At 44.1% G+C, this 57,671-nt stretch carries 42 protein-coding genes (1 of these 42 only partly in view); 24 read left to right on the forward strand and 18 right to left on the reverse strand.

The window, feature by feature from the left end; genetic code table 11:
* The 6 genes from NG798_RS14545 to NG798_RS14570 form a co-directional block, all read right to left on the reverse strand.
* Positions 1-4,523: the 5' portion of a response regulator gene (locus tag NG798_RS14545; protein WP_261224208.1), read on the reverse strand. It extends 469 nt beyond the left edge of the window; only the first 4,523 of its 4,992 coding nucleotides appear in the window; its start codon is at positions 4,521-4,523; the stop codon falls past the left edge of the window.
* Positions 4,524-4,653: 130 nt separating this feature from the next.
* A complete protein-coding gene (locus tag NG798_RS14550) occupies positions 4,654-7,863 on the reverse strand; it encodes a methyl-accepting chemotaxis protein (protein ID WP_261224217.1) in 3,210 nt (1,069 codons plus the stop codon).
* Between the two features lie 105 nt (positions 7,864-7,968).
* Positions 7,969-8,499, reverse strand: a complete 531-nt coding sequence (locus NG798_RS14555) for a chemotaxis protein CheW (protein WP_261224219.1) — start codon at positions 8,497-8,499, stop codon at positions 7,969-7,971.
* 83 nt (positions 8,500-8,582) lie between these two features.
* Positions 8,583-8,948 (reverse strand): response regulator transcription factor, encoded by a 366-nt coding sequence (locus tag NG798_RS14560; protein WP_261224220.1) that lies wholly within the window; start codon positions 8,946-8,948, stop codon positions 8,583-8,585.
* Between the two features lie 500 nt (positions 8,949-9,448).
* A complete protein-coding gene (locus NG798_RS14565) occupies positions 9,449-10,744 on the reverse strand; it encodes a response regulator (protein WP_261224221.1) in 1,296 nt (431 codons plus the stop codon).
* 60 nt (positions 10,745-10,804) lie between these two features.
* Positions 10,805-11,014: a hypothetical protein gene (locus tag NG798_RS14570; protein WP_261224223.1), complete on the reverse strand. Its 210-nt coding sequence runs from the start codon at positions 11,012-11,014 to the stop codon at positions 10,805-10,807.
* Positions 11,015-12,407: 1,393 nt separating this feature from the next.
* Between NG798_RS14570 and hmpF the strand changes: the two genes are divergently transcribed.
* Entirely contained in the window at positions 12,408-14,153 is a 1,746-nt protein-coding gene (gene hmpF / locus NG798_RS14575) for a pilus motility taxis protein HmpF (RefSeq protein WP_261224225.1), read from the forward strand.
* 93 nt (positions 14,154-14,246) lie between these two features.
* On the opposite strand, the gene tilS is transcribed toward hmpF, so the two are convergent.
* Positions 14,247-15,257, reverse strand: a complete 1,011-nt coding sequence (tilS, locus tag NG798_RS14580) for a tRNA lysidine(34) synthetase TilS (RefSeq protein ID WP_261224414.1) — start codon at positions 15,255-15,257, stop codon at positions 14,247-14,249.
* A gap of 87 nt (positions 15,258-15,344) precedes the next feature.
* Positions 15,345-16,358 carry a c-type cytochrome biogenesis protein CcsB gene (gene ccsB / locus NG798_RS14585; RefSeq protein WP_261224227.1) on the reverse strand — a complete coding sequence of 338 codons (1,014 nt, stop codon included), beginning with the start codon at positions 16,356-16,358 and terminating at the stop codon, positions 15,345-15,347.
* Positions 16,359-16,600: 242 nt separating this feature from the next.
* Here ccsB and NG798_RS14590 point away from each other — a divergent pair, with 242 nt between their 5' ends.
* The gene (locus tag NG798_RS14590; RefSeq protein WP_261224229.1) at positions 16,601-16,930 is read left to right on the forward strand and encodes a hypothetical protein; all 330 of its coding nucleotides are present in this window, start codon (positions 16,601-16,603) and stop codon (positions 16,928-16,930) included.
* A gap of 41 nt (positions 16,931-16,971) precedes the next feature.
* On the opposite strand, the gene NG798_RS14595 is transcribed toward NG798_RS14590, so the two are convergent.
* From NG798_RS14595 to NG798_RS14605, 3 genes are all read right to left on the reverse strand, one after another.
* A complete protein-coding gene (locus NG798_RS14595) occupies positions 16,972-17,424 on the reverse strand; it encodes a hypothetical protein (protein ID WP_261224231.1) in 453 nt (150 codons plus the stop codon).
* Between the two features lie 135 nt (positions 17,425-17,559).
* Entirely contained in the window at positions 17,560-18,357 is a 798-nt protein-coding gene (locus tag NG798_RS14600; protein ID WP_261224233.1) for a PD-(D/E)XK nuclease family protein, read from the reverse strand.
* Positions 18,358-18,446: 89 nt separating this feature from the next.
* A complete protein-coding gene (locus NG798_RS14605; RefSeq protein ID WP_261224235.1) occupies positions 18,447-19,031 on the reverse strand; it encodes a PAP/fibrillin family protein in 585 nt (194 codons plus the stop codon).
* A 173-nt stretch (positions 19,032-19,204) separates the two neighbouring features.
* Between NG798_RS14605 and NG798_RS14610 the strand changes: the two genes are divergently transcribed.
* The 6 genes from NG798_RS14610 (at position 19,205) to NG798_RS14635 (ending at position 24,285) form a co-directional block, all read left to right on the forward strand.
* Positions 19,205-19,453: a DUF3134 domain-containing protein gene (locus NG798_RS14610; RefSeq protein ID WP_261224237.1), complete on the forward strand. Its 249-nt coding sequence runs from the start codon at positions 19,205-19,207 to the stop codon at positions 19,451-19,453.
* A gap of 133 nt (positions 19,454-19,586) precedes the next feature.
* Positions 19,587-20,720, forward strand: a complete 1,134-nt coding sequence (mraY, locus tag NG798_RS14615) for a phospho-N-acetylmuramoyl-pentapeptide-transferase (protein WP_261224238.1) — start codon at positions 19,587-19,589, stop codon at positions 20,718-20,720.
* Between the two features lie 230 nt (positions 20,721-20,950).
* A complete protein-coding gene (locus NG798_RS14620; protein WP_261224240.1) occupies positions 20,951-21,880 on the forward strand; it encodes a glycosyltransferase family 2 protein in 930 nt (309 codons plus the stop codon).
* A 180-nt stretch (positions 21,881-22,060) separates the two neighbouring features.
* Entirely contained in the window at positions 22,061-22,798 is a 738-nt protein-coding gene (locus tag NG798_RS14625) for a response regulator transcription factor (protein WP_261224242.1), read from the forward strand.
* A 136-nt stretch (positions 22,799-22,934) separates the two neighbouring features.
* Positions 22,935-23,483: a photosystem II reaction center PsbP gene (psbP, locus tag NG798_RS14630; RefSeq protein ID WP_261224244.1), complete on the forward strand. Its 549-nt coding sequence runs from the start codon at positions 22,935-22,937 to the stop codon at positions 23,481-23,483.
* Positions 23,484-23,646: 163 nt separating this feature from the next.
* A complete protein-coding gene (locus NG798_RS14635) occupies positions 23,647-24,285 on the forward strand; it encodes a nucleoside triphosphate pyrophosphatase (protein WP_261224246.1) in 639 nt (212 codons plus the stop codon).
* 61 nt (positions 24,286-24,346) lie between these two features.
* Here NG798_RS14635 and NG798_RS14640 read toward each other — a convergent pair whose 3' ends face one another.
* Positions 24,347-24,658 (reverse strand): hypothetical protein, encoded by a 312-nt coding sequence (locus NG798_RS14640; RefSeq protein WP_261224248.1) that lies wholly within the window; start codon positions 24,656-24,658, stop codon positions 24,347-24,349.
* Positions 24,659-25,077: 419 nt separating this feature from the next.
* Between NG798_RS14640 and NG798_RS14645 the strand changes: the two genes are divergently transcribed.
* The gene (locus NG798_RS14645) at positions 25,078-27,708 is read left to right on the forward strand and encodes a PAS domain-containing protein (RefSeq protein ID WP_261224250.1); all 2,631 of its coding nucleotides are present in this window, start codon (positions 25,078-25,080) and stop codon (positions 27,706-27,708) included.
* A 416-nt stretch (positions 27,709-28,124) separates the two neighbouring features.
* Positions 28,125-35,216 carry a non-ribosomal peptide synthetase gene (locus NG798_RS14650; protein ID WP_261224252.1) on the forward strand — a complete coding sequence of 2,364 codons (7,092 nt, stop codon included), beginning with the start codon at positions 28,125-28,127 and terminating at the stop codon, positions 35,214-35,216.
* Between the two features lie 26 nt (positions 35,217-35,242).
* Here the strand turns inward: NG798_RS14650 and NG798_RS14655 are convergent, their stop codons facing one another.
* Positions 35,243-35,875, reverse strand: coding sequence for a response regulator (locus NG798_RS14655; RefSeq protein WP_261224416.1), 633 nt, complete (start codon positions 35,873-35,875; stop codon positions 35,243-35,245).
* Positions 35,876-36,136: 261 nt separating this feature from the next.
* On the opposite strand from NG798_RS14655, the gene NG798_RS14660 reads away from it, so the two are divergent.
* Positions 36,137-36,712, forward strand: coding sequence for a gamma-glutamylcyclotransferase (locus tag NG798_RS14660; protein ID WP_261224254.1), 576 nt, complete (start codon positions 36,137-36,139; stop codon positions 36,710-36,712).
* A 312-nt stretch (positions 36,713-37,024) separates the two neighbouring features.
* Here the strand turns inward: NG798_RS14660 and NG798_RS14665 are convergent, their stop codons facing one another.
* Entirely contained in the window at positions 37,025-38,050 is a 1,026-nt protein-coding gene (locus NG798_RS14665; RefSeq protein WP_261224256.1) for a hypothetical protein, read from the reverse strand.
* Between the two features lie 230 nt (positions 38,051-38,280).
* On the opposite strand from NG798_RS14665, the gene NG798_RS14670 reads away from it, so the two are divergent.
* From NG798_RS14670 to NG798_RS14695, 6 genes are all read left to right on the forward strand, one after another.
* The gene (locus NG798_RS14670; RefSeq protein ID WP_261224258.1) at positions 38,281-41,142 is read left to right on the forward strand and encodes a tetratricopeptide repeat protein; all 2,862 of its coding nucleotides are present in this window, start codon (positions 38,281-38,283) and stop codon (positions 41,140-41,142) included.
* A 64-nt stretch (positions 41,143-41,206) separates the two neighbouring features.
* Positions 41,207-41,923: a DUF928 domain-containing protein gene (locus tag NG798_RS14675; protein ID WP_261224260.1), complete on the forward strand. Its 717-nt coding sequence runs from the start codon at positions 41,207-41,209 to the stop codon at positions 41,921-41,923.
* Between the two features lie 15 nt (positions 41,924-41,938).
* On the forward strand, positions 41,939-44,182 hold the full coding sequence (locus NG798_RS14680) for an adenylate/guanylate cyclase domain-containing protein (RefSeq protein WP_261224262.1): 2,244 nt from the start codon (positions 41,939-41,941) through the stop codon (positions 44,180-44,182).
* Complete coding sequence (locus NG798_RS14685) at positions 44,179-45,627, forward strand: mechanosensitive ion channel domain-containing protein (RefSeq protein WP_261224264.1); 1,449 nt, start codon at positions 44,179-44,181, stop codon at positions 45,625-45,627. Before NG798_RS14680 ends, NG798_RS14685 begins: the two co-directional genes overlap by 4 nt.
* Before the next feature lie 204 nt (positions 45,628-45,831).
* A complete protein-coding gene (locus NG798_RS14690) occupies positions 45,832-46,284 on the forward strand; it encodes a hypothetical protein (RefSeq protein ID WP_261224267.1) in 453 nt (150 codons plus the stop codon).
* Positions 46,285-46,409: 125 nt separating this feature from the next.
* Positions 46,410-47,270, forward strand: a complete 861-nt coding sequence (locus NG798_RS14695; RefSeq protein ID WP_261224269.1) for a prohibitin family protein — start codon at positions 46,410-46,412, stop codon at positions 47,268-47,270.
* On the opposite strand, the gene NG798_RS14700 is transcribed toward NG798_RS14695, so the two are convergent.
* Positions 47,267-48,247 (reverse strand): LysR substrate-binding domain-containing protein, encoded by a 981-nt coding sequence (locus NG798_RS14700; RefSeq protein WP_261224271.1) that lies wholly within the window; start codon positions 48,245-48,247, stop codon positions 47,267-47,269. The genes NG798_RS14695 and NG798_RS14700 overlap by 4 nt on opposite strands.
* A gap of 286 nt (positions 48,248-48,533) precedes the next feature.
* Here NG798_RS14700 and NG798_RS14705 point away from each other — a divergent pair, with 286 nt between their 5' ends.
* From NG798_RS14705 to NG798_RS14725, 5 genes are all read left to right on the forward strand, one after another.
* Complete coding sequence (locus NG798_RS14705; protein WP_261224273.1) at positions 48,534-49,988, forward strand: APC family permease; 1,455 nt, start codon at positions 48,534-48,536, stop codon at positions 49,986-49,988.
* 148 nt (positions 49,989-50,136) lie between these two features.
* Positions 50,137-50,847, forward strand: a complete 711-nt coding sequence (locus NG798_RS14710; RefSeq protein WP_261224275.1) for a cadmium resistance transporter — start codon at positions 50,137-50,139, stop codon at positions 50,845-50,847.
* A 13-nt stretch (positions 50,848-50,860) separates the two neighbouring features.
* A complete protein-coding gene (locus NG798_RS14715) occupies positions 50,861-51,526 on the forward strand; it encodes a cadmium resistance transporter (protein WP_261224277.1) in 666 nt (221 codons plus the stop codon).
* A gap of 208 nt (positions 51,527-51,734) precedes the next feature.
* On the forward strand, positions 51,735-52,397 hold the full coding sequence (locus NG798_RS14720) for a hypothetical protein (RefSeq protein WP_261224279.1): 663 nt from the start codon (positions 51,735-51,737) through the stop codon (positions 52,395-52,397).
* A 214-nt stretch (positions 52,398-52,611) separates the two neighbouring features.
* Positions 52,612-53,037, forward strand: a complete 426-nt coding sequence (locus NG798_RS14725; RefSeq protein ID WP_261224281.1) for a YidH family protein — start codon at positions 52,612-52,614, stop codon at positions 53,035-53,037.
* 149 nt (positions 53,038-53,186) lie between these two features.
* Here the strand turns inward: NG798_RS14725 and NG798_RS14730 are convergent, their stop codons facing one another.
* The 3 genes from NG798_RS14730 to hisD form a co-directional block, all read right to left on the reverse strand.
* The gene (locus NG798_RS14730) at positions 53,187-53,492 is read right to left on the reverse strand and encodes a DUF4090 family protein (protein ID WP_261224283.1); all 306 of its coding nucleotides are present in this window, start codon (positions 53,490-53,492) and stop codon (positions 53,187-53,189) included.
* Positions 53,493-53,574: 82 nt separating this feature from the next.
* A complete protein-coding gene (locus NG798_RS14735; RefSeq protein ID WP_261224285.1) occupies positions 53,575-54,009 on the reverse strand; it encodes a universal stress protein in 435 nt (144 codons plus the stop codon).
* Between the two features lie 219 nt (positions 54,010-54,228).
* Positions 54,229-55,572 carry a histidinol dehydrogenase gene (hisD, locus tag NG798_RS14740; RefSeq protein WP_261224287.1) on the reverse strand — a complete coding sequence of 448 codons (1,344 nt, stop codon included), beginning with the start codon at positions 55,570-55,572 and terminating at the stop codon, positions 54,229-54,231.
* Positions 55,573-56,111: 539 nt separating this feature from the next.
* On the opposite strand from hisD, the gene rpsT reads away from it, so the two are divergent.
* Positions 56,112-56,423, forward strand: coding sequence for a 30S ribosomal protein S20 (gene rpsT / locus NG798_RS14745; protein WP_261224289.1), 312 nt, complete (start codon positions 56,112-56,114; stop codon positions 56,421-56,423).
* Between the two features lie 232 nt (positions 56,424-56,655).
* Complete coding sequence (locus NG798_RS14750; RefSeq protein WP_261224418.1) at positions 56,656-57,495, forward strand: TatD family hydrolase; 840 nt, start codon at positions 56,656-56,658, stop codon at positions 57,493-57,495.
* Positions 57,496-57,671 lie beyond the last annotated feature (176 nt).

Raw genomic sequence — 57,671 nt, forward strand, 5'->3', positions numbered from 1 at the left:
ATGCGTCCCGCAGCCAAATCAATCAACTCCAGAACATCCGCAATAGCCACAATTCGACCATCCCCCATCACCGTCGCACCGGCCACCCCCACAGGCTTAGGCACCGGCCCTTCCAACTGCTTAATCACAATTTCCTGCTCACCTAACACCTGATCCACTTGCAGAGCCAAATAATTGCCCGCACTTCGTAGCACAACTACCGATATCACATCATCTTCAGCATTAGTGCCATATACATTACCCCGGCCCAAATGCCGGTTATAACCAAGCAACTCGCGTAGATGACGGAACGAAAGCATCGAATCACGCCAAGCAATACTCATTTGCCCATCCGCTGTTATTTGTACCCGATCACGAGGCACATCCAACATATCCTCAACCCCATCCATCGGGAAAGCAATGCGAGCACGGTCACTTATACAACAAAGCGCCTTAGAAATACTCAGCGTCAACGGCAAGCGAATCGTAAACGTAGTACCCTTACCAATACTAGAATCGGTACTTATCACCCCCCGAATCTCACTTAAATCATTACGAATCACATCCATGCCAACGCCTCGGCCCGCCGTCATATTAGCCTTCTCCATTGTGCTAAAGCCCGGATGATACAGAAGCTCATATACATCAGGCCGGCCCATACTAGCAGCCTCAGCCGCAGTAATTAACTTTTTCTCAATGGCCTTGCGTTTAACCTTCTCCGTATCAATACCGGCCCCATCATCAGAGAAAGAAATCACCGTTTGGTTGCCTTGATGGAAAGATCGAATTGTAATCCGGCCCACCGGCGGCTTACCGGCAGCAATTCGCACCGCAGGCGTTTCAATGCCGTGAGCAATAGCATTATTAATCAAATGCTTAAGCGGGTCAGACAAATGCTCCAAAATCAACTTATCAAGCATGGTGTCCCGGCCTTCCAGGCGAACCTCAGCTTGTTTTTCATGTTCAATCGCCTTATCACGCACCGCACGCGCCAAAGGAAAAATTTTCTCAATCGAAGAAAAAGGCACCATTCGAGAACGAGTCAAACCTTCTTGCAACTGAGTTGTAATTTGCCGCAATTGCCTTGTCACCTGCTCAGTTTCATCAACCAAAAACTCAATATCCGCCGCTGATTCTCGCACCCGTACAATTAACTCAATAATTTCTTGAGACTGGGTGTGGAAGCCGGTAAACCTGTCCATTTCCAAAGCATCAAAAGCAGCACCAGTCGAATGAGAATTAGTTTTACCACTTCGCATTGCTTGGTAATGTTGCCTTGAAGAAAGCAAGGAAATTTCCAACAACGAACGCTCATACAAATCCTGCATCCGTTGACCCACATCTGACAACTGGCTAACTTGATGCAGCAAATTATCCAAAAATTGCCGCAAACGCTCTTGATCTTGTTCTAAACTGTTGCGGTTAACAACCAATTCCCCCACCAAGTTGCTGAGGTTATCAAGTTGCTTAATTGGCACCCGCATGGTTTGCTCGACAAAAGATTTTTGCTTTTTGCCGGCCACCGAACCACTACCTGTAACAGGTTTTTGAGCTATTCTGCTTCCTGGCAAGGATTTTTCGGCCCCGCGCAGTAGTTCGTGGAGGTCTGCAAATTCGTCGGTTTCCATTCCGTCGGAGTCGGAGAGGCTCTCCATAAACGCTTCTTGTGATTCGTTTGTTTGGGCAGGAAAAATAATTTGGGGTAGTGTCGGTTGGGGGGCTGCCGGTGGTATGGATGGCCGGTCTAGGAGGGCTTCCAATTCCGTAAATAAGGTAGCCGGATCATTGTTCTGGCTGTCAAAAAATGCTTCTGTGCAGGGTTGTTCTAAAAGTGCTTCGAGCAATAAAAACGAAGCAGTTTCTGTTGATTTGGAATTTTTTTCTTTTGATTTTGGCTCTATTACAGGTTCGGATACTGGGATAACTGGGGTTGGTTTTTGGGCCGGTGCTGCTTTTGAAGATAAAGGCGCTGTTGTTTCCTGAGCAGGTTCTAATTCCCCCATTAATTCATCAAATGTCAGTTCTTCCTCAAAGATAATTTCCTGATTATTTTTAGGTTGTACTTCTTCTAAAAATTTCCGAGAATTCTTTGTTTTATTTCCTGTTAATAATGTATCAACAAAGAAAAGCGAACCAAAATCATCTGACTGAAGACTATCTGTAGTGCTGGCAGTGGCTTCGCCGGCATCCGACTCAAATACTAAATCTAACTCTTCATCAAATAAAGAATCAGCATCAATTATTACCCCCCCATCATCGCTGCCAAAAAGTTCATCGCTCAGAGAATTTTCTGCCGTATTCTCACTAATTTTTTCCTCAAACAACTCATTAAAAGAGTTATCAAAAGAAGAAGTTTCCTCAGCAAACAAATCCTCCTCACCGTTAAGGTCGGAAGTGGGGATTTGTGAGTTTGCAGTTGGGAGGTTGTCGGTAGGGGGGGTTTTTTCTTCTTTTAATTCCCTCCTCTCCACTCCTTCCTGATTGTGCTTGTTTTCTAATTCTGGAAGGTCGGCAAAAAGAGCATCTAAATCATCTGATTGGCTCTGGAGAGAACTATCTGCCAGGGCGGGAGAATTTTGCGGAGGCGTTTGGAAAAATATGGCATCAAAGTCATCATCATTATTGGTTTTCGGCTCAAATTCTTCTTCAAAAAGCGAAGCGCTATCCAGTTCAAGGTCGCCCCATTCAGCTTTGATTTCTTCTAAGTCTACTGAAAGTGAAGAAGCTGCTGTCTCGGAAAAATCGCCAATAGAGAGAAGCTCACTTAAGTCTAGGGAGCTATCAGAATCAACAGCGTTTTTTGTGTTAGTTGAATTGAAATTAGATGTTTCTGGTTTCGTTATATTGTCTTTTTGATCAAACAGAGTTTCAAAGTCTAGGGAAGTATCGGTATTGAGAGCCGTTGGCGGATTTACGGGGGAGGTTTCGCTTTCGGGGGTATTCCACAGTTCTTCCCATTCCATTGTTTTTTGTGAATCTTGATTGATTACGGAGTTTTGTGGGTTTATTGGGGCTGGTGAGTCTTCATCTGCGTCGTTGCCGGCAAACAAGGCTTCCAAGTCATCCGCGCTTTCTTGCATAGAAAATAAATCGGGGTGGTTACGTCGTCGGGTGCCGGTTGTTGGGCTGTCGGTTGTGGAGTGAGGTGTTTCGGTTTGGTTCCAGTTGTCTTCGTTGAGCAGGGAGTCTCCAAATAAGTTATTAAGTTCATCAACCGAGGTGATTTCTTCAATATGGTTGCCGGTGTCTTCCTCAAAGAGGAGGTCTGCAAAATCCGAGTCTAATTCCTCTGAGGAAGATGCGCCGAGGGAGGCGGACTGAGTTAAGTGTGAAAGTTCTTGGCGCTTGGGAGAGTCGATAATTTCTTCAGCTTCCCAGGTGCTATCTAACTCTGGGGCTTCGCCTTCAAATAAATCAGCTAAACTGGTGAGTTCTGCCATACCGACTTCGGGGCCAACTGTACGGGAACGCTTTCCGCTGTTGACTGCTGGGGCGTTGCGCGTTGAGGGGGCTGGGTTTTTTGAGGTGCCGGCTTTTTGGGAGGCCGGTGTAGCTGGTTCTGATGAGTTGTTATGGTTGGGCTGTTGGGGTAACATAGCAAAACTTGTGGCTGTGTTTTTGGATTTGTGGTTTTTTGAGTCTGGCTTTTCTGGGTTTTTGTGAGAGCCGTTGGTTATTGTTTGGGGAGGCTGGAGAATTTGGAGGTTGTTGCTGATGGCGATCTGGTTAGTTTTGCCTGCCAGAACAAATTCTTGGGCTTGCTTGATGTCTCTGATAATGACAGGGGCGAGGCTAGAGAAGGTATGTTTGGGATCGTTGATCGCCTGTCGCGCTGCTTCGATCAGGTCGCACCAGGGTTGTAGTTCAAACTGTTCGCCGGCTGCGATCAATCGGTGGCAAATGTCTTGAAGTTTTTTTCGGGTTTGTGAGGTTGGTTGCTGTTTGAAAAGTTCCAGCATTTCCCGCAACCCTTGGGGTACATCACTTTGAAAAATCAGTTGCAGGGCGCTAACTTCAAGATTTTCGTTGAGATATGGCGTAGGGGTTTTGAGGCTGGCGGCGGAGGGTTGGAGAGTGGGGATATTTTGAGGGGATTTTGGAGAAGTGAGACGAGAATCAGATGTGCTGACAAGGCTTTTGAGGTGGTGGGTAATTTCGGCGATAGTTGGCTCAACGTTTGCCATCAGCGGTGCCGTGACTTCCGGCGTTTCTCCAGCCCCTGTTTGGATTTGTTCGAGCAATGCTTGCATGGCGTCGAAGACTTTGAGAAAGAGGGTTTCTAGTTTTTGGTCTACGACGACAGGACACTCCTCAAGAATTTTAAAACAGTCCTCGAACAGATGAGCGGTGGTTTTGATTGCAGTCAGACCGAGCATGGCGGCGCCGCCTTTGACAGAGTGGGCAGCGCGGAAGACTTCTTTAACGATTTCTGGGTCTTCGATGGTTGCTTGCAAATTTAGTAAGCCGTGTTCGATGGTATTGAGGTGTTCTTTTGCTTCCTCAATAAAGTAGCCCATGATTCGTTGTTGTTGTTCCGGCAGCATAGGGCAGGGTAAACGACTTTGGTGGATTTGAAAAAGGGCGGCGCACAGCCTTTTCAAGTCTTGGCAGCGCGGTGATTTTGAGGAGGCGTGGGGAGGGGTTGTTTGTTTTGTTGCCCATCCCCGCGTCTAACTAGCGGTCGGTGGTGTCTACGCGGAAACGTTCTACGGAGGTGAGCAAGTCGCGGGCAACTCCTACCAAGTTTTGCAAGGCTCCTGAGACTCTTTGGGCTTCTTGGGAGGTTTCTTGGGCTGTGAGTTCGACGGCCTGCATAACTTGGGCAACGGCGCGGGAAGTTTCGGTTTGTTCGACGGTATCGGCGGTGATGGAACGCACCAAAACGTCGATCCGCTGGGCAACTTGGATGATTTCGTCGAGGGAGCGTTTGGCTTGTTCGGCCAATCGAGTGCCGTGCAAGACTTGCTGCGTGCCTTCCTCCATTGCGGTCATTACCTGGCCGGTTTCACTTTGGATCTGCATCACGATTTGCTCGATCTCTTTAAGTGATTTGGCTGAGCGGTCGGCAAGCTGACGCACTTCGTCGGCAACAATGGCGAAGCCTCGACCGGCCTCACCGGCACGGGCGGCCTCAATACTGGCGTTGAGGGCGAGTAGGTTGGTGCGGGAGGCGATTTGAGAAATCAAGGCGACAATTTTAGAAATTTCTTGAGAAGATTCGGCTAATCGCTTGACTTTTCGAGTTGTTTCTGCTACGTTTTCTCGAATTTCTAAAATCCCTGCTACGGTTTGTTCGACCGCTTCCCCGCCTTTGATGGCGGTAGCTGAGGCCAGACGGGCGACTTCTTCGGCTTCGCGGGCGCTGTCGGCCACACGCTGAATCGAGTCTGTCATCACCTGAACCGAGTTAAGGGTTGCAGCCAGTTCTTCGGCTTGGCGCAAGGCATCCGAGGCTAAACTGCGGGCGAAAGATTCACTATCGGCGGAGCCTTTGGTCACTTGGCGAGCGGCGAGTTTCACCTGCATAACAATTTCTCGCAGGTTTTGAATTGTGAGGTTAAAGGAGTCGGCGACGGCTCCGAGAACGTCGGCGGTGACTTCGGCTTGAACGGTGAGGTCGCCTCGCGCTGCTCCTTCTACGTCGTCTAGCAGGCGGATAACTTGTCTTTGCAGGTCTTCTTTGGCTTGTTCTTGTTCTTCGGCTTTGCGTTGAGCTTCACTGGTGGTGGTGAAGATGATCCGGGCCATTGAATTAAATTTCGTGGCCAATGCTCCAAATTCATCTTCCGACAGTACGGTAGCACGAGCCCCCAGGTTGCCTTGGGAGACGGCTTCAAATTGCGATTGGAGGTCGTCGGTTGAACGTTTGATCTGCCGCGAAGTTAGTTGTCCGATGCCTAGTGTTGTTAGCCCAGAGGCGACCCCAGCCGCTAGGGACATGGCGGCATTTTTTAACTGCGGTATGGGGTAGATCATGGCGGAGGTGTAACTCACTGCGGCGGTGGCGATCATGGTGACGGCGGCGCCGGTGAGGGCTGTCCACAGTTGTTTTGTGGGCAGGGGTGCGTTTTCAAAGAATGCTAACCACCCTTGTTCGTGGGTGACGGTTGGCTCTATTGATTGATCAGGTTGGGCGAAGGTGGGAACCGGCTCGCTTGTGCCGGCAATGCTGAAGATTTCGTCGTCTCGGATCAATGAGCCGTCGGTGAGGTCGCTGTTAAAGCCTGAGTTTTTGCTTGGCCGGGGTGTGGGTAGGCTTTTGCCGCTAAAGTTGAAACCGGCAGGAGAGGGACTGGTAGCGCCGGTGGAGTCTTCGGATAAGTCAAAGTCAGGGATTATTCCACCGTAGTCGTCGAAATCTTCAAATTCATCTAGGTATTCAAAGCTGTCTGGGCTGGCTCCTTTCTGGTTGTTGGGAGTTGTTATAAATTCGCTGCCTAGGGAGGCTTCGCTGAAGGGATCTTCTTCGTAGTCTCCGCTATCGAACGCATCGAACTCATGGCGCTGCCGGTGGCCGTTATAGCCGTTGTTTTTCTGCGTTGGCGTGTAGGTGGCTCCCAAGGCGCGGTAGTCGTTGCTGCTTCCGTTTTCTCCGTTATGGCTGTGCAAGTCTGAGTTGGTTTCGGCAAAGTAGTCTACGCCGGCTGCTTGCAGTTTTTCTGCTCCCATCAACAAGGTGGCGTCTTCTGAAAAGGCGGCGTTTTTTGTTGGAAACCGCTTGCCTTGCTCTTGGTGACTGGCTTGTTCTTGCAATAAGGAGGCTGTTGTTGAGTCGGTTGAATCGATTTCGCCGGCAAAAGGATCAGAAAAGTCTGTGTTGCTTTCTGTGGCTTTTTGCCACGCGCTTTCTAGGGCTTCGTTATTGTTTGCGCTTTCTGGCCATTCTAGTTCCCCAAAGGCGTCGTCTAGGTCATCAAAGGCTTCTCCTCCATCAAAACTACCGTTTCCAAAGTAGTTGTCTTGGTTATAGCCGTTGAGATCGTTTTCTTCGGGAGCGATAAAGATGTTATTGCCGTTGTTTAATGTGGCTTCTGGGTTCGGTTTGGTTGTGTTGCCGTAGCCAACCTTTTGGTCGCTTGTTGCTACGGGCGGTGCAAAGTCTTCTCTGCTGTCTATTTCTTCCAACGAAGGCATTTCTTCTAGGCTTAAAAAGTCTGGGAGGTCTGTTCCTAGAAACCCGTCTTCATCGTTGCTGTCTTGATTTCCAAAATGGTTTTCTTGATAGTTAAAGAGATCACTTTCTTGATAGTCAGCGATTTCGTTGCCATGAAGGGCAAAGGGGTCTTGAATGTCTTGGTTGCTGTTGTTGTCTGAGATCAAGTTATGATCTGTGCTGTATTCAGATTCGCTTTCATTTAAAAAGGGATTGCCATATTCTCCGCTTTCTAATTCTTCTGAACCCACCAAATCAAAACTGTTGCCTTCTAATTCGCTAAGATCAAAATCTCCCAGTTCGTCTAGGGCTTCGGTGTTGAGGGTGTTGTTTGTTTGAGAATTTTGCTCAAAGGCATCTAGTGCTGGTATGTTGTCTATTTCTGAGCTTTCGTTGTAGGCATTTGGCTCTTCAAAAAAGGCCATTTCATCAAAGTTGACTTCTTGGCTGTTTTCGAGAAATTGATTTGTGTGGGCTAGTCCTTGGTTAGCTAGGTCTGTATAGTCTGGTTCTGATGTTAGGTGCAGGACGGCTTCGTATTCTTCTCTGGCTTGTTCGTATTGGTTAAAAACATAGCAGTAGATGTTGCCACGCAGTAGCCTAACGCTGTAGTCTTCTGGCTGCTCTTGGACTAAGCGATCCAAAATGACTGCTGCTTCTTCGTAATTTCCGTCTGTATAGGCCGCTTGGGCCTTTTCGTATTCCTGTGAGTAGTCTGTTGTTGGTGCCATGCAACCTCCCCCTGCCCCCGCGCTTGTATCTTTTTCGTTCTTGGATTTTAAATTTGAATGTGAATATAAAATCTTTAATCTTTATATTCTCAAAATTTTATTTTTTTATGTCGCCCAGCGAGCTGAACGCAAAATTTTGACTTGATCTAGTAACCGCAAAACTCGTTCGCTTTCGCCACTCAATACCCACTGACCGTCTAGAAAGGGTTCCATACTGTCTGGGGCGTTGGTTCTCCTTATGAGTTGTGCGGTGTCTAGCCAATCCATCCCTACGATGCGATCAACAGCTAACCCCAGTATAGTGTCTTGGTCTTCTACTGCAATGACTGGTAGTTCAGGCCGATCTGTGTTTAAAGGGGTGGTATCTCCTAAAAATTGTCCGAGATCGGCTACCCAAATTACTCTTCCTCGCACGTTTAGTGTTCCCAAAAGTAAGGAGGATACGTTGGGGATTGGGGTGATGCGGTCGGGGGATGGCGAGATGACTTCTCGTATCCCTTTGGCTTGTAAGGCAAATTCGTTGCCGGACTGAACAAAAAATCGCAGGTGTAAATCACCTTCTGGGCTTTCTAGTTCTTGAAATTCTGCTGCTGAGTCTGGCCCAATGCCTGTTAAAAAGTCTGGGGTTCCCACCATTGTTTATTTGGCCTCCGATGTTTCCTTGGGCTTGTATGGTTGGCTGTGTGGGTTTTTTTGGCGCGAGTTTGTTGGCTGTTGTTTTAGCCTCGCAATAGTTGTTTGACTGTGCCAACTAATTCTGTGGGCTGAAAGGGTTTTGCTATATAGGCATCGGCTCCTTGTTTCATTCCCCAGTAGCGGTCAAATTCTTCTCCTTTGGATGAACACATCACCACTGGTACGTTTTGGGTTTTGGGATCTGCTTTGAGCCGGCGGCATACTTCATAACCGTTCATGCGGGGCATGACAATATCCAATACTACTAAATCTGGACAGTTATCTTGGATTCGCTCTAGGGCTTCTACGCCATCCGACGCTACGGAAACGGTTAATCCGCTGCCTTTGAGGAGGTTTGAGATCATCTCCCGTTGCGTTACGCTGTCTTCCACAACTAGAACTGTACTCATAGATTCTTACCTGACAAGCTGGATCAAATATATTAACTATTAACGGTCTTCTAGCGTTTGCTGGCGCTATCTGTTGCTGTTATAGCCTTTTTTTTAAGGCTTTTTTTCGGGGGTGTTTTTGACAAGTACACCAGAGCAAATGTTATTTTGCTCACAACAGCTATGTTATGGCTGTTTGGGAGGTTTTTAGAGGAAATAGATACTATAATATTATATTTGCTCATCTTTTGGGTAAGATGGCCGGCGCTACTCTTTGTTTTGAGGAGCGCAAAGCCACAATGCTCAATAATTGCTTTGTGTTTTGCTTAAGCAAGGGGCTTATGGGCCGGTAGGGGTGGGTTTTTATAGTTTGGTTATTTTTATGGTTTGGTTTTTTTGAGGGTGTGTAGGCAATTTTTAGATAGATAGCCTTTGCTAATTACCACTATAACTTTAAGAGCGCCCCTAACCTGAGTTCTCACCTGTTGTGGTATTTTGGTGGGTTTGGCATGGTGTTGAAGTCAATTGAAGGGGGAGGCCGGTGGTAGGGGGCCAGAAATGTCTAGGTCAAGTTCGGCTTCAAGGGCGTCTTCTAGTAATTTTTCTGGTCGGGGTTGGGTGGGATCTCCGGGCCCGGCGTATTTTTCGACGAGCATGAGCAGTTCGCTTTCGCCAAAGGGTTTGGTGAGGTAGTCGGTGGAGCCTACCATGCGAGCTTTTACGCGGTCAATAAAGCCGTCTTTGCCTGTGATCATGCAAATGGGGGTTTGACGAAAGGCGGTAGACCGGCGCAGCATGGCGCAAATTTCATAGCCATCGAGTAGGGGCATGGTGATGTCGCATAAGATCAAGTCGGGTTTGAGTTGAAATACGAGGCTGAGGGCTTTGACGGGGTTACTGATGCCGCTGGCTTCGTAACCGTGTTGGCTGAGAATATATTCGACTGATTTGCGGACGGCTACTTCGTCATCAATGCAAACGATGCGGGGGACTTTGGTGGCGTTGGTAGGAAAGAGTTCCCACCGGCTGTTGCGGTCGTTTTGATTTAAAGGGCCGGTAAGCTGGACAAGTCCTTGCTGGACATAAGGATGTATGGCTCTGGCGACGGTGAGGACGTCACGGTTGAGATAACGAGCCAGCGCTCGGATGGTTGTTTGACCATCGGCCCAGCGGGTGAGGGTGTTAAAGGTGGGTTCGGGTAGGCTTTCGCGGAGTTTTTCAAAGTCAGTGATGATTGGGCATTGGTTAGGAGATTGGATGTGGGGGTGAAATTGCTTCCATTCTTGGATGCGCTGGACGATTTTGGGTACGCAGTTGCTAATCTCTAGGGTGGTGAGTTGGGGGGCTAGGGGGGCGCCCATCTCGAAGATAAATGAGCCGTTATGGAGATCGAGCAGATCAAAGAGGGTTTCGTTGATCATGCTGTGAATGATGTTCCGCCCTTGGGAGGGGGTGATGATCCGGTTTTCTAGCAGCGCCCACAGGTAGCCGTATTCTGGTGCGTTATTGGCCGGTGTGGTGGGGGTGTCGAGGGTGTTGAGGGCGCTTTCTGCTTTATACCGGCGCAGGTAGTCTCGCAGGCGCGATATGTTGCTGTCGCTGTCTGCGGTGGCGTAGATGATTTGGCCGTTGTTGAAGAAGACAAACCAGGACTGTTCTTGTTGCTGTTGGTCGCTCCTGCGTTGCCGGTCGCTTGTTTTGATGACGGTGCTGGCGGCTGGGCTGTAGGCTTGTACGAACAGTTCGCCGGTTCGTTGCCCCAACTCTATGAGTTGCAGGATGCTACGCATATCAATTTCAGTAAGATTTCCCTGCATCCCCCTAAAAGGCTCTCCTTAGAAGCGTTTGTGTTTATTAAAATCGGTCTTTATGGCTTGCTAATAGACGGTTTTATGTGTTTGTTGCCTAAAAAGCGGCCTGTTGTTTTTGGTCTTGCTCAAATCGGTCACGTTTGGTGATGCCGGCTTGTGCAGGAAGTTTGTTTGTTTCTGCTTGATGCTGACGGGTGCGCGAATTGCCTCAAAAGCCTTTGGGTTGCTTTTTAATGTCAGGCGGTAACAACATTTACTCATATCTTGCTCAGCCATAGGCGGGTTTGGATGACGTTATATAATTTTGTTTGTCAAGCTGCCAGCCATGCGCGGGTTTAGAATCTAAACTTCTACTCTATCCTCTAGCTCTTGTCCTGCCAAGGGAGGCCCGCTTTTTAAAGGTGTCTTTGAGGTTTTGATCTCTGGGCTATTTTTGCTGGTGGACAATCGGCAGGCTGCTAAGATAAATGCTTTGCAGTGGTCTTGCTAGGAGGATTTCGAGTGCTTGTTTGGATTGGCAGTTATACATCTAGGAATTCTTGTGCTTTATTTTTTGGCTTTGGCTGCATTAGGTTTTTTCCGGGGCCGGGTTAATTTTTACTCTGCTAAAACTTTAACAGTTTTGTGAACGTTTATGTCTCTGGATCGACTTTTATTCTGTTGCTTGTTTAAGTGAATTTTAATTTATATCAAGGTTTTTAGTTTTTTTTGCCAAAAAGATTGTTAGGACTGAGAATGGTTAGAATTTTCAAGAGATAGACAAGCTGATCTATCTCTTAAAAACTATGCCTAAATGCCGGTATTGTATCTTTGCCTAAAATTGATTAGCTGGGTTTTGACAGCGGAGGTAGAGACGTAAGGCGCGGAACGTCTCTAGTCAAAAAAGCGATAGAAGCATCAAGGCCATAATTTCTAAAGCTGCTGGTCAGGTAAAATATAGATATAAAAGTCCCTAGAAAGCAGAAATTATTTTAATTATCACAGCTAGACGATTAGTAAGGATGGTTTGGGTAAAATAAAGCGGCGTTAAATTCCTGTAACTACTGTTTGTTTTAAGTGTGGAGGTTGGCAGTGGTGAGCCGGTTGTGGTTGATTGTTATTGCTGTTAAGCCGATAGTTAAGATCGTTAACAAAGCATAGGTATCGGCACACTGTCTTTTAAGGGCGAAGGTAAGGGCGAAGGATGGGCTCGCTTAAAGGGCGGCTGGGGCTGGCTGAAAAACAGCGGCAATTGAGGGTGAAAGAAGTTCACGAGGGGAGGGTTCAGGGCAATAAACGAGCAGCCAGCCTAAAAGATAACTGAGCGGGGTGAGTGAGAACGAGAAAAAGAATCAACAGGCTGTGGTATAACCAGAATGAAAAAGTGCTTTTTCATCGGCCCTAGAGGACTCTGGCAATGATTAACTTGCTAGTAGCTGATAGGCTGGCATTTGGGGAAACCTAAATCTAAGCAGGATACGAGATAGGCGCTTGCTCAAACATAAATATTATGTGTTGATCCAAGGGTGAGCGCTTAATGCAAATGTCTGTGATTAAAATTGTAAGGGGAATGGCTCAATAGCACGGTTGCTACGCCTTGGGCGCAGTTTCATAAGTTAAGCTAAGGTGCTGCTTGCAGGAAACGTTTATTTAAAAATTAGTAGTTTTAGATATAAAGAGGACGATCAGCGTGCTGTATCTAGCGGAAGTAAAAATACAAAAAGGCGGTGTCTTTGGTGGGAGTAAGGCTCAACTGAAACTGCTGGCCTGCCAGCGGGGTGAGCAGAGTTGGACTGCTGTACCAGGGGAAGAGGTGATTGATGCTGATGAGGCCGGCAAGTTTGAAAATGGAATGTTGGTTCTGGTTGACTTGAGTGCTAACAAGCAAGTACAGCGTCAACCTCAAGAAGCGGCGCGCCAGTTGGTGAGTATTTTGCAAAATTTCTCGCGGCTTCAGGATAAGTTTAAAACTCAGGAAGAGGAAATTGAGCAGTGGAAGCAATCACTGACTTATCAAAGTCAGGAACTCAACCGGCGCGAGATGGAGTTGCAGGCGCAAGAAGAAGAAATTGGCCAAATGCAGGGGGAGTTTGAGCGTTTAGAGCAAACTCGTCAAGAAATTGATAGTGCGCGGGACCAAGCAAACCAGTTACAGGCGGAGTTGGAGCAAAAACGGCAAGAGTTAGAGAATTCTTGGCAGCAGTTGAATGGTGAACGCCAGCGCTTAAATGAGCAGTTACAGGAAAATTCGGGAAGAAGTTTAGATGAGGAGCAGTCGCGGTATATTCAAGAGTTGATTGAGCATTTGTCTGGGGCGATTCCTCCTACGACGGCGGTGCGTGAGCAGCTTAATCGCGGGTTGGAAATGTTGTCGCTTTCTCAGTCGGTTTTAGACCAACATTGGCAAAATCTTGAGTCTTTCCGGGGACAGGCTCAGCAGTTACAGTCGGAGGTTGACCGGCATCTTTCGGAATTTAACGACCGAGAACGAGATTGCAATTCTGTTCGCGCATCGTTGGATCAAGCGCGGATGGCGTTGAAGGTGCAGGAAAATACTATGCGTTTGAAGGAAGATTACGCTCAGGCGCTTGGGTTGCGTTTGCAAACTCAGGAGGAATTGCACAGTACAATTTACAAGTTTGTTGATACTTCTGATAAGGTGAGTATTAGCCCGAAGGTTGATGTGGAGGCGCTTGAGAGAATGGCGCTCGATGAGTTACAGGGTTTGGTGCAGCAACTTCAGCAGACTTTGGAAAAGGATATTCCGTTTGTGAATGACCAGCAGGATGAGTTGCGCTCTTCGCGTGAGACGATTGATGAGTTGCAGGTTAAGTTGGGCCGGGTTAGTGATTATGAGCGCCGGTCTGTTGAGGAGGAGTTGGCGGATGAGCAAGACCGTTATGAGATGTTGAATAAGACGGTTGAGGGGCAGTTGCGTATTATTCGGGAGCGTAAGGAAATTTTGGCACAACATGAGGGGGTTTTATCGCGCCGTTTGGGTAGGCCGATGAGTTCGCTTTCTGATAGCCAGTTGGATTTTGCGCCGATTTTGAATGTGGTTGAGGCTCAACGTCAGCAAATGGCTGAGGAGTTACAGGGACTTGAGCGGGAAATTGAACAGATGCGCCAAAGTATTCAGCAGGCTCAGGGAATGATTGAGCACCAGGCGGGGGATACTTCTCGCCAGGAAGCCGAGTTAAGGCAATTGGAGGAGGCTTTGGTTTCTCGTCGGACGGCGGCGGCTCAGATGTGGGGTAAGGTGGGTTTGTATGAGGAGATGTTGCAGCCGGTGCAAGAGCGTTTAAATGAGGTTCGTTCGTCTTTGGAAGGGGCAGCAGGTAATCTCAATCATGTTCAAGAAATGGGCGATTATCAATTACAATTAATTGCTCAATTGCGTCAATTTATGCAGGGTTTGATGGGGGAGGTGTCTTAATAAAAATTGGGTTTTTGGGTGATTTTTCGGAGATTGCTAAAGTAGGGGATGTGAAGGAATGCAGGCTAATAATTTTAGGGGCATAAATTGTTTTTAAATTTGGCGGATTTCTATCCATTCTCCACATACTTCGGCATAACTTCCCCCCGGAAATGGATCGCTGCGAGAACGATTAGGTGCTGTTATTAACGCGGTTAATTTTTCGACTTGCTCGAAGTTGGGGGCGGTGGGGAGTATTTCAACTAAAAGCCGGTGTATAACTCGTCTTTGAATGGCAAGATGTGCTGTTTTTAATAACCGGCGATTAATAGCAATTTTTGATAGAAATTCAACATCATCTGATTTTTGTACTATGGCTTTTTCATAAAAATCACCGCACTGCTGTTCGAGATATTCAACATCAGCGCGTAACAATTCTGCGGTTTGACAGAGGTGTTTTTCTACTTGCGGGTTAAAGGTTTCTAAAAGCGGCAATAACTCTAAGCGAATGCGATTACGGGTATAATTTGTATCTTGATTCGTGGAATCTTCCCAAACTTTGATATTATTTTCTTGGCAAAATTGGCCGGTTTGCACTCTGGAAACTTCCAGCAACGGACGCACTAAATCAATTTTGTTTTCTAGGTCAGATAAAACCGGCATTGATCTTTTCCAACTTAAAGCCTGCAAACCTTCTGCACCACTACCACGCATTAAATTGTAGAGTAAAGTTTCGGCGCGGTCGGTGCAGGTGTGGCCGGTTACTATCAAATTATAGTTATTTTTTGTACAAATAGCGCCCAAAGCTTGATAACGCCAGGATCTTGCTGCTGCTTCGGTTTTAGGTATTTGTTGGGCAACTTCCAAAAAAAACGAAACTTGCAAATTTTTTGCTAACTCTGCCACATATTCAGCATTAGCCGCCGAGTCAATACGCCAGCGGTGATCGCAATGAGCAATAGCTAAATCCCAATTCCATTTTGGTTGTAAATCTAGCAACATTTGCAGCAGACAAAGTGAATCTTGACCCCCTGAAACAGCGACCAAAATTCGACTATTTCTAGGGAGGAGTTGCCGGGTTTTTAAAGTGCGGTGAATTTGAGCGTGTAGGGATGTCCAAGACATTTGGGTTAAATATAAAAACTTTATTGGTGAAAATGTAACTGGTGAAAAAGTCAAAAATAGTCTCTTCACCAGTCACAAGTCACGAGTTTAGAAAAACCAACCGTAAGAGTGTAAACCTTTACCCAAAATATTGACACCCAAATAACAAATCCAAACCACAACAAAACCGGCCCCCGCTAACAACGCCGGCTTGCGTCCTTGCCAACCTTTGGTAATGCGAGCGTGTAAATAAGCCGCAAATACCAACCAAGTAATTAAAGCCCAGGTTTCCTTCGGGTCCCAACTCCAATAAGAACCCCATGCTTCATTTGCCCAAACAGCACCGGCAATAATACCAATTGTTAGCAAAGGAAACCCTAAACCAATCACGCGATAACTGATATTATCCAGCGTTTCTGCAAGGTTCAGGCGTTGAGGAGAAAGTACCGCAGCGGTGGCCGGTTCAACGGTGAGACGTTCTAAAACTGCGGTGTTGCCGGTATTGTTATTTCCCTCAAAGGCGGCAACTTGAGGGGCAATGTCTTCACCGGCTTTTTGCAACTTATAAGCCGGAGTGCGAAAACCGCCGGTTCCTACCGAAGATCCATGCAATTCGATATTTTGACCTCTGGTGACAACAAGAAAAGCAATAGCCAACAGAGAACCCACCATCAGGGCAGAATAACTGAGCATCATAACGCTGACGTGCATCATCAGCCAGTTAGACTTGAGGGCCGGTACCAGAGGCGCGGAACCTTGCATTTCTGAAGGCAGAGTTAAAGCAGCAAAAGCCGTGATCGCCATTGCCACCGGCGCTGTCGCAACACCAACCAACCGCGACCGGCTCATATTTTCAGCGATCAGGTGAACAGTGGTGATCCCCCAAGTCAGGAAAAACAAAGATTCGTAAAGGTTGCTGAGGGGAAAATAACCAGCCTCTATCCAGCGGGCACCAAGCAAAGCGGCGATACAAAGATTGGCGACAGCCATGCCGGCGGTACCAAGGGCATTAAGATAGGGAATTTGGGGAAATGCTGCGCCTCCCCAGTAAACCAGCATTGTGATAAATAAAACGGCAAACGAGATATTATCTAACCCGTTTTGAAGTGCGACTAAATCCATGCAATGTGTTCTCCGCAGCTTTTTGGTTGAGGCGGGAGGTGTACGATTACACAAGGCTCCCCATCCGGCCAATAAAGTTTTTAGTGTGTGTGGATCTATCCTATCGATTCTGGTGTGCAGAATGTCTAACAAACTTGAGTTTGGGCACAACCGTGAGAAGTTGTTATCTGTAAAAACCTGGTTGCGGTCGTTAACGAATGCGGTAAACTAGCGGGTTGTGTGCGGCATAAATCGAGGCCGGAATGAACAACAAAGGAGAGGTGCCGGTGAATTTAAACGATCTTGTGGAAGACATCCGCTGTTTGGCGCAGGCTTATCAAGGCGATCCAATTGCGGTTTTAGGTGTATTGCGAGTGCTTGAGTCTTTGCATCGGGAAATTCGGGATGGGATGTTTCAAGAGTGCTTGCCAGAAAACCGGCAGCAGCTTTATGCTTTGCTGCGGGATATTGAAGCGGAGGGGGGATGGCCTCATATTCCGCGTATGCGAGTGCAAGCTTTACTGCAAAGCCTGCGGCTCGAAGCAGCAACTCAAGAACCTCCACAAGTAACTATTTTGCCTCAAGAAGAGTAAAGGCGTTGCCGTTGGTGGCGTAAGCTTTGGCTATTGCCAATTTAATCAAGGAGTTTCCATAGGACACCCAATTTTATCCATCGCGTCGGCTCAAATTTTAATACTTGTTTGAAACTGTACAGGCTTTGTTGCAATTGTAATGCAGAGGGCCGGTTTTGGCTTTGGCGCAGCCAGTCGCCTCGATCCAGTGTGCCGGTGATGGTGTAATTGTTAGTGTAATTGTTGGAGGTCGGTTCGCTGTTTTGGGTGGTCGGAGGAATGTTTAGTTCGTGTTCTATGTCTTTTTGATGAGCAATGAGTAAGTCACAGGCGGGACAATACCGGCAAGACTTGTTTAAAATGACTGGATCGCGTTGTTCTATTTCTATCACTAAAGGCACTTTCCGCAGCTTTGTTTTACCGGCACACTTGGGGCAAGCAGAAAATCGCACGTCTGTGTAGGGGTTGAGGAAAAAGAATCTGTAGCGGCGCGGTTGCTTTGGTATTCGTGTCATGGCCCTGGTTCTGTTGCACCATAGTTTTAGATTAGCTTATTTGATAAGCTATGCTGAAACTGTTATTTTTTTTTAATGTGCTGTGGGGGTGCGGCTGAAGAAAATAGCTTTTAGAAATCCAACTTAGAATCACTATTATAGTTTCACCTCTTTAATATTAGCCAAATCAAACAATATACCTACCGGCCTTTCTTCTTCCAGGTTTTCAATATTTCGTTCACACCTAACACCAAATTGACAAATATCACACGCTTTTGATCCTAAATTAATTTGCGGAAAATCTACCCTCATTTCTTGATAGCATTTCAGCCAGCAGGTTAAATTATTCAACAAAACCGTTAAATCTTCGCCTGTTTTTTTATGTTTGGTTTGATTGTAAGCAAACTTCACAAAACCCGGTGTATCTGGTTTATCCAAATTCGCCTTAACAAACCAATAAGTCATCGAAATTTGTTTTGCTGCGTAGTCACTTGTTTCTGCCAAAACATACATATAAAGCCGCGTTTGCCAATCTTTCTCTAACCGGCTTTTATTTTGGGGTACTGGGTAGGTTTTCCAATCAATAATTTTCGCTGTTTTTTCATCTGCCATCAACAAATCATACCGCACCACCAGCAAATACTCCCCGAAATTTAACGTCCGTTGGTGTTCTGCACTGCGAAAAATTTCTCCTTCCTCCTGATTATCAAAAATCTCAGGTGCCGCCGGAATTAAAGCCTCTAAACAGTGCCGTAATTCCGCGTCTTCTTGCAGAAAAGAATCCACCGGCAGTCCTAATTCTCGCTGCTGCATCAATAAGTGAAATCGGCTCCCCCAAGCCAGCTTTTCTTGTTGTTCGGGAGAGGCCGGCGACCCCAATAAATCCAGATAAGTATGTTGAAATTTTCGGGGACAAGTTTCTAGTAAATTTAGCTGCCCTTGAGATAATCGCATAGCTCACATAGCTGTTAAAAAGACGGGGGAATTTGGTAAAAAACTGCGGAATTTTATTACCCATTCCTGTTTTATTATATCAGAAAAACTCACACTTTTGTCAAGACAAAAACACTGCCTTCATTGCCTCTACCAATTCGCAGATCGGCATCTAAATAAGTAATATCTAGCCAGCCTTGCTGTTCGCGGGGTTCGAGTTTAAAATCAAGGGCAACAAACTTTTTATTTTCTTCGATTTCGGCAATATAATTGCTAGGGGATTGATAGCCAATCAACCGCTGTAACCCAACAATAGAACGATTAAATTTCACCTGAACCCGACGATCATTGACTTGTTCAAAACCGGCAACCACACTGATAATACCTTCTAAAAAAGGTACGCCATAAACTTCAGCAATATTATAAACTTTCGATTCATTAACCCGAATAGATTGATAAATTTGGCCTAGTTTGAAAACAGGAAATTGATCAATTCCTAAAAGTCCGCGACTGGTTGTATAAAGTAAGCGCCAATCGCCATTAAGTAAATCTGCGGCTTCCAGAGGACGAGGCGTAGGGTTGCGGTCTTCTAATTTGGCAACCGCTGATAAAATAGCAGTTTTATCGGTTGGTGTTGCCAGTAAACCGCGATTTTTGCCAGCAATGATTCCTAACAATTCAGCTTTGCCAAGCATAGGGGTGACAGAATAAGAATGAAGAATTTTACAAACAGCGACTGAGCGAACAAAGGCTCACCTCAGCCAGAACCCGCCAAAAATGCCGGTGAACTGCACTGATTTTAACGCAAGGTTGTAATATACTGATGGCAGTTGTTAGATGTGGGCGATTTTATTTGCAGGAGTCAAGAATGTATAACCCGTCACTGCGTGAAGAACCTCGCTATAAAATGGCAGACGTTATTCCCGTAAGACAAGAATCTTCTTTGATCGTCTGGCTGGAAAATACCGGACGCATGATTGCCCGCGATGCTTTAGATCAAGACTATCTCGAAGAAGAAGCAGCCGAATTTTCTGAGTTGATGTCAGCAGAGGAAGGCACTTTTGATATCGAAGAAGATGACGATGATGATGAGATCGCACTGGGTGATATCGTCTAATTGCTGATGGTTAATGGGTAATGGGGGTTTTAAAATTACCTATTACCTTTTGCCAATAAGCAATTAAAGTGTTAACCGGAGAGTCGTTCTCAGTCTCAGGATAATTGGTGTGAGGAGTACGAGAGTAAAACCTGTGGACGCAAAATTATTTCCGAGTTCTTCATTGAAACTGTCAGGTACTAATTTGTTTTGGCTGCTAACTACCGGCCTCAGCGCGGCGGTCTTAATTTTAGACATCACAGCAGGCCGGCTTAACAATTTAGGCGCATCGCTAACTTTACCATTTTTGATTTGTGCGGGTGTGGTAACAATAGCTGGTTATTGGACAGTGCCGGTGTTACAAAGATTAAAAACCGGTCAAATTATCCGAGAAGACGGCCCCCAAGCGCATCTTAAAAAAGCAGGCACTCCGACAATGGGCGGGGTGTTTTTTGTGCCGGTGGGTGTGATTATTTCTTTGTTGTGGGTAGCATTTTTTCCCGCAAAAGATAGCGGTCAAATTGCAGTTTTTGCCGCTGCTATGCTTACCCTTGCCTACGGATTTATTGGTTGGTTAGATGACTGGCAAATTTTACGGCTTAAATCCAACAAAGGAATTTCTCCTAAAACAAAACTCGCGCTACAAATAGGATTTGGGGCGCTTTTTTCTTTAGGGTTAATTGTGCAAAGCTATTTCACAAAAACTCTGCCAAGCAACATTACAACCATCGCCTTACCTTTTGGTTTGGCTATCCCTTTGGGATTAATATTTTGGCCGTTTGCTGACTTTGTTTTAGTAGCCGAAAGTAACGCCACCAACCTCACCGATGGTGTTGATGGATTAATGGGAGGACTTGGTGCCATTTCCCTATTAGGATTAGGTGCAATTGTTGCCCCCACTTCCCCCGATTTAATGATGTTTTGTGCCTGTATGAGCGGCAGTTGTTTGGGATTTGTTGCCCACAATCGAAACCCGGCGCGTGTCTTCATGGGAGACACCGGCTCCCTTGCATTAGGTGGAGCATTAGGTGCCGTTGCCATCCAAACAAATAACATTTGGAGTTTATTAATTATTGGCGGAATTTTCTTTATTGAAACGCTTTCCGTCATGGCACAAGTTGGCTATTATAAAGCCACAAAAGGCCCAGATGGCATTGGCAAACGCCTTTTGAAAATGGCTCCTTTGCACCATCATTTAGAGCTTTCTGGGTGGACAGAAAGACAAATTGTAGCGATTTTTTATGTAATCAATGCTTTGTTAGTTCTCCTAGCATTGGCGGTTCATTAAACTTGTTTGTAGTGAGGGCTTAAGCCCTCATTAACCGCACCGCCGAAAGCATTTTTAAAATCAAATCTTCTTACCTCCATCCCGCTCTGCAAGGCAAACTACAAAGTAAAATAAAATGGTATGAGCCGGTGGGTAGAGAAATCGGCATACAAAGACATTCCGCATCAAAACACCCCATCCCCAACCCTAAATTCATCTGCTATAGGCTGCGTTTATCTGCGGTTAAAAAAATGACTTTTCTCCCCAAAACCTCCGTAATCATCCCCATCCATAACGGAGAAAAAGACATCCCCGAACTGCTAGAATGCTTAGAAAACCAAACCTACCCCAAAAACTTAATAGAATACCTCCTCATAGACAATAACAGCACAGACAACACCCCTAACCTCTTAAAAGCAGCAAAACTCCCGCCCCTTAGCCAGAAAGAAATTCAAAGTTCCTACGCAGCCAGAAACACCGGCATCCACGCCGCCACCGGAGAAATTATCGCCTTCACAGATGCCGATTGCCGACCCAAACCAAATTGGTTATTAACATTAATTCAGCCATTTGTCAAGCCTCAAATAGGCATAGTTGCCGGAGAAATAATCGCTTTACCGGGTAAAAGTTTGCTCGAAAAATACGCCCAAAAAAAAGAAATTTTATCTCAAAAACACACCCTCGCTCATCCCCATTGCCCCTACGGGCAAACAGCTAATCTTGCTATTCGCCGGCAGATATTTCAAGAAATGGGATTATTTCGCCCTTATTTAACAACCGGTGGCGATGCAGATATTTGTTGGAGAATTTTAAAACAAACAAACTGGCAACTCGAATTTGTCCCCGAAGCCATAGTTCAACACCGGCACCGCTCAACTTGGAAAGAACTGCATTCTCAATGGAAAAAATATGGTCAATCAAACCAATATTTACATCAATTGCACGGGATAGACTTAACAAGAGAACTGACAAAAAAAGAATTTATTTATAGAATAAGCCGGTGGCTAATCAAAGAACTACCCCTCACCACAATCAAAACAATTTTCGGGCAAACTCCACCCCTAGATTTATTAACCACCCCCATAGATTTGTATTGCTTTCAAGCTAGAACTGAAGGCCAAAAACAAGCCACCTTAAGCGAAACAGCCAAACAAATAGAAAACCTGGAAAAATCACCCTAAAATTAGCGCTACATCTGTATTGAACAGCCTTTTTTCTAAAAAGTCGTTTGCCCAAATCTTGCCCCAGAATTATCCCTATAGCTAAACCCCCGCCTACGACCAAAGGAATAGACAAAAAGGCAAGCCTAAGCAATAAAACCCGTGCTAAACTGAAAAAACAAGCGGCAGGGGAAATCAAAAATGAGCGTTGCCAAACAAAAAGAAAACAGCGAAAAAATCTCATCAAACACAGCAAAACTCGTACTCGTGGATGATGAACCAGGACTCAGAGAAGCAGTACAAGCTTATTTAGAAGACAGCGGCTTTACTGTCCACGTTGCAAGTAACGCCAAACAAGGCTTAGAACTCGTAGACCAAAAACAGCCGGATTTGGTAATTACAGATGTTATGATGCCGCAAGTTGATGGCTATCAATTTCTGAAACTACTGCGTGAAGATCCCCGCTACAAAGCTTTGCCGGTTGTATTTTTAACTGCTCGCGGCATGACAAGCGACCGCATCCAAGGATATCAAGCCGGTTGTGATGCTTACATTTCCAAACCATTTGATCCTGATGAGTTAGTTGCTATTGTGGGCAATTTATTAAACCGCAGAGAAGCTACAAAAACGGTTCCTGCGGATGGAGAAACGCCGGATATTACGGAATTGGCCAGCCAAATTGCCGAGATAAAATCTTTATTAACCGGTCGCACCGGCATACCCCAAAGCCCTAGCCCTATTAAAGTAGACTTAACACCCAGAGAGCAAAGTGTTTTAGATTTGGTAGCCCAAGGTTTAATGAATAAAGAAATAGCCCGCCGGCTCGATACCAGTGTTCGCAACGTAGAAAAATATGTGAGCAGACTCTTCAGCAAAACCGGCACAAACAGCCGTACTGAATTAGTCCGTTTTGCCCTGGAACACGGTTTAACGAAATAGGGTTTTTTTGGGGTAGGTACAGTCTAGGCTACCCCTACGCGCCCTCCTCCATCCGCAGTCCGCGTCCCCAGTGGCTTTACAATAAAAAAGCATCATAAAGAATGCAGCTAAAGCCACATCACAAGTAAAACAGCCCATGACAATCAAACGAATTGCGGCAATTTTGGTAATTTTTTTCAGCCTTGCTCTGCCCGGTTGCGTGGCTTCTGCCGCCGCCGGCCTTATTCCTTATGTTGATAGCGTCGATGGTTATCAGTTTCTTTACCCCAATGGCTGGCAGGAAGTCAAGGTAAGCAATGGCCCGGATGTGGTATTTCACGATTTGATTGAAGATACCGAAAACCTCAGTGTTGTGATTAGTCCAGTGCCCGAAGGAAAAACCCTGGCCGATTTAGGCGATGCAAGCGAAGTGGGTTATAAACTTTCCAAAAAAGCGATAGCCCCGGAAAATTCGGGTCGCACCGCCGAATTGGTTTCTGCTGAATCTCAGACTGCCGGTGATAAGACTTATTATGTCTTAGAATATGCAGTGAAATTGCCAAACAATAAACTGCGTCATAACTTGGCAAGTGTTGCAGTCAGTCGGGGAAAACTTTATACTTTTAATATTTCTGCGACCGAAAAACGCTGGCAAAAACTTAAGACAAAATTTACCCAAGTCGTCAATTCTTTTTCTGTGTATTAGGGACTGATGGGGGCGGGAACCCCTGCACCGCCCCTACGGTAATTGTTTGTTTTAAGGGGTTTGTTGTTAGTAGGAAATTTTCATCAAGTCCCAACTTTAAGCCTCGCTTTTTCAAATTTCAAATTTCAAATTTCAAATTTCAAATTACCTATCTAAAAGCGATATGTTGCCGCTATTTTTATTAGCTTCTGCTTCTCCTGCTCGCCGGCGCTTGTTGCAAACTGCCGGCATTGATGCCATTGTGTGTCCGAGCGATATTGATGAGTCGCAAATTAAAAAGTCTGATCCGTCAGAATTGGTGCAAACTTTGGCAGAATTGAAAGCCGAAAATATTGCTCTGCGGCTGAAAAATGGGGAAGTGCCGGTGAACAGTCCGCCATTACCTGAGAGTGTTGCTTCTTGGTTAATTGCTGGTTTTGATTCGGTGTTGTGGCTGAAGGGTGAAATACATGGTAAACCGGCAGACGCAGCCGAAGCAATTGAGCGCTGGAAAATGATGCGTGGTAACATCGGAGAGCTTTACACCGGCCACGCATTAATTGATTTAGCTACAGAGAAAGTTCTGGTTGCTACGCAGGTGACGCGGGTTTATTTTGCTCAGGTAAGTGATGCAGAAATTGAAGCGTATGTTAGCACCGGCGAACCGCTTAAATGTGCAGGTTGTTTTGCTTTAGAAGGTAAAGGCGGTTTGTTTGTAGAAAAACTGGAAGGTTGCCATACAAACGTGATTGGCTTGAGTTTGCCGCTGCTGAGAGAAATGCTTGCCAAACTTGGCTACAAAGTCACAGATTTTTGGCAGTAAGGGCGAAAAAATACCTTAAAAAAGGGAAAAAGTGCGGAGGGATTGTGAAAAAATCAAAAATTTAAAACCCAAAATTAAGGGTGCGGATTGCATATAAAATCAGGAAGATATTTAGGCCAAGGCTAATTAGTAATAACAGTTTTTGGGGCGGGAATTGATAAGTGTTATGTGCTGCTTCTTTAGCCCATAAAGTTACGTTGGCGAGTTGCTGCTGGATGCCGTCAAGTTTCCAATGGGTACCACCATACAAACCTTCTAAGGTTTTATTGACTTCGGTTATTTGCTTTTCTAACTGCTCGATCTTGTGAGATAACTCAACTTCTGTGTTGAGATTGGCCGGTTTCAACGAGTAGGTTAATTTATTGTTGCTCATGGCGGATTTATCTCCTCTAAAAGTGTACTTTTTTCAAACTCTAAGCCGGTAAATAAATTTGATTTCGCGGGGTTTAATGCAATTGAGGTCGAATACGTTACCTACTTTATTTATAATCTATCTTCTGGCCCTGCTAACTCTCCCGTCAGTAAGATTTGCTGGCCCCACATAAGAGGGATTGTCGATATGATGGCAAATGGCATGATATAGAATGGATAGAAATCACAGGCGACTGCCCTAGGGATGAGATTTATTTTTAACATTTAGTTTGCATTGGTGGATTTAAATTTTTATCCTTTTGGTCGCCAAAATTCAGTTGGTAAATTGAAAAAGAAGGTGAAATAAAGTCAAGAATTATATAGTTATAATGCAGGAAGATAGTAAGCCCATCGTTTAATTTAGCAAAGGAACGCCCCAAAATGTGCAGTAACATGGCAAACGACCGGCAAGCTGAACAAAAACCGACGGACTTGAAAAACAAAATTACAGAGATTGAGTGTATTGAACACGCCAATTTTGCTGGAAATGAAGATATAGAAAATAATGTTTATGTTCGGGTGGCTGCTTTAGAAGAAGCCAATGCCAGATTATTAGCAGAAATAGAAAGGCGAAAGCAGGCGGAACAAGCGTTAAAAGAACAACAGGAATTTTTGCGAATGGTGATTGCCAATGCGCCTCTTACACTTTGGGCGCTTGATGCTAATGGGGTGTTTACATTTTCGGAAGGAAAGCTATTAGAAAAGTTGGGAATAAAAGCAGGGGAAGAAGTTGGAAAATCGGTTTTTGAAGTGTACCGGCAGGTTCCGGAAATTGTCGAAAATAGCCGTCGTGCTTTGCGGGGAGAAACGTTTGCCGCTACTGTAGAATTGGCAGGATTAGCTTTTGAATCGTGGTACCGGCCGGTTTTGAATAATAGGGGCGAAGTTATCGCAGTGATTGGGGCTGCATTTGATATTACTGATCGCAAACAAATGGAAGAAGATTTGCGAGAAAGTGAAAGAAAAAATAGCAGTTTGTTGAGTGCGATTCCTGATTTAATTTTTAGGATGAGCCGTGATGGGACTTATTTGGATATAAAAGCACCAAAAAATAGCCAATTATTGATGGCAGTGGAACAGCAAATTGGGCAAAATATTTATGACGTTTTGCCGAGGCCGGTGGCAGAAAAGAGAATGTATTATCTTGAAAGGGCTTTATCCACCGGCCAGTTACAAGTTTTTGAATATCAATTACCTTTTCCTGATGTTTATCAGCGTCATTATGAAGCGCGAATTGCGGTGAGTGGCGATTCGGAAGTGTTAACAATTGTGCGGGATATTACGGAAAGAAAATACGCCCAACAAGCCTTACAAGAAGCAAAAGATCATCTACAAGCTGTGTTAGATGCGGTGCCGGGGTGTGTTTCTTGGGTGAGTTCAGATTTGAAATATTTGGGAGTTAATGGTTACTTAGCAGATATTTTTAAACTGTCTCCAGAAAGTTTTATGGGCCAAGAAGTAGGCTTTTTGCAAGCGGCGGGTAAATTGCGAGAACTTTTAGCAGATTTTTTTAAGTCGTCCAATTGGGAATACTGCCAAGAAATTGAGACAAATATATCAGGAGAAGCGCGCCAGCATTTAGTTTTTGCTCAAAAGTATAATTCAGGAAAGATGGCGGTTTGTGTGGGGGTGGATATTAGCAAATTAAAAAAAGCCGAAGCCGAGCGAATGAAGGCAGAAATCAAATTACGAGAAACGCAAGAACATGACCGACTTTTAGCAGAAATTGCTTTGAGAATTCACCAGTCTTTAGATTTGCAAGAAATTCTGCAAACAACTGTTGATGAAGTCCGGCATTTTTTGCAAGCAGATCGGGTTTATATTGGGTATTTAGATGAAAATGCGGATGGCAGAATTGTGGCGGAATCTGTTTTGTCTGGGTTTCCTTCTGTGTTGGATTTTGTTACAGCCAGCACTCTTTATCGGGAGGAAATAAAACCATTATTTGACAGCAATTCTGTTCGGGTTGTGAATGATATTAGCCTAGCAAATTTTTCGCATTATTTAGCAGAGTTTTATGACAAGTATCAGATTAAAGCTAGTCTGACGGTGCGGATTATTTTGGATGAAGAACCCTTTGGCTTATTGGGGGTAAATCAGTGTGCTGCTGCTCGGAATTGGGAGGTATTTGAGATTGAATTGCTGGAACGACTGGCGACGCAAGTAGCGATTGCTATTAAACAAGCAAAACTCTATAAAAAGTTGGAAAATCATAAGGATGATTTAGAAAGACAAGTGACCGCAAGAACGGCGGAACTGCAAGAAAGAAATCAAGAATTGCAAGAGTTGAACCGGCTCAAGGATTTATTTTTACACGCGGTAACGCATGACCTCCGCACGCCGGTGATGGGGTCATTATTGGTGTTGAATAATTTATTGAATTTGGGTGAAATTAATGGAGCTTTAAGCTCGGTAATTTCTGTGCCTAGTTCGATTTTAAAGCGGATGAAACAAGGAGCCGAACGACAGTTAAAAATGATTAATTCATTGCTGGAAGTGCACGCAACTGAAGTGCGAGGAATGCGGTTACAGTGCGAGCCGGTTTGTCTGAGAGAAATGATGCAAAATATATTGGAAGATTTACAGCCTTTGCTGCTTGAAAATCAAGCTTTGCTCAGGTGTGAAATTTCCCCGAATTTACCTTTGGTAATGGCTGATTCGGCGCAGTTGTGGCGGGTGTTTGAAAATTTAATTGTCAATGCTTTAAAACACAATCCCCCAGGGTTAGAGTTAAGTTTTACGGCTATTTGTGAAGGGGGAGAAAGCAATTTTGATGGCCAAATTATTCGCTGCGCCCTGAAAGATAATGGTGTGGGAATGACTCAGGAACAATGCGAGAAGCTTTTTGATCTTTACACTCGTGGTAGTAATATGCGCCGCTCAATGGGGTTGGGTTTGGGGTTATATTTATGTCGGCAAATTATTGCGGCTCATCAAGGCGAAATTGGTGCTATCAGTACGCCTGGTGCCGGTGCGACTTTTTGGTTTACTTTGCCGGTTTTTAAGCCCTGAGCGTGTGATCCCTGATCCCTTTCCGAAGGGTCACTTGTGCAGAGATCCGGGCTTTGTCTCCACTTTTTTTATTGGCATTTGGATATTAAAACCTGGCAACTGGTTAAGAAAAACTTTATAAACTAGGCATAAATTTCTTAAAAAATTCCCCGGATTTTTTAGATAGTTATGATTATCCTGTTCAATCAAAGCAAGGTTGCCGGCCAAACGTTCCTTTGCTATGATGTCAATAATCAAAATTCCTTAAAAATTCAAGCTCTTGTAAACACCCAAGAAGCCCTTTTTTATTCATCTTGGGTGCACTACGCGCCACTTGCGCGGACATCTGGGTACATCTGCGTTGCGCTACGCACCGCTTGCTCCTAAGCGTAGTGAGCGATAGCGTTACATCTGCTGTTCCAAGAGAAAAATTATTTATGCAACCAGAATCCCAAAATTTCAATTTGAATTCAACAACATTTAACCAGATTTTAGTTGAAAGCACTAAGCTAAAACAGTATCGGATAGATGTTTGTATTCACCAGTTAATCGAAGCAACAGCGCTTGGCAACCCTGATGCCATAGCGGTCATATTTGGCCAGGAAAAACTTACTTATCAAGAACTTAATAAAAAAGCGAATCAACTCGCTCATCACTTACAAAAACTAGGCGCTGGGCCTGAATTTTTGGTGGGAATTTGTGTTGAGCGTTCCCTAGAAATGATAATTGGTGTTTTAGGAATTTTAAAAGCAGGAGCAGCCTACGTTCCTCTTGATCCAACCTATCCAAAAGACCGGCTCACCTTTATTCTTGGAAATACAAAAGCGCGAATTGTTCTCACCCAGCAGCACCTTTTAAATATCGAAAATTGTGCCGGAATTTATGAAAAACAAGGAGCGGAAATTATCTGTTTAGATACCGACTGGCCGGTGATTTCTCAAGAGAGTGAAGAAACGCCCATCAGTGCAGTTAAGCCAGAAAATCTCGCTTACATTATTCACACTTCTGGGTCAACTGGCACCCCCAAAGGCGTGCAAATTATGCACCAGGGGGTTTGTAATTTAGCCGCTGCCCAAATTCAAATTTTTAATATTCAACCCCAGGACAAAATTCTGCAATTTGCTTCTTTGAGTTTTGATGCTTCCGTGTGGGAAATAATTATGGCATTGGTGCCGGGTGCTACCCTAATTTTAGCAAAACAAGAAAGCCTTTTACCAGGCCGGGCTTTTCTTCAATTGTTACAAGAACTAAAAATTACAACTCTCACCATTCCCCCTTCAATTTTGACGCTTTTACCGCCCGAAGAATTACCACTATTAAAAACAATTATTGTCGCTGGGGAAGCCTGTCCTCCCAATTTGGTTAGCCGGTGGGCAAATAACAGAAGATTTTTTAACGCCTATGGGCCCACAGAAATCACAGTTTGCGCCACCGTTTTTGAATGTTCAACAAATACCGACACACCGGCCATTGGTCAGCCCATTTTGAATACAGAAATTTACATTTTAGACAGTAATTTACAGCCGGTGGAGGAGGGATTTGCCGGGGAAATGTATATTGGGAGTGCCGGTGTCGCCAGAGGCTATTTAAACCAGCCTTCCTTAACCGCAGAACGCTTTATTCCCAACTTTTTAAAAAGCCCTAATAACGATTTCCCAATTCTTTATAAAACAGGTGATATTGTTCGTTATTTACCCGATGGAAACATTGAATATGTCGGACGTAGCGACTATCAAGTAAAAATTCGGGGATTTCGCATTGAACCAGGGGAAATAGAGGCCATTATAAATCAACATCCCGCTGTCCAAACCTCCGTAGTAACAGCCCCAGAAAAAAGCCGCTTAGTTGCCTATATTTTGCCAAAATCAAACTATCAATTGCCCCAAGAAAACGAACAAATTTCTCAATGGCAAAGCCTCTATGAACAAACCTACAGCCAAACCTCAACAGAAATAGACCCCAGATATAACTTTAGTAATTGGAATAGCAGTTACACCGGCCTCGCTATTCCCGAAAACGAAATGCTCAAATGGGTAGAAAGCACCACCGACCGCATTTTATCACTCAAACCAAATCGCGTTTTAGAAATTGGTTGTGGCACCGGCCTTTTATTATTACGAATTGCACCTCAATGTAGTTACTATCACGGCCTAGATTTTTCCCAACAAGCTATCAACTACCTGCAAGAACAAATAAACACAAAATTTTTTCTTCCCCAAGTTAAACTTTCTCAAGGAGATGCTGCTAACTTGCAAAACTTTGAACCTAAAAGTTTTGACACCATAATCATTAACTCAGTCATCCAATACTTCCCTAATATTGACTACCTAAACAGCATCATAAAAAATGCCCTTTCCCTGCTAAAAGCTGGCGGCAATTTGTTTGTAGGCGATGTAAGAAACTATGAGCTTTTGGAAGCTTTTCATGCTTCTATTCAAATTAATAATGCCCCAGCTAACCTTAAGCGAGAGCAATTAAAACAGCGTATCCAAAACCAAGTTAAACAAGAAGAAGAACTTCTTATCTCTCCAAGTTTTTTTGCCCAACTTCCCCAGAATTTCCCCGAAATTGGCAGCTTAGAAATTCAGCTAAAACGCGGAGAATTTCAGAATGAGTTAACAAAATTTCGGTACGACGTAATTTTAAGAACCAGCCAAAATTCAGAATTTAGTCCACAAATAGAAAATTTGCCATCTCCGATCTCCCTCGAACAACTCCAAGAATATCTCCAACAAAACCAAACAGAAAACTTCACAATCTGTCAAATTCCAGATGCCAGAACGTTTAGAGAAATCCAAATATTAGAATGGTTAAACAGCAATAGTTGTGAAACTATGGGAGAATTTTTATCTCGTCAAGTAGAAAAAACAGGTATCGATCCAGAAAAACTCTGGCAACTTGGCGAACAACTTTCCTATGACATCACCCTGACTTTATCCCACACCCCCGGATACTTCGATGCTACTTTCAAAAATTTAAACCCAAGCGCACAAAACTCTCTGAATGATAGCCATATTAACCTTGAAAAAGATGCTAATTCCTTACAATCAAACTCGCCTATTATTGCCGGGAATTTTCCAGAAAATACAATTTATGCCAATAATCCTTTAAAAACCAAACTTAACCGGCAACTCATCCCCTTATTACGCGAATTTTTGCAACAAAAACTACCTCCTTACCAAGTCCCCAACGCTTATGTATTGTTGGAAACTTTACCCCTGACTCCTAACGGAAAAATAGACCGCGCAGCATTACCCTCACTACCAGAAAATTTGCGTGATGAAAACAGCTTTGTTGCGCCTCGCACACCCTTAGAAAAAAGCATTGCTGATATTTGGGCAGAAGTTTTTGGCGTTGAACAAATTGGCATTCACGAGCATTTTTTAGAGTTAGGCGGTCATTCATTACTTGCCACGCAGATCCTTACCCGTGTGCGAGAAACTTTAAATGTGCAATTGCCATTAAAAGCCTTTTTCGACACCGGCACTATTGCAGAACTTGCCAAACAAATTGTCACCTTTCCGCAATTATCTCCTGGCAAAATTCTCTCCCCAATAACAAATCACCAATCCCCCATCCCCCTCTATTTCGGCCAAGAACAAATCTGGTTTTTGTCACAAGTTTATCCAGATTTACCTTTATATAACCAACCTTTTACCATTTCAATTCCTGGCATTATTGATGTGCCGGCCTTGCAATTAGCTCTGGATAAAATCATCGAACGTCACCAAATTTTACGCACAAATTTTGATGTAGTAGATGGCGAGCCGGTGCAAGTGATCCAACCCACTTTTGTATGGCCTTTGTCTGTTATTAACCTCGAAAATTATCCCGAAAACCAGCGGGAAGCCGAACTTTTAAAACAAGCAACCTTAGAAGCTAAACAAAAATTTGATTTAAGAAAAACGCCTTTAGTTAGAGGCACATTATATATCGTTGGGAAAAATGACAACCGGCTTGTTTTAACCATTCATCATATTATTTTTGATGGCTTTTCTTTATATGATGTCATGCTGCGGGAATTAGCCGCCTTGTATGAAGCTTATAAAACCGGCCAACGTTCTCCCTTGCCAGAATTGCCGGTGCAATATGCTGATTTTTGCGCTTATTCTCGCAGAGTAAATCAAAGCGACAAACTCAAGCCCCAAACTGAATTTTGGCAACAAAAACTTGCTAATTTACCCACATTAGATTTACCCACAGACCGGCCCCGTTTGCAAGCTTCAACCTATCGCGGTGCAAGGCAACCTTTATTTTTGTCAAAAACCCTCACAGACAACCTTAAAACGCTTTTTAAGCAGTCAGGTGTAACGTTATTTGTTACCCTTCTCGCAGCCTTCAAAACCCTGCTTTACCGCTACACCGGCAGCGAAGATATCCCCATCACTACCCCCACTGCGGGAAGAAACTTTGCAGAAACCGAAAAATTAATTGGATTTTTCCTCAATCTTCTGATTATTCGCTCTTCTGTTAACGGCGAATTAACATTTACAGAATTGCTACAAAAAACCCAAGAATTAACCTTAGAAGCTTATGCTCACCAACCCCTCATCGAACCGCGAACAAATTACCAAATCTTATTTACTTTAGAACCTCCCGCCCCAAATTTGGCTGGATGGAGTGCGAGTCATTTTGATATTGATACCGGCACTTCTAAATTTGATTTATCGCTGGAACTTTACGAGACAGTGCAAGGATTAACTGGCCGCATTGAATACAGTTCAGATTTATTTGACAGCGCGACAATAGAGCGGATGATAGGACACTATGAAACCTTACTTGATGCAGTTGTTAAAAACCCTGATTTGCCGTTAAGCCAACTGTCATTATTAACCCCACCCGAACGTCATCAAATTTTAATTGAGTGGAATAACACCCAGCAAAATTATCCACAAGATAAATGCTTGCATCAGTTATTTGAAGCGCAAGTAAAACGCACCCCCGATGCGGTGGCGGTTATTGACCCCCAAACTAAAGATAACATTACCTACAAACAACTCAATGCCAAAGCGAATAAACTAGCCCACTACTTACAAAAACTAGGAGTGAAAAAAGAAGTTTTGGTGGGCATTTGTATGGAAAGATCAATTCAGTTAATTACCGCTGTTTTGGCAGTTTTAAAAGCCGGTGGAGCCTATGTACCACTTGACCCAAATTATCCAGCAGAGCGGCTAAATTTAATATTAGAAGATGCAAAAGTGCCGGTTTTACTCACCAAATCTCGCATTTTTAAAGAGCGTAGCGAGTTATCAGCAAAAGTTGGGCAAATTATTTGTTTAGATCAAGAAGAAATACTGGCCGATGAAAGTGAAAAAAACCCGATATCTGGGGTAACACTTGACAATTTAGCTTATGTAATGTACACATCAGGTTCCACCGGCACCCCCAAAGGTGTCATGGCTTTACACCGCTGTCCAGTCAACCGTTTTTATGGAGAAATTTACCCCTTAGAACCAAACGAAGTTTGCTGTCAAAAAACATCCTTAAATTTCGTTGATTCTCTTTGGGAAATCTTCATGCCATTAATGCACGGACTGCCTACAGTTATTATCAGCAATGAAGTTTTAAAAGACCCCCCTCGCCTTATTGAAACTTTAGCAAAATATCATGTAACCCGCCTGATGTTGGTGCCATCTTTACTGCGGATTTTGCTCGATACAGAAACTAATTTACAAAACAAATTGCCCAAATTAAAATACTGGTTTTGTGGAGGAGAAGCGTTAGCTACCGAGTTAGCAAATCGTTTTAAGCAACAAATGCCGGAAGCAATTTTAATGAATCTTTATGGCTTATCAGAATTGTGGGATGTAACGTGGCATCAGCCTCACCAAGAAATGAATTATGGCGCATTTATTCCCAATGGAAAGCCTTTATCTAATGTCCAAGTTTATCTTTTAGACAAACATCTTCAACCTGTGCCGGTGGGAGTTCCGGGTGAAATTTATGTCGGCGGACATGGAGTTAGTCGCGGTTATTTAAACCGGCCTAACTTAACGGCAAAAAGTTTTATAAAAATGGAAGATTTGGGGCTGGCGACAAGTGAATTATTTCCCCAAAACTCCCTGCCTAATTCCCAATCTGTCATTTACAAAACCGGCGATTTAGGGCGTTATTTGCCAGACGGAACTATTGAATATTTTGGACGCAGCGATTATCAAGTAAAAATTCGCGGTTTTCGCGTAGAGATCGGCGAAATTGAACACTTGGTAGAACAAGATGGTAGAGTAAAACAAGCGGTGGTAGTGCCGGTTTTAGCAGAGGAAAGTCAGCGTTTAGTCGCCTATGTAGTGCCGCATTCTGGCGAAACCATTTCTGGCAATAAATTGCGCCGTTTTTTAAAAGCCAAATTGCCCGACTATATGCTACCTTCTGCTTTTGTGATTTTAAAAAAATTGCCAATGACTCCCAGTGGAAAAGTCAACAGACGTGCATTGCCGGTGCCGGTTTTTAACAACTTGGAAAGAGAAAAAGATTTTGTAGCCCCTCAAGATGAAGTTGAAAAAAAATTAAAATTAATTTGGGAAAACTTGTTAAAAATTCGTTCAATTAGCATCAAAGATAACTTTTTTGAAATCGGCGGTCATTCCTTATTAGCGGTGCGTTTATTTGCAGAAATTGAAAAGAAATTTGCCAAAAAATTACCGCTAGGCACGTTGTTTGAAGCTCCGACAATTGAGCAATTAGCCCAGATTTTGCGAAGCGATAACAAGACGCAATGCCGGTTGTTAGTGCCAATTCAACCAGAAGGAAGCAAACCGCCTTTGTTTTGCATTCATGCACTTGGTGGAAATGTGCTTTCTTACCAGCTATTGTCACAATATTTAGGTAAAGATCAGCCTGTTTATGGGTTGCAAGCGCGGGGCGTCGATGGGCTAGAACTTCCTAACAGCAATTTGCAAGAAATGGCTGCTAACTATATTCAAGAAATCCGCTCTGTACAACCGCAGGGGCCCTACTATTTGGCAGGTCATTCACTGGGAGGGTTGATAGCTTTTGAAATGGCACAACAGCTTATTAGGGAGGGGGAAAAACTGGCATTTCTGGGGTTGTTTGATTCGTTTAGCCGAACATTATTAGATGAGGAAGAACCTCCATTTTTGGAGCAGCTTTCAATTCATTGGTTGAATCTTTCTCGCAAGGGAAATAAAGATAAAATCATTTATATAATTGATCGGATTTGGTGGAAAATAGAGGCGCTGTGGGAATATATAAATAAGCAGGTTTATTTGTGGCGAGGATTGCCTTCTCCTTCTGAACTTCCGGAACATTTAACAGCAGTTATCCAAGGAAATATGCAGGCAGTAAGAAGTTATGTTCCGCAAATTTATCCAGGCAGTATAACGTTGTTTCGTTCTCTTGAACGCCCGACAAAAAACTCTTACGATCCGTTGTTGGGATGGGGTGATTTAGTGGCTGGAGGTATGGAAATTGTCGAGGTGCCGGGGCATCATTCCACAATGATTGTTGAGCCTCGTGTGCGCTTTTTGGCAGCGGCGATAAAAAATTGTTTGGAGAAAGTGGAGAAATAACTTAAACCGCCCCGGCAAATTCAAACTCAAACCAACCCGGCCCGCAAAGCCACCACCGCCGCCTGCACCCGATCATCCACCGCCAACTTATTCATAATCCCGCGAACGTGGGTTTTAACGGTATTCGGACTTAAAAACAACCTTGCCCCAATCTCAGGATTACTCAACCCGTCCACCATCAAGCGCAAAACCTCCAACTCCCGCGCTGAAAGCTGCCCAAAACTACCCGCCGGCATCGCCGCAGGCAGCCTCAAATGTTCCACCACCTTTTTAGCAATCTGTGGATCTAAATACGTCGCCCCTTCCATCGCCGCCTCTATCGCCAACAACAAACGATCAACACTCGCCCCCTTAATACAATAGGCATCCGCCCCACTAGACAACGCCGCAATAATCTCTGTCTCTGTTGTATGCGAAGTCAACATCACCACCCGCACACCGGGCAAAGCCTGCTTAATTTGTTGTGTCGCCGCAATTCCATCCAAACGCGGTAGGCCAATATCCATCACCACCAAATCCGGCTTTAAGCGCAACGCCGCCGCCACCCCTAAATAGCCATCCTCCGCCTGACCCACCACCAATAGCTGAGGATAAGCAGCCAAACTCTGCTCTAACCCCAACTGCATCATCGGATCATCCTCGATAATCAACAGCCGGATCGGCCCAGACTCAGCCCGTAAATTTAAAGTAGAAGCTTTCTCAAAACTCATAACGACGCCCCAAAACAAAAACTATCAACCCAAACCGGCACCCCTAAATTAACCGGCACCAAAAGCCACCGGCCACTTTCCGTCCATCATCTTTATAACATTTCCCCCTCCCCAAAAATAATCTACGGTTATCCTAGCGAGATACTGTTGTATTTTCCCAAAACCTCTGATAGAATCGCAAATATTAAAAAGAAGGAAAAATAAAAACCTATGAGCCTTCACCCTCCACAGCTTCACAAAACCTGGATACAGCAGCCCCCCACCGGCCTCCATCACAGCGAACCCATGTTCTTGTACTTCGCCTATGGTTCCTGTATGTGCCCGGTTGACCTGAAGCGCTCATTAGGTGAAAACACTCATCAATACGTCATCGGCCCAGCAACCCTCAAAGGATACCGCCTCGGATTTTACTGCCATTCAAGTCGGCGAAACTGTGGCGTATTAGACATCGTGAAAGATCCCACCGCCAGCGTCCAAGGAGTCCTCTACCAACTACCCTGGCGACTCAGCCACCTCCTAGATGAACGCGAAGACGTCCCCAGAGGCGGCTACCGGCACGAAACAGTCGAAATTCACAGTAACGGACAAACCTACACAAACGTCCGCACCTACGTTGTCATCAACAAACTCCCCCAAGAACTCGCCCCCAACGACTGGTACTTCAACGTTGTACTACGCGGCGCCCTCACCTGCGGCCTACCAGAACAATATTGCTGGACACTATTTAACCATATGTATCAACTTCAACAACGCGAATATCAAGAACCCACTCGTTTATGTGCTTAGTCATTTGTCTAGTTGGGGCCGGTTGAGGCGTATTTTGACTTTCAGTAGGAATTTAGGGAAATTAGCCCTTAGCCTCAAATGCCGTTTCTTAGCTTATAGCGTTTCTCTTTTAAATTAATTCCAGAAGCGATTTTTAATAACCAGGTTCCTAAAAGAAACCGGGTTTTTCTTTATCCCAATTAGATGAAAAACGCTATGAAAATCATTTAAAACAACCAGACATCATAAATAATTTGGCAACCAAGATATCTGGGGGGTTGATAGTTAGTTATCGGCCCTACTTTTGCTCAACAATCAACCCTAAAAAAGCAACTAATCAAGGGCAATAATATAATAACGCTCCCGCACCGAAGGCCCGCGTACGACAACTTTAATCCTCCGACTCGGAGGAGTATGAACAATGGTATTAAATTTTCCCTCCGCATCCGTAGGAATTTCCACGTTATCAACATAAACTAAATCCATCGGATCAACCTGACCAATGATCCGCGCACTTGTCCGTCCTAACTTCAAAACGCGAAACATTTTTAAATCAGAAATCGTTGGACTTTGTAAGGGACTTACCGGCGCTTCCCCTGGATTAATCACCGTAAAAAAACCACGATTTACTAATACTTGCCGGTTTTGGCCGGCCACCGCCACTTGACCATCAATTGTATCTGCACCCGTCTTGCCGGTGGAACTCACATCTACCCCAAACGACGTACCGCTTACCCCAGCTACCCCCGCCGGTGTCCGCACCCGCACAGGCGAACTGCTCACTGTCGTACTATCTTGCGATAAATTATTAATTCCCAAGCCTGTCAGCGTCGGTAAACCGGCCACTTCTTGACTTTCCACCCCAGAATTGCGGGCCGGTCTAGCCACCGACCGAGCAATCGAAAGCCTAACTCTTCCCCTGGGAACCGCAAGCGCCGTTACTTGATTAGGGTTGACACCAACCGGCCCCGACAGCGTTTGTATTTCCAGCGTCGAAAGTTCCGCCACCTCCACCACGCCAATAAAACTATCGACCCGTAAACGCGCCGTCGAATCAACATCCGTCATTAATACATCCTGCGCCGCCAAACGATCCCCCACTTGAGCCGGCCTGCCATTAATCATCACTTTTCCATTCAGTTCTTCCACAACCAGCGCACGGCCAGACTGCATCTGAGCAAGGATACCATTTGTGGCAATCATATCAATTTGTTGGGAATCCAAAACCTCAGCGTTATCAAATGCCGGTGTTTCAGTTCCAGTATTAGCTGTTTCCCCAAAAGCCGGTGTTACCACCATCCCCAAAAATAAACTAACCCAGAGAAAAGCCGGTTTACAGCCTTTTAAAAGCTTATTCATCTATAAAACTTCCCATCAATAGCAAAACACTGTTTATCATACCCTCAACTCTTGGCAAATCCGTATTTTAAACAGTGTTAGCTTTTTTACTCGGTCCAACTTTCTCAAAATCAAAAAACAATACAGACGAATTCAACCACAAAAAGGTTTCAAACCAACCCAACAAATAATGCCTATTGTCCCGATAATGGGTAGCAACTTTGGAAGAATTATTATATACTTCACAGTCAATGTTTAAACATTTAACCGTTATGCCTTCCCACCACAAAAGCTACCCTTACGGCCACCTCCCCTTCAAAATTAAACCTTCGGTTCTGCTTTTAATGTTGAATTTGATATTATTACCAGTTCCGGTGACTGGAACTTTAGCAAAACCCCTGCAAATTAGCCAACAAACCCCTACTGTGCCAATGGATACGCGCCGCACAGAAGCCGACAGACTTTTTAAAGAAGGTTTAGACCTTTTTCAACAAAATACACCTCAATCCTTACCCCAAGCCTTAGAAAGATGGGAAAAAGCATTACAACTTTATCAAACTTTAGGAGAACGAACTAAAAAAGCGGAAACATTATCAGGAATGGCATCTATTTATAACAGCATGGGCAACAAAGTCCAAAGCGTAGAAACTTATAATCAAGCTCTGAAATTATATGAAGAATTAAACGACAAAATAGCAATAGCTGATACGTTAAATAGTGTCGGTTTACTCAATGCCGATTTAGGGAAATTTGACCCCGCCTTAGAAGCCTATCAACAAGCGCTGAGCCTGTATAAAGAATCAAAAGACAAAGGAGGAGAAGCCTACACTTTAAATAACATGGGAGTTGTTTATGATGCTAAAAGCGAATATCAAAAAGCCCTAGATGCCTACAATCAAGCCTTGCCTTTATGGCGAGAAATGGGCGAAAAAGGAGTGCAAGCAACAACTCTTAATAATATAGGTGCAATTTACGATAGTTTAGGGCAGTATCAACAAGCCTTGGAATCTTATAATCAAGCTTTAGAAATTTATCAAGAAGTTGGAGACAAAACCGGCATTCCCCTAACTTTAAATAATCTTGGCTTAGTTTATTCAAACACCAATCAATATCCCGCCGCCTTAGAATTGTATGAAAAAGCATTGCCTTTATGGCAACAAACCGGAAACAAACGTCGGAAGGCTACAACGTTAAATAATATTGGCTTTGTTTATGCGAATACAAACGAATTAGAAAAAGCTTTAGATGTTTATAATCTAGCCTTACCTTTGTGGCAGCAAGCCGGAGATAAACGGGGGGAAGCGAGTACCTTAAATAATTTAGGATTTGTCTATGCCAATTCAGGGGATAATAGCAAAGCTTTAAATTATTATAACCAAGCTTTAACACTCCGCCGAGAAGTCGGAGATCGTCCCAAAGAAGCGCTAACATTATATCGAATTGCTATCGCTCAAAGAGAGCAAGGCAACTTGGAAGAAGCCAAAAAAGAAATAGAGTTAGCCCTAGAAATTATCGAAGATTTGCGAACAAAAGTAGATTCGCAGGAGTTACGGGCATCTTTCTTTGCTTCCAAGCAAGATTATTATGAATTTTACATAGATTTGTTGATGCAAATGCACAAGCTTTATCCTAACAAGAATTATCAAGCTTTGGCATTGCAAGCAAGTGAAAGAGGACGCGCTCGTTCGCTGTTAGAAATTCTGACGCAAGCAGGGGCAGAAATTCGCCAAGGAGTAGAACCGGAACTATTAGAAAAAGAAAGCACCTTGCAAGAACAACTGGCGGCATTAGAAGAGAGAAGATCACAACTTTTAGGAGGGATTTATAAAAAAGAGCAAATTATTAATATTTCCACAGAAATTACTAATCTTTTAAATGAATACCGAGACGTGCAAGCGCAAATACGAGAGACAAGTCCCCGCTATGCAGCACTGACACAACCACAACCTTTAACGCTGGCGGAAATTCAGGAAAAAGTGCTGGATAAAGATACCGTATTGCTGGAGTATTCTTTGGGGAAAGAACGCAGTTATTTATGGCTTGTTACTCAAGATTCAATCACCAGCTATGAATTACCGTCGCGCGAAAAAATTGAAAGCCTTTCTCGACAATTTCGGGATTCTGTAATGGTTCCTACGTTGAGAATACGCCGACAAAAAACCTTACAATTTTCTCGTGCTTTAAGTGAGATGATTTTGCAGCCGGTGGCGGAAAAATTAGACAATAAACGTCTGTTAGTTGTCAGCGATGGAGCATTGCAATATATTCCTTTTGCTGCTTTGACGAAAGCGAAGCAAAATGAAGATTATGTGCCTTTAATAGTTGATAATGAATTGGTGAGTTTACCTTCAGCTTCAACAATTGGAGTTTTGCGGCGGGAACTTGCAGGAAGGAAAGCTGCGTCTAAAACATTAGCAGTTTTGGCAGATCCGGTTTTTGCTAAAAATGATGAGCGAGTCAAAGAAGTAAAATCTCTTGAATTCGCACCGCTATCCCCCGCCAATGATTCAACGTTTAAAGCGCTTGGATCTAATTTTAAAAGGCTGCCTTTTACGCGCACGGAAGCTGAAGAAATTTTAGCTTTAGTACCAGATTTTGAGAAAACTAAAGCTTTTGGTTTTGCCGCCAACCGCGATTTGGCAACGAGTGCGGAGTTAAGCAATTACAAAATTGTGCATTTTGCCACACACGGGATTTTAAATAGCAGCAAACCAGAGTTATCAGGGTTAGTTTTATCGCTGGTGAATGAACAAGGAATCGCCAAAGATGGGTTTCTAGCTTTGCCTGATATTTTTAATTTAAATTTACCGGCAGAGTTAATTGTTTTAAGTGCCTGCGAAACTGGTTTAGGGCAGCAAATTCGTGGCGAGGGGTTGGTAGGATTAACAAGGGGTTTTATGTATGCCGGTGCGGCAAGGGTAGTGGTGTCTTTGTGGAGTGTGGATGATGAAGCAACGGCAGAATTAATGACAAATTTTTATCAGGGAATGCTAAAACAAGGATTAACGCCAACTGCCGCTTTACGCGCTGCACAAATCGAAATGTGGCAGCAAAAAGACTGGCAAACGCCGTTTTTCTGGGCCGGTTTCACCCTTCAAGGTGAATGGCAGTAGAGTGGTGTTTGTTGATTCGCTTAGATTTTAGCTTGCAAAAGCAACAGGATACAAAGGTAATTTTATGGATATGAAAAGCAAAAATATTCTCGTTTTAGGAATTATTGCCAGTTTAATTTTTCCCTCTGTTAGTATTGCAGCATTGCCTCACTCTCAACGCTTAATTAGTATTAAATTTCCCCCCCCATCGGGACGAGGATCACCGGCCAGAACAGCGGGAGGAGGAACGCGCAACGGTGATGTAAAATGTACAGAAGGAAAAATACCTCTAACCGCCTTAATGCCTACCCGTCAAAATGTTGGTATTACCGTTTCTCCCAACCCCACATTTTTTATCTATGTGCCACAAACAACTGCTAAACAAGGTCAATTTGTGGTAGTCGATGACGAAGGCAATGATATCTATGTTGATGAGTTTGATATTCCCTCGCAACCAGGAATTTTGCAAATTAATTTACCTGATACAGTTTCCTTAGAAACCGGCAAGTATAATACTTGGATGTTTTCATTAACTTGCAATGCAGAAAATCGTGCTGAAGATGAATTCGTGCAAGGATTAATTCAGCGTACCGAACTCAGCGCCGAGGCTCAAAATAATCTCGAAAATGCCACGACACCTGTAGAAAAAGCCGAAATTTATGCAGAAGCAAAAATCTGGAATGAAACTCTTGTCAACTTAGCGCCGATGCGAAATTCCTACCCGGAAAGCTGGCAAGAGTTGCTACAATCAGTAGGATTAGAAAATCTTGTTTCTGAGCCTGTTTTACCTACTGGAACCTAGAAAATAAGGTTATTTATGCAATCACCCTGGAAACAATTTCTCTGGCAATGGCGCGGCGTTTTGTTAACATCGCCAACCATTGCTATTTTTATTATCTTGCTGCGGTTCACCGGCCTTTTACAATCCTGGGAATGGGCCGCTTATGACCAATTTTTACGCTTGCGTCCCCCCGAACAAAAAGACAGCCGAATAGCGATAGTAGGTATTAATGAAGCTGATGTTAAAAAGATAGGCCAAGCAATTATTCCTGATCAAGTTTATGCGGATGTTATCACTAAATTAAAAGCGATGCAACCGGCAGCCATTGGTTTAGATATTTATCGAGATCAGCCGGTGGAACCAGGACATCAAAATTTAGTTAAAATCTTTGAAACAACTTCCAATTTAGTCGGTATTGAAAAAGTAGTTGGTGAACGCGACCGAGATATTATTCCGGGGCCACCAAAATTAAAAGAAAAAGGACAAACCGGCTCAAATGATTTAATTCAAGATGCCGATAAAAAAATACGTCGCGGATTAATAGATGTTAAAAATAATAATGATGAAACAATATATACTTTTCCCTTATATTTAGCCTTACTTTATTTAAATAAAAAAGGCATTTCTCCAGAACCCATCGAAGGTACTAACAACTGGAAACTCGGTAAAATGTACTTTACGCCTTTTGAACCAAACGATGGTGGTTATGTGCGAGCAGATGCCAAAGGTTCCCAAATTTTCCTCAACTATCGCAGCGGAAACCAGCCTTTTGAAATTGTTTCTCTCAGCGATATTTTAGAAAACAAAGTCCCGCCAAATTGGGCACAAAATCGTATTATTTTAATTGGCACAGTTGGCGAAAGTTTTAAAGACGTATTTTTTACCCCCTACAGCAGCGATTTGATCAGCTTGCCGGTTTTGATGCCAGGAGTAGAAATTCATGCTCATTTAACGAGTCAAATTATTAGTACAGCTTTAGAAAATCGAAAGTTAATTAAATCTTGGCCAGAAATTGTTGAGTGGTTATGGATTTTTTTCTGGTCAACTATAGGGGCAATCATAACTTGGAAATTGCGGTATTTTGGCGGCGTAAAAACTTTTCCTGTTCAGCGGTTAGCCACTCCTATTTTAATTAGCGGAATTTTAACCGCTATCACCTATTTAGCTTTGTACTGGGGGTGGTGGGTGCCGGTAGTTCCGCCGATTTTAGCTTTGGCCGGTTCAACTATTACTATTACCGCTTATATTGCTCGTAGTGCCGGTGATATCCGCAAAACTTTCGGACGCTATCTTACCGATGCAGTGGTAGCGAATTTATTAGAAAATCCTGAAGGTTTAAAACTCGGAGGCGAACGCCGAAAAATTACCATATTTACTTCAGATTTACGGGGCTTTACAGCCATTTCTGAAAGATTCCAACCCGAAGAAGTCGTCAAAATTCTTAATTTTTATCTTGGTTATATGGCTGATATAATCACCGCCTATCAAGGCACCATTGATGAATTTATGGGAGATGGTATTTTAGTCTTATTTGGTGCACCAACTGCGAGAGAAGATGATGCCAAAAGAGCAGTCGCCTGTGCAGTGGCAATGCAGCAAGCAATGACTGCCGTAAATGAGAAAATGAAAGAATGGAACTTACCCGCCTTAGAAATGGGAATTGGCATCAACACCGGCGAAGTTGTAGTAGGAAATATCGGCTCAGAAAAACGCACAAAATACGGCATTGTTGGCAGTCAAGTTAACCTCACCTACCGCATAGAATCCTACACCACCGGCAGCCAAATTTTAATCTCAGAAAGTACCTTAAAAGAAGCAGGGGATATTGTTAAAATAGAAACTGAAAGGCAAGTTCATCCAAAAGGCGTTGCCCATCCAATTATGATTTATGAAGTAGCTGGAATTGGCGGAAAATATAATCGTTTTCTGACAAAAGAAGAAGAAATATTTTTAACACTTCCACAACCCATCGCCCTACAATATTCCTTAATTGAAGGCAAAGATGTCGGCGATGCAATTGTTTTCGCCAAACTGGTTAAACTTTCAGCCAAAAGCGCAGAAATTTACACTGATGAAACTCAGCCGGCACTACCCCCACCCCTCACTAACCTCAAAATTAATTTATTCAGCACAACTGAACCCAGCAAAAGTGAAGATATCTATGCCAAAGTATTAGAAAAGCCAACCGGCGAGCAAAGCTTTTATATCCGCTTTACCTCCAAACCGCCGGCAGTTGCAACCCAACTAGATGAACTTTATAAAACCTTAAAAACCACATGAATCCAGCACAAATTCTTAATCAGGCATCTCAATTTTTTACTTATCGATTTAAAATAGCCGGTGCAGAACTAACCATTTCTTCAATCTTTCAGATAATTTTATGGTTAACTCTGCTAATTTTATTTACGCGAATATTAAAGAAATTTCTCAAAAGCCGGCTCCTCGTTAAATTTAAAATTGATGAAGGCAACCGCGAAGCACTTTCCACTATTATCAGCTACGCCTTTGCTGTTTTAGGATTCATTCTTATTCTTCAAACAACAGGATTTAATTTAGCTTCAATTGCCGTAATTGCTGGTGGTTTAGGCGTTGGCATTGGTTTCGGTTTACAAAACATTACTAATAACTTCGTCAGCGGATTAACCTTACTCGTTGAAAGAACCGTAAAAGTAGGTGATTTTGTTGAATTTGATGGTCTTTCTGGCTATGTTAAAGAAATCGCAATTCGTGCTACAATCATTCGCACTCTCGACGGCAGCGATGTCGTAGTTCCTAACAGCAAATTAGTTGAAAATAAACTCGTAAACTGGAGTTTAGAAAGCTATACAGGACGCATTCATATACCCATAGGCGTTGCTTATGAAAGCGATCCGCTATTAGTCACAGAAATTTTATTAAAATCTGCCTACATGGAATCGGCAGTTTTATCCGATCCAGCCCCCAAAGTTATTTTTAACGGCTTTGGTGATAACGCTCTGCATTTTGATCTCCAAGTCTGGATTAATCGCATTGATCAAAAAATCCCCGTTACCAGTTCTATAAACTTTATAGTTGAATACAACCTCCGCCAGCAAGGAATTAATATACCCTTCCCCCAAAGAGATTTATGGTTGCGAAATCCTGAAGTTTTAAACTTTGGCCGCCGCCAACGAGAAGTACCTCAAGAATTAGCCGAAGTCCACCACCGGCCTATACCATCTCCCGCCGTAAAACCCCTAGCCTTGCGCGATTTACTACGACAAGTTACCTACTTTCAAAACCTCACAGACTTAGAACTGCGGCAATTAATTGAAATCGGCTACCGCAAACGCTTACTAGCCTCTGAAATCCTATTTCACGAAGGCGATCCGGGCAACGCTTTTTATATCATCTTGTCAGGTTCCGTAGAAGTTTATGTCGAAAAAATTAACAAACATCTCACCAATTTAACAGCCGGAAAATTTTTCGGCGAACTTGCCTTAATGCTCGGAATTCCCCGCACCGCCACCGTGCGAGCCAAAGAAGAAACCATCTTATTTGTGATTACAAACAAAGGTTTTGAAAAGCTTTTACGCGAAAATCCTGAACTCTCAGAAGTCATGGTACAAGAACTTGGAAAACACCAAGAAGAACTCGCTCAACGTCAGCAACAACTCCGGGAAATGGGATTAGTTAACGCCGCCGAAGATGATAAAAATCTCCGGGTTTGGGTTCGTAAACGCTTAAAAAACTTGTTTAGTCTCTAACCTCATCCCCAAACTACCCCCTCAAAGTCATCTAACCATCCTACGCTTCCAAACTTTTCACCGCTTTACCATAAAAAATGAAATTTTTAACCTTTCTCTGGATAGATTAAATTTACTTCCTCTTTCTCCCCCTAAGATATAGGCCAATTTAAATATGTGTGTTATTATTAAAGTACGGTAAACCCATCGGGATTTAGTACATTTATGGAAAACACCAACAAAACCGCCAATTACCAACTAGCCGCCTCCACAAACGAAGTTTTAGAAACCGAAACCATAACCCCCATAAAACCCAACATTTTAAAAAAGCTCCGAGGCGGAATTTTATTAGTAATTGGCTATCTACTATCCCCCCTTTGCTGGTGGAACGACCTAATATTTAATTTACCTATCGCCTATTGCTTTGGCTACGCTTGCAGTTGGTTTTCCCCCGATTTAATGCTACCAGCCTCCATCGCCGGCTACTGGATAACAAACATCGTTGGGATATTATTTATGCAAGCCGGTGCTCTCGACGTTTTACAACAAGACAAACCGCGTAACCTCAAACAAGAACTGATTTCAGGATTTATATCATCCACCGCCTACACAATCCTAATAGTTGCCCTCATTCAATTTAAAATATTAGAAGTCCCTAACTTATTTCCCGGCAGCTAATTCAGCAACTTTTTCAAGCTCCGAAAATCCAAAATAAAAGCTTTATTAGGCTCCAAAAATTTCTTTTCAACCCTAAAATATCAACTATGCTACCATATCAAAATAGATAGCATTTTCCAAAAAGTATGAAAAGAAAAACCAGCCTCACAAAAGCCGGCAAAATAGCCTTACTCATCGCCCTTATAGCCATTATTTTTAACCCCTTTGTCATTGTTAACGCAGGTCAACGGGGTGTTTTAATGTTATTTGGAAAAGTCCAAAACAACATCTTAAACGAAGGAATACACCTCATCATTCCCCTTGCAAACACCGTCCAAAAAATCAGCGTTCGCATCCAAAAACAACAAATCACCTCCGAAGCCTCCTCAAAAGACCTCCAAGACGTTTTTACAGAAGTTGCCCTAAACTGGCATTTTTTCCCAGAAAAAGTTAACCTAATCTTTCAACAAATCGGAGATGAAATGCAAATCATCGACCGCATAATTAACCCTGCTGTAGAAGAAGTATTAAAAGCAGTTATGGCAAAATACACCGCCGAAGAAATCATCACAAAAAGAGGAGAAGTTAAAAGCAATGTAGACAACCTACTCAGCACGAGACTCGCCACCTACAACATCGCAGTAGACGATCTCTCCCTTGTTCATGTTTACTTTTCCCAACGCTTTAGCGACGCCGTAGAAGCCAAACAAATCGCCGAACAAGAAGCAAAAAGAGCCGAATTTCTCGCCCAAAAAGCCGCTAAAGAAGCCGAAGCAAAAGTCAACATCGCCAAAGGCGAAGCCGAAGCAAACCGGCTCCTCAGAGAAAACCTAACCCCAGAAATCTTACAAAAACAAGCCCTCGAAAAATGGAACGGAACTCTGCCCATAATTGTCGGAGAAACCGGCGCCAGAGTCTTGCTGGATCTCCAACAAATCATCACCCAACAGACCCCCACACCCCAACCAACCCCACCCCCAGAAATACCTCAGCAACCCATTAATTAAACACTGTTTAAAATTTTTTCAAAAGCCCGCGCAATCCGAGTTTGAAAACGCTTTTTATGTTTTAAAGATAAAAAGAATCGTTCAATTTCTAACTCCACTTCTAAGCCATCCTTTTCTACTGTTACACCTATTTTCCGAAGAGTCTCAAGTTGAATTTCTTTAGATACCATTAGCTCAGAAATAGCCGTAGCGCCGACCCCAGTTTCCACAACTGCCTTAACCATTTCCCCCGTATTTAAAACCAATATAACATCCAAATTACTAATAGCAACACCCCAACTTTCTAAAGCCTTCTCAAAACTCTGCTGAGTCCCCGAACCAGACTCTCGCATCACCCAGCCGGTGCTATAAAGCTCAGCCAAATCAATTTTACCCCGCTCATACCAAGGATGAGACTTGCCCACCACAATCACCAAATGATCACCCCCCACAGGCTCAAAATCCAAACAACTTTTTAAAGAAGGTTTCACCTCCGCTTCAATCAAACCCAAATCAAACAAACCAGTCGCCGTACCCTCACAAATCTCCTCAGTATTCGCCAAAACACAATCTACAGAAATCCCCGGATACTTACGCTTAAACCGGCTAATTTTTTCTGGCAACCAATAATTACCCACAGTCAAACTCGAACCCAATTTCAACTCACCCCGCTGAAAATTATTTAATTCTCTTAACCCCCGTTCCGTCAAAGCCACACAATCCAAAATTTTTTGTGCTTCAACTTGCAACAATTTACCCGCCTGAGTAATCTCAATACGCCGGCCAATGCGATGAAAAAGCTTAACTCCATATTCCTCTTCCAAACTTTGAATCGCCGAACTAACAGCTGGTTGAGTAATATAAAGCATCTCCGCCGCACGAGTAAAATGCTGCTCTTCAGCGACCGCTAAAAAAATTCGTAACTGCTCAATCGTCATTCGCGCCATAGCCAATAGACTCTGCAAAACAAAACAACTTTCCAGGCTAATTGAAAGCATTTAGCCCTCTCTGTACTAGCCCAAGAAAAAAATAAATAAAAAATCCAACTTCTTTTATATAAAAATATAGTAAAATAAAGAGTTTGTCTGTAGCTTCGATTACTTGAAGTTATTAATTTAATAAAAAAAAACATTTGCTTCTATCGATTACTCCCCGTAAATTAATATCAAGCCTTTGACAGCCGGCACCAATCCAAGGCCAAATCCACAACTCAGCACTCCCCGCACAATCAAAATGATCTGCTTCTAAAACCATGTGCTTGGGGCTTAAAAGGGAGACAAACAAATGTCAAAAGCCAAACAAATAAATCAGAGTGCTCACGGGCTCAAACCAGACTGCCTACCCTTCGGAGAAGTATTAGGCCAATCCATCGCCGTCATCGCACCAATCACCACCCCAGCCGCAAATTTAGGCTTAATCTTTGCCCTTTCAGGAAACGGCACCTGGCTAAGTTTTCTCATTGGAGTAATCGGCCTAACATTCGTTAGCCTAAACATCAATCAATTCGCCAGCCGATCCGCTTCACCAGGCTCTCTTTACTCTTACATAGTCAAAGGACTTGGCCCCACCTTCGGCGTCATTTCGGGCTGGAGTTTAGTCCTCGGTTACCTCTTCACAGGAATGTCCGTATTATGCGGATTCGCCAACTTTGGAGGCACAATCATCTCACATTTAGGCATCCATATTTCCCCAATCACTTTATTAGCAATCGGAGCCGGAATATCTTGGTACTTTGCCTACAAAGATATCGAACTTTCCGCCCGCGCCCTCTTAATATTAGAAGGAATATCCGTCGCTTTAATTCTATTTTTAGGCATCATTATTTGGGCACATAAAGGCTTTGCTATCGACCTAAATCAACTAAGCCTACACTCAGCAACCCCCAGCGGCATAGCAATGGGACTCGTCCTCGTCGTCTTCGGATTTTCAGGATTTGAAAGCGCTACAACCCTCGGAGACGAAGCAAAAAACCCCCTAAAAACCATACCCCTTTCTGTTTTAGGCAGCACAATCTTAGCCGGCATTTTCTTCATCTTTATGGCCTACGTTGAAGTCCTCGGCTTCAGTGGTACCACAGCAAACCTCGCCGAAAACGAAGCCCCCTTAAGCTTTCTCGCTCAACAAGCCGGCATCGGCTTCTTAGGAGAAATCATCAGCCTTTGCACCCTAATCAGCTTCTTCGCCTGCGTTCTCGGCAGCATAAACCCAGCAGCAAGAATCTTCTTTATGATGGCGCGTCACGGACTATTTCATAACTCCTTTGGCGAAGCCCATGCTTCTAACAAAACCCCCCACATTGCCGTCACAATGTGTTCTCTGCTCATGTTTTTAATCCCCACCAGCTTAACCCTATTTCACGTCAAACTCTTCGAGAGCATGGCCTACTTCGGCACCATCTGTTCCTTCGGTTTCTTAATGACCTATATTCTCGTTTCCATTGCCGCCCCATTTTATCTGTACAAAATCAAAAAACTCCGGCCAATTCACCTCATATTCTCAATCTTAGCCGTAGGATTTATGATGATACCAGTCCTCGGAACCACCGGCATTCCAGGGAGCACCTTATTCCCCGTCCCCGAACCTCCCTACGACGCCTTTCCTTACCTCTTCTTACTCTACTTAATCACCACCTGCGGTTGGTTTATTCTCCAAAGACTACGCTCCCCCGAAATCATCACCCAAATGGAACAATCAATCGAAGAAATTCACATCCGCTTTAGCGATGCCGACAACATTTAAAAACTAATTCCTCTCCTACCATTTTTATGAAGCTAACAAACACATCTCCCAATTCATAGCCACCTTCTTAAGCAGCTAGATAAATATCTTCCCTAACGCTTCAAAAAAATGGTATCCAATTTGTTACTTTAAAAAAGGAAAAAACACAATGAACCTAATTCATGCAATCCCCACCGGCCTAACAGCCTTCACCGCCACAAACCTCGACGACTTAATCATCCTGCTGCTGTTTTTTTCCCAAGTAAACACAACCTTTCGCCGGCATCACGTCGTATTAGGACAATATTTAGGCTTTTTTGCATTAGTTCTCGCCAGCCTCCCAGGATTCTTTGGCGGCATGATTTTTCCCCCTCATTGGGTAGGCTTACTAGGTTTAGCACCCATCGGATTCGGTTTAAGCCGGCTACTCAACCCTGAAAACGAAGAAACCGCCGACGAAACCCCACCAGAAATCGAATCATCTCAACCCTCTACTTTAGCCAACATTTTCTCTCCTCAAACCTACAGCGTCGCCGCCGTCACCGTCGCCAACGGAAGCGATAACATCGGAATTTATGTTCCCCTATTTGCTAACAGCGCTTTAGAAAGTTTAGCCGTCATTATCGGAGTTTTCTTTACACTCGTTGGCGTTTGGTGTTACGCTGCCTATAAACTAACTCATCAACCAACAATCGCCGAAATCCTCACCCGCTACGGCAACCTCTTCGTCCCCTTTGTCTTAATAGGATTAGGCGTATTTATTATCCTAAAAAGCCACGCCTTAAGCCCCCTCGCCTTACTCGCAAGCTGTCTATGTTTGATGGGTTTAGTTAAAAAAAATTGGGGTCAAAAACCCATAGAACACAACTTAGCAGAATAAAAACGGAGACGTTATGGACTGGCTTACCGGGGTCATTGTAGCTGGAGTTACATCTTTTGTCGCCACAAATATTGACGATATTCTCATCTTGACAATATTTTTCTCGCAAGTCAACGACAACTTCCGTCCCCAGCACATAATAGCCGGTCAATATCTTGGTTTTAGCCTCATCCTTCTTGCTAGTCTCCCCGGTTACTTTGGCGGTTTAATTTTACCTAAACCCTGGATTGGTCTTTTAGGATTTATCCCCATCATTATCGGCATAACTAAACTCTTCAAGCCTGAAAAGAACTCCCAAGAAGTTCAAAATGTTTCCATAGACTTATCCTCTCCCACCGGCACAGGTTTAAATTCCAAAGTCGCCCATTTCTTTCATCCCCAAACCTACAAAGTCGCCGCCGTAACCTTCGCCAATGGAGGAGACAACATCGGCATTTATGTATCCCTCTTTGCCAGTAGCAACGCACTCAAACTCAGCATTATTCTGTTAATTTTTTACCTCTTAATCGCCGTTTGGTGCTATCTCGCTTACTGGCTGACTCGCCACTCAGCAACCACAAAAGTTTTATCAAACTATGGTCATGCCCTTGTCCCCTTTGTCCTCATTGCTTTAGGAGTATTTATCATCGCTGAAAACAAAAGCTACACTTTGTTGAGCTTGTCTTTTACCCACTTTTAAATTCCTCAAATCAAGCTTTTTTCTTTCTTTTTAAAAACTCATATAAGAAAAAAATTAATTATAAATAGGAGGCAAAATATGCGAAATTAGAATCAAATTTCAAACAAAATTTTCTGTAAAAAAGCTAGAACCTAAAAGCTAAAACACAGAAATTTTCTACCATTCTCTACCTTTCAAAAACCTTACAAACTAGGAAAAGGAAAAAACCATGAACGTTTTAACCACCCTTCTGATCGGTCTGATTTTCGTCTTAAACTTGGTATTTGCACCGGCCTCATTTGCCGAACCAGAAACACCTTCCTACGCAAAAAATCCTGACTACATCCAAATCACACAAAGCCTCAACACCCTGAAAGCCGCCCAAACAAACCAAACCCTAGCGCAAACAGCAACCCCCGAACAAATTCAAAAACAAATAGCCGATTTAGAATTTCAAAAATACACCCTAGAAACCGGCCCCCGCTGGGGACAATGCCAAAACCAAACCGGCAAAACCATCGCCGTTTATGGCCCCAAACGCAAAAAATCCCCGTCCTCCTATGAAAACGCCCTTTACTTCCTAGAAAACGGACAAACCACCGCCTACGAATGGGACTGTGACGGAATTTATTTACCCGCCGGTATCAAAGTTAGCAGCTTAGACCAAACAAAAACCGCCCAAGAAATAGGCACTCCCCTCGCCCTCAAAATCGTCGATGGCACCCAATTAACCATCAAAAACAACCCCGAAACTTCAGCCCTTGAATTCACCGCACCCTTTGCCCAAATATTCACAGCCGGTGAAGTAAACTGGTTTATTCCCGACGTTGCTCAAGCCGCCATTGAATCTCGCGTAGCCAACGCACCCACCCTAGAAAGCGAAGAAGACTAAGCCTCTATCAACGCTGAAAAAATCCCTCAGTGTAATGTAGGTTGGGTAGAGGAACGAAACCCAACACTCTAAGCCTCTATCAACGCTGAAAAAATCCCTCAGTGTAATGTAGGTTGGGTAGAGGAACGAAACCCAACACTCTCGACGCTTTAATGGGTTTCGCTTACGCTCTACCCATCCTACAAATAATATAGAATATAAACCCTTTCCTCCGATGCTTCTACCATTCAAGCCCCCTACCCACGAACAACCCAAGAAATCACCCTATCTCAACCCATCACGAGTCAGAGATCACCTCGCCAACGAACGCACCTACCTCGCCTGGATGCGTACCGCCATTGCATTAATGGGTTTTGGAGTAGTAATTATCCGCCTTCGTCTTTTTCAACCACCCCTTGTCCCTCATTTAGGCACCGGCTGGAAACTAGGATTACTATTTTCTTTAGTAGGATTAAGCACCGTATTACTTTCAACTCAACATTATTTCGCCGTCCGCCGAGACATAGATGAAGATACCTATGAACCCCCGGATCGTTGGATAATTTTATTTACCCTTGCCATAACTCTTTTAGGTGCCGGTGTTATTTATTTCGTATTCACAGCCCCTCTCAATCCTATGAACATCGTTATTTCCGAATAAAAAACATCCGGATACCGGCCTTCAAAAATACAATTTCTCTAGTCTATTAATTCTGCCGTCATAAATACCTTGACAAAAATGCCAGTTTATGTATTTTCTAGCATTTTTGGTTCCCCAGCAAAGCCAGGGAACTTGCTAAAAGTACGACCTTACTTAGCGCCGTAATAGAAAGCAATTTCTTTATCTTTTAACCCGGCAAAACCGGCATCAACCAACATTTGATTCAACTCATCTTGAGCAATATGTTTTGCCCCAATTCTGACAATTCGAGAGCGCATAGTATTAGAAACACCACTACGCTGCCGACCGGCCTCTAAACCCATCACCTTATTATAAAGATCAAGTTTCTCGGCAGGAATTGGACTACCATCAAAATCAATACCCTTAGCAATCGCCACATCAATTGCATCAGCGCCTGTAGTCGAACTCATCTGATCATTCAAATCTGAGGACATAGCAACACATCACAAAAACAATTACAGCCAGCATTCTACCAAGGCCGCACCCTCAAATCTCCAATTGAGCATAAACTATAATTTATTTAGGCTTAACCACCAAAACCGAACAAGGCGCATCAGCCACCACCTGAGAACTCACCGAACCCTCAATAATACGTTTCATCCCCGTTAAACCGCGATTGCCAATCACAATCAAATCCGCATGGTAGATATTAGCCAAACGTATAATTTCCTCAGCCGGATCGCCGGTGACAATTTCCAACTCACTCTCACAAGGTAACTGAGACTGATAAGACTGCAACTGTTTTTCCAGATGTCGGTAAGGAATTTCATCTTGTAGCCCAACAACTCCAGGCCGGTCAGCCGCAATTTCCACCTCAGCATTCCGCCTGGTAATCACATGAGCCAAGATCATTTTAGTTGCCGGTTGGATCTGGAGATCCCCTATTAAAGTCTCAACAACTTGATGAGAAAGTTCTGAACTATCCAGGGCCACCAAAATTGTTTTCAGCACCTATCAAATCTCCTCAAACCTAAAACAATTGCGCGTCAAAGCCTAGACCATTCAATAGTATTTTTCTGGTTTTGGCGTCGAGAGAGCAGCATAACAGTCTTGACTTAATTTCGCAATCCTCAAACCTAAAAAGCGGCATTTTCCCCAAAAGAAAATTCCGCCTCACCATTAATAAGCAACTGGCCGCCAAAGATTAGATCCTAGAAACAAGTTCTAAAATTATCCTTCTCCGTTCTGTTGCTCTGTGTCAACCATGCCCCAACTCTCCTTATTTTGAGTCCGCAAGCGAACGGAATCAGCATGAGATGGCAGTCCTTCTGCCTTTGCCAGCGCCTGGATCGCACCACTCATTTTTTGCAATGCTGCCGGCGAATACTGAATCAAACTTGAATGTTTAATAAAAGTATCCACTCCCAGCGCCGACGTATAACGCGCCGCACCTGAAGTTGGCAGCGTATGGTTTGGCCCAGCCAGATAATCGCCCACCGCCTCCGGTGTCGAATTCCCTAAAAAAATCGCTCCTGCGTGGCGAATTTGCTCCAACAACCCCCAAGGATCGCCAACTTCTAACTCTAAATGTTCTGGGGCAAATTGATTTGACAATTCTGCTGCCGTTGAAAGCGAATCCACCACCACCACTAAGCCATAATGAGCAATGGCCTTTTCTGTCAGTAACCGGCGCGGGTGATCAGCCAACTGTCGGTCAACCTCAGCCACAACCTTGCGGGCCAATTGTAAATCAGTAGTCAGCAAAATTGCTGCGGCCATCGGGTCATGTTCTGCCTGGGCCAGCATATCCGCTGCCACATAAACAGGGTTTGCCTGAGCATCCGCAATCACCAGCACTTCCGACGGGCCGGCCAGAGAATCAATTCCCACCGTTCCGTACACCAGCTTTTTCGCCAGCGTCACATATATATTACCGGGGCCGGTGATCACATCCACCTTTGGAATTGTTTCTGTGCCATAGGCCAAAGCGGCAATCGCCTGAGCGCCTCCCACCCGGTAAATTTCCTCTACGCCCGCTTCCTGCGCCGCTACCAGCACCGCTGGATTGAGGGTTTTTTCTTGACCGGGCGGCGTACACATCACAATACGCGGCACACCGGCCACCTTAGCAGGTATCGCATTCATCAGCACGGTACTCGGATAAGCCGCTCGACCGCCAGGCACATATAGCCCCGCTCGGTCTACTGGTGTGTACCGCTTGCCAAGGACGATCTCATCCTCGCCAAACTGAACCCAAGATTTAGGAATGCGCTGCCGGTGAAACGCCTCAATTTGTTTACGCGCCAACCGGATCGCATCCAGCAACTCTTTTGACACCTGCTGGTAAGCAGCATCTAATTCAGACCCACTGACCCGCAACTGCTCAGAGTTAAGCTTTTGCCCGTCAAATTCTTCTGTATAATGCAGCAGCGCTCGGTCGCCCTGACGTTTCACGGCCTGCAACACCTCCCGAACCGTCGCCTCTTTATGGACAACAGCCTCATCGTGAGTGCGTTCGCAGATCCGTCGCAGTTCAACCTCTGCCTCAGACCGCTCAGTTATGATTCGCAGCATGGAATAGAAATGCCAATCTAGGAATTACCGCTTGTAAAATTATTTGCCTGACATCGAGTGAGTAGCTTTGGACACCTCAGTTAACTTTGAAGCCCAACTGTCACAGAGTTTGTCATAACCCCAGACCGCTGAGATCCAGCTAACGGCTGACCGCTCTCTTGATAGCAGACTAAACCTTTTACTGGTGTTTCTATAAGCTTAACCGAGATTTTCTCGATGGATCGCAAATTTATGCCAACAAATGCTATATTAGTTTTTCCAACAGCTTACTTAGATTGACCTAAGACTTAAGTTTACGGTACAATTAAGGCCGTCAAACCCCCCCGATTACCTTTTAGCAACTCGCACTTGGTTCTAAGGTTAGGTTTGATACCGCAATGCTTAGCAGCCCAAGGTTTCAGCTTTCTTCTAACTCTCCACTTTCATCAAGCGAGAGTGCCATCTTTCCTTGATGGACGCTTCTGTTCCACCAAGCGTAAGGGAAATGTATTAGAAAGCAAGCTTGTCAACAATCATAGAGCTTTTTTACAGGATAGACTGTGGCAAACATCAAATCTGCGATCAAGCGCGTCCAAATCGCCGAACGCAACCGCTTACGAAACAGAACCTACTCATCAGCAGTTAAAACTCTGATGAAAAATTATTTGGCGGCTGTGGCCAAATACGCCGCCACGCCTTCTGATGACCAACTAAAAGAAGTCGAAGCGCGGATGTCGGAAGCCTACAGCAAAATCGACAAAGCCGTTAAAAAAGGAGTTCTGCACCGCAACAACGCGGCGAGAAAAAAATCTCGTCTCGCTAGAGCCCTCAAGCCCTACACCGGCTCTGGGGCTACGCAAGCAGCCTCCTAAGATTAAAAAACACCTTCCGCGTGTGGTAGGTTTTTCTTTAATCGACTCATCTAAAAAACACGCCGCAAATAGTTAGCCGGCCGACCTGTATCCGCTTTTTTAAACCAAAAAGGTTCTAAGCGGAAAAAATTGGTACGGGCCGGCATCTGTGCCGGTATTTAAGCTACAATTTATTCTTAGCCATTCCGTGCGGAGAAAATTTCGGGGTTCCCCACCCATGCCCGACCAACCCATACAGTTGATAGATACCCACGTTCATATTAACTTTGAGGCTTTCTCCAACGATCTAGCGGAGATAGCAGAACGTTGGCGAGCTTCAGGAGTGGTTTGTTTAATCCATTCCTGTGTAACTCCGCAAGAATTTGGCAGTATCCAACGTCTGGCAGATCGCTTTGATGAACTTTTTTTCGCGGTTGGGTTACACCCTTTAGACGCACACGAGTGCGGAGCTACAACCATAGTCGAGATAGAGCAGCTTGCTTTGAGCGACAGCAGAGTAGTGGCGATAGGGGAGACGGGCTTAGACTTTTATAAAGCAGAAAACTTTGAACTGCAACATAAAGTCTTTGAAGCCCAGCTAAAAATAGCCCAGAAGCTGAAAAAACCAGTCATCATCCACTGCCGAGATGCCGCCGCCCAAATGCGCGAACAATTACAGACATTCTGGGACAAAAACGGGCCGGTCTCAGGAGTAATGCACTGCTGGGGAGGCACACCAGAAGAAACCCAATGGTTTTTAGACCTTGGTTTCTATATTAGTTTCAGCGGCACAGTCACCTTCAAAAAAGCCACCCAGATACAGGATTCTGCTTGTATTGTACCCAGTGATCGGATCTTAATCGAAACAGACTGTCCGTTTCTCGCCCCCGTTCCCAAACGGGGAAAACGTAACGAACCGGCCTACGTCCGACAAGTCGCCGAACAAGTGGCTAAACTTCGCGGAGAGTCTCTGGAAACTTTAGCCAGGGAAACCACAGAAAACGCCTGTCGGCTATTTAACCTCACCCTTGCGGCCAACCACAAACCACAACTGGCCTATTCGGGCCAAGAAAACTTTGCTGTTTTATCTTAAATTAACCCCCCAGCGGCACAATTCCCCAGTCAATCATTAATCGTCAATCGTCAAAGCTCATTTGTTCTTCGCTAAGAACTAATGAAATGACCAATGACAAATGACCAATGACAAATGACAGATTGAACAAGACCAGGTATAATACCAAACTCGCGGTCTGGCTACTACCGGAGGAC

The sequence above is a fragment of the Ancylothrix sp. D3o genome (assembly GCF_025370775.1).
Taxonomy (GTDB): Bacteria; Cyanobacteriota; Cyanobacteriia; order Cyanobacteriales; family Oscillatoriaceae; genus Ancylothrix.

Excerpts from the sequence above, each read along its gene's own strand:
- NG798_RS14645 (WP_261224250.1), top strand. The coding sequence starts at position 25,078 with ATGTGCAGTAACATGGCAAACGACCGGCAAGCTGAACAAAAACCGACG.
- psbP (WP_261224244.1), top strand. The coding sequence starts at position 22,935 with ATGACAATCAAACGAATTGCGGCAATTTTGGTAATTTTTTTCAGCCTT.
- NG798_RS14650 (WP_261224252.1), top strand. The coding sequence starts at position 28,125 with ATGCAACCAGAATCCCAAAATTTCAATTTGAATTCAACAACATTTAAC.
- hisD (WP_261224287.1), bottom strand. The coding sequence starts at position 55,572 with ATGCTGCGAATCATAACTGAGCGGTCTGAGGCAGAGGTTGAACTGCGA.
- NG798_RS14625 (WP_261224242.1), top strand. The coding sequence starts at position 22,061 with ATGAGCGTTGCCAAACAAAAAGAAAACAGCGAAAAAATCTCATCAAAC.
- NG798_RS14715 (WP_261224277.1), top strand. The coding sequence starts at position 50,861 with ATGGACTGGCTTACCGGGGTCATTGTAGCTGGAGTTACATCTTTTGTC.
- NG798_RS14685 (WP_261224264.1), top strand. The coding sequence starts at position 44,179 with ATGAATCCAGCACAAATTCTTAATCAGGCATCTCAATTTTTTACTTAT.
- NG798_RS14610 (WP_261224237.1), top strand. The coding sequence starts at position 19,205 with ATGTATAACCCGTCACTGCGTGAAGAACCTCGCTATAAAATGGCAGAC.
- NG798_RS14690 (WP_261224267.1), top strand. The coding sequence starts at position 45,832 with ATGGAAAACACCAACAAAACCGCCAATTACCAACTAGCCGCCTCCACA.
- NG798_RS14600 (WP_261224233.1), bottom strand. The coding sequence starts at position 18,357 with ATGCGATTATCTCAAGGGCAGCTAAATTTACTAGAAACTTGTCCCCGA.
- NG798_RS14570 (WP_261224223.1), bottom strand. The coding sequence starts at position 11,014 with ATGGCTGAGCAAGATATGAGTAAATGTTGTTACCGCCTGACATTAAAA.
- NG798_RS14560 (WP_261224220.1), bottom strand. The coding sequence starts at position 8,948 with ATGAGTACAGTTCTAGTTGTGGAAGACAGCGTAACGCAACGGGAGATG.
- NG798_RS14695 (WP_261224269.1), top strand. The coding sequence starts at position 46,410 with ATGAAAAGAAAAACCAGCCTCACAAAAGCCGGCAAAATAGCCTTACTC.
- NG798_RS14710 (WP_261224275.1), top strand. The coding sequence starts at position 50,137 with ATGAACCTAATTCATGCAATCCCCACCGGCCTAACAGCCTTCACCGCC.
- NG798_RS14635 (WP_261224246.1), top strand. The coding sequence starts at position 23,647 with ATGTTGCCGCTATTTTTATTAGCTTCTGCTTCTCCTGCTCGCCGGCGC.
- tilS (WP_261224414.1), bottom strand. The coding sequence starts at position 15,257 with ATGTCTTGGACATCCCTACACGCTCAAATTCACCGCACTTTAAAAACC.
- NG798_RS14665 (WP_261224256.1), bottom strand. The coding sequence starts at position 38,050 with ATGAATAAGCTTTTAAAAGGCTGTAAACCGGCTTTTCTCTGGGTTAGT.
- ccsB (WP_261224227.1), bottom strand. The coding sequence starts at position 16,358 with ATGGATTTAGTCGCACTTCAAAACGGGTTAGATAATATCTCGTTTGCC.
- NG798_RS14725 (WP_261224281.1), top strand. The coding sequence starts at position 52,612 with ATGCTTCTACCATTCAAGCCCCCTACCCACGAACAACCCAAGAAATCA.
- NG798_RS14590 (WP_261224229.1), top strand. The coding sequence starts at position 16,601 with ATGAACAACAAAGGAGAGGTGCCGGTGAATTTAAACGATCTTGTGGAA.
- NG798_RS14620 (WP_261224240.1), top strand. The coding sequence starts at position 20,951 with ATGACTTTTCTCCCCAAAACCTCCGTAATCATCCCCATCCATAACGGA.
- NG798_RS14565 (WP_261224221.1), bottom strand. The coding sequence starts at position 10,744 with ATGCAGGGAAATCTTACTGAAATTGATATGCGTAGCATCCTGCAACTC.
- NG798_RS14605 (WP_261224235.1), bottom strand. The coding sequence starts at position 19,031 with ATGCTTGGCAAAGCTGAATTGTTAGGAATCATTGCTGGCAAAAATCGC.
- NG798_RS14700 (WP_261224271.1), bottom strand. The coding sequence starts at position 48,247 with ATGCTTTCAATTAGCCTGGAAAGTTGTTTTGTTTTGCAGAGTCTATTG.
- NG798_RS14550 (WP_261224217.1), bottom strand. The coding sequence starts at position 7,863 with ATGGCACCAACAACAGACTACTCACAGGAATACGAAAAGGCCCAAGCG.
- NG798_RS14555 (WP_261224219.1), bottom strand. The coding sequence starts at position 8,499 with ATGGTGGGAACCCCAGACTTTTTAACAGGCATTGGGCCAGACTCAGCA.
- NG798_RS14680 (WP_261224262.1), top strand. The coding sequence starts at position 41,939 with ATGCAATCACCCTGGAAACAATTTCTCTGGCAATGGCGCGGCGTTTTG.
- NG798_RS14730 (WP_261224283.1), bottom strand. The coding sequence starts at position 53,492 with ATGTCCTCAGATTTGAATGATCAGATGAGTTCGACTACAGGCGCTGAT.
- NG798_RS14595 (WP_261224231.1), bottom strand. The coding sequence starts at position 17,424 with ATGACACGAATACCAAAGCAACCGCGCCGCTACAGATTCTTTTTCCTC.
- NG798_RS14660 (WP_261224254.1), top strand. The coding sequence starts at position 36,137 with ATGAGCCTTCACCCTCCACAGCTTCACAAAACCTGGATACAGCAGCCC.
- NG798_RS14640 (WP_261224248.1), bottom strand. The coding sequence starts at position 24,658 with ATGAGCAACAATAAATTAACCTACTCGTTGAAACCGGCCAATCTCAAC.
- NG798_RS14675 (WP_261224260.1), top strand. The coding sequence starts at position 41,207 with ATGGATATGAAAAGCAAAAATATTCTCGTTTTAGGAATTATTGCCAGT.
- NG798_RS14720 (WP_261224279.1), top strand. The coding sequence starts at position 51,735 with ATGAACGTTTTAACCACCCTTCTGATCGGTCTGATTTTCGTCTTAAAC.
- NG798_RS14670 (WP_261224258.1), top strand. The coding sequence starts at position 38,281 with ATGTTTAAACATTTAACCGTTATGCCTTCCCACCACAAAAGCTACCCT.
- NG798_RS14705 (WP_261224273.1), top strand. The coding sequence starts at position 48,534 with ATGTCAAAAGCCAAACAAATAAATCAGAGTGCTCACGGGCTCAAACCA.